We start from the raw sequence: 57,671 nt of genomic DNA on the forward strand, positions 1-57,671 counted from the left end.
GCCCGACCCCGCGACATCCACATCGTCCCCGAACTCCCCAAAACCCGCAGCGGCAAAATCATGCGCCGACTCCTGCGCGACATCGCCGAAGGACGCCAACTCGGCGACACCTCCACCCTCGTCGACCCCACCGTCTTCGAATCCATCGCCCGCGGGTGATCCGTCACGCGGACCCGGCTGCGATGAGGGGGCCGGGTCCGCGCGATCGGTACCCCCACTTCCGACGAACGGACTACTATTGGCTGTAGTAGACGAGTGGGGAGTTCTCGTATGGAAACCATCACTGTCGAACGCGTGATCGACGCACCGATCGACCGGGTCTTCGAATGGCTGTCCGTCGCAAGCAATTACACCCGAACACCGATCGTGCTGCGGGAGCGGCTGGTTCGACCCGGCACGGACGCGCCCTACGGGGAGGGCGCGGTCCGCGTACTGATCTGGGTCATCGGGCGGTTCCGCGAACGCATCACCGCGTATCGACCGCCACACGAATTCGAGTACCTGGTCGAGCACAGTTTTCCGCCCTCGCGCCACGAGGGCGGGAAACTCACCTTCACCGAGGTCGACGGTGGCACGTCGGTCGTATGGACCACCGTGGCCGAGGTGCGACTGCCCTTCGGCTCGGGCGTCGTCACCCGGACAGTGGTGAAGCCGGTGATCTCGTACATCTTCCACAGGGTGCTCGCCGCCGCGGACCGAGACCTGCGCACCTGACACCTGTCGGGAGACTCGCCGACGCCGTCGAAATGTAACGACAACATTGCTGTCGACGGCTCGAGACCGGCGATACTGCCTTGGGCGGTCCGGCACGGACTACCGTTGCGCTATGACGCGACGCCTCGGCGCGGTAGCCATGATCTCCCTGTTCGCCCTGGTAGTGGGCTGTGCGGCGCCCGAAGACAACGACGCCGCCACCACTTCCACCACCGTGGCCACCGGGCAGGTGCCGCCGAATCGGGTGGTCGGACTGGCGCTGCCGGACAACGCCGTGGAGGTTGCCGTAGGTCGACTGGACGGCCTGGTCGAATCGCTGATGACCGAATCCGGCATCCCGGGGATGGCGGTGGCCGTCGTCCACGGCGGGAAGACCGTGTACAGCAAGGGGTTCGGTGTGCGCGCGGCGGGCGGGACCGAACGCGTCGACGCCGACACCGTGTTCCAGCTGGCCTCGGTGTCGAAATCCGTGGCGGCGACGGTGGTCGCGCACCAGGTGGGGACCGGATCGGTGGAGTGGGAGACCCCCATCGTGTCGAAATTGCCGTGGTTCGCACTCGGCGATCCGTACGTGACGGCGAATGTCACCGTCGGCGACATGTTCTCCCACCGCAGCGGGCTGCCCGATCACGCGGGCGACCGCCTGGAGGATATGGGGTTCGACCGTCGGCAGGTGCTGGAGAAATTGCGGCTCGAACCGCTGGCCCCCTTCCGGATCACCTACCAGTACACCAATTTCGGTGTGACCGCCGCGGCGGAGGCTGTCGCGACGGCGGCGGGCACCGACTGGGCGCGACTGTCGAACGACACCGTCTACGCGCCGCTCGGCATGACATCGACCAGCTCGCGTTTCGCCGATTTCGTCGCCCGACCGAACCGGGCCGTCGGTCACATGTCGGTCGACGGGCGCTGGGTCGCCCAGGCCGTCCGCGATCCCGATCCACAGTCGCCCGCGGGCGGTGTCAGTTCCTCGGTCAACGATATGACCCGGTGGCTGACGATGCTGCTCGGGCGGGGAAAGTTCGAGAACACGACCGTCGCGCCCGAGCAGGCGCTGCTGCCCGCGATCACCCCGCAGATCATCTCCGCCCCCGCCACCGCTCCCGACGCGCGGGCGGGGTTCTACGGATTCGGCTACAACGTCTCGACCACCTCGGCCGGACGCGTCACCTACAGCCATTCCGGGGCCTTCGCCCTCGGGGCGGCCACGAATTTCCTGGTGATACCGTCCGCCGACGTGGCGATCGTGGCGCTGACCAATGCCGCGCCGATCGGCGTGCCCGAGACGTTGACGGCCGAATTCGCCGACATCCTGCAATACGGCGAGGTCCGCGAGGACTGGCGCGCCCTGTACCGGGACGCCTTCGCGGGAATGGATCAGCCCGAAGGCGATCTGGTCGGCGCACCGGCACCGGCGAATCCCGCGCCGCCGCGGCCATTGGCCTCCTACGTCGGAAAGTACGCCAACGACTACTGGGGACCGGCCACCGTCACCGACAACGCGGGCACGCTGACATTGACGATCGGCCCCGCGAACCGGACCTACCCGTTGAAGCACCGCGACGGCGACACCTTCACCTTCGAATTGCTGGGCGAGAACGCCCCGCCGGGCACCATCTCCCGGGCTGCCTTCGCCGGCGACACCATGACCGCGGAGTATTTCGACGAGGAAGGACTCGGCGTCTTCCGGCGCTGAGGCGCCCCGGCTCGGACAACACCGCATCGCTTCCGGTTCCACGGTTTACCGGTAGCGGATTGCTATGGTCACAGGTATCAGTGACCGGCGGCAGCTGAGGTGGAGGACGCGAGTGGCTCCGAAACGTTGTTCGGCCAGGAGTTTTCGGGTGGTGCTGGGAACGGCGCTCGCGGTGGTCGTCACCGCCGGACTGGCGATGAGCGCGACACGCGCGCCCGCACCGGCGCTGACCTCCTCGGTCGAGGAGTGGACCGCACTGCACGACGGACCGCAGCCCTTCCCCGATATCCGTATCGAATCCGACGTGCCGATCACCATGAACGACGGCGTCGTGCTCAAGGCCAACGTGTACCGGCCCGTCGACGCGGCGGGCCGCACTCCCGAGACGCCGATGCCCGCGCTGGTCACCATGACGCCCTACACCAAACTCATGGCCAACCTCATCGACTCGGCGCTGGCGGTGCCCGGATTGCAACCGCTCACCGTCGACCTGGCGAACCGATTCAATCTGTCCGGCACCCCCATCAGCGGTTTCGGTGATCTGCTGCACGCCTTGGACGGCGGCACGGTGCAGACGGTGCTCGGCGTCGATCGGAAACTGGTGCGCAGCGGCTACACGCTCGTCGTCGTCGACGTGCGCGGCACCGGATTCTCGCAGGGCGCGTGGGACACCCTGGGCGCCCGCGAACAACTCGACACCCGCGAGGTGATCGAGTGGGCGGCGCGCCAGAGCTGGTCGGACGGAAATGTCGGCATGACCGGCGGCTCCTACGCGGGCATCAACCAACTCCGGGCCGCCGAGGACGCGCCGCCGCCGCTGAAGGCCATCTTCCCCGTCGTTCCCGGTAGCGACCTCATGCGCGACGTGGTCGCTCCCGGCGGCGGTGTCGGAGCCACCTTCCTGCCGATGTGGCTCAATTCGATCAACCGCGCCAAGATGGTGCCCGACGTGTCGTCGATGCTGCGCGGCACCTTCGACTGGGCATGGCTCGACGAGCGCGTCTCCGACCCGTTGACCAATTACGATCTGCTCGTCCAGGCACTGACCACACCGGCCATGGACGAGATGCAGCCCGAACTGGAATCGGCGCTGGACGAATCGAGCGCGTTCCGGCAGGGCATTCTCGGGCGTCCGGAGCGAATCACGGTGCCCACCTTCGTCTACGGAGGTTGGCACGATATCTTCGCCAACAGCGCGACCACGATCTACAACGCGATTCCACTGCCCGCCGCACCGCCCGCCGGTGGTGCGATGAAGAAACTCGTCGTCGGGAACACCTACCACGCCAATCCCGGCGCGGGCACCGGCGTCGCGGGCGCACCGCCCCGGCTGGACGTGCTGCAACGCGCCTGGCTGGACCACTGGCTCAAGGGAATCGACAACGGTATCGACGACTTCGGTCCGGTGGTGGTCTGGGAGCAGGGCGGAAGCTGGGTCACACTGCCCGAATTCCCGCAGCCCGGCGTCACCCACCGCCGCGTCTACCTGTCGCCCGACGCCAGCGCGACCACGACCGCCAGCCTGCACGACGGATCGCTCACCGCGACCGCTCCCGCCGCCGCGCGCACTCTCACCGTCGCACCCGGACTGTCCAACGCGTGTTCGCGCGACGCGGCCCAGGGATCGGCGGGTATCGCATCCGCACTCGACGTGTGCGCCAAGGATTCCCGCGTCGCGGAGACCGACGCGCTCACCTTCACCAGCGCTCCGGTGGCCGCCGACACGGTGATCTCGGGCCCGATCAACGCCCACCTCACGACCGTCTACGACACCACCGACGGCTACTGGAGCGTCACCGTCAACGACGTCGCGCCCGACGGCACCTCCACCGTGCTGAGCACCGGCCAGCTGACCGCGTCGATGCGCGCGATCGACGAGACGAGGAGCACCCGTTCGGCCAACGGCGATCTCACCACGCCGTTCAACCCGATCACCGCGGCGAGCCACCTGCCCGTTGTCCCCGGCGAACCGGTCGCACTCGATATCGCCGTCATCCCCACCCAGGCGGTACTGCGCCCCGGCCACCGTCTGCGCGTCGACGTCTTCGCCGCCAACGCGCCCAAGGCCGTGCCATTCCGGCCACTGCTCAACGCCTCCGAACTGAAACCCCAGCATCTGCTGCTGGACCCGAACGCGCCGAGTTTCCTCAATATCCCGACCGATCGACCGCTGTAGTCGCCGTGGCTGTCGGTCACCCGGTCGGCGGAAAGCGCGCCTTCCTCACCACCGTCGCGGTGGTGATCATCGCGTGCGCCGTGCACTACGGCAGCGGCGACGACCATTCCGGGATCGCGATCGCCTGCGCGGGGGTGGCGGTGCTGGCGATCTTCGAACTGGTGGTCAGGATGGGCCGACGCGGCTGAGCGTGCCGCCCTGGTCGCGGACGGCGCGAACAGCGGTACGGCGTCGATCGAGTCGGCTCGAGCGCCCTCCGGTGGCGCATATCGGTCAGAACGGGGTCGTGTCCAACCATCGGTCGAAAACAGCTGTATCGCCGTAGATTTCGAGGCCCGGATCGTCGGTGGGGATTCGCCGCAGGATAACGAGCAGCAGCGCCACTGCGGTGCCGCGCAGGGCGACAGCGCCTTTGGCGTGGCCGTGATCCCATTCGATGCCGGTTCCCGCACCGCGGACGGTCCACTCGCCCACGGCGTCGAGACCGGGATCGGTGGCGTGCAGATGCAGCGTCGCACCGTCGGGTAGGACAGGAACGGGACTGCCGACCAGGGCGGTTTCGAGCAGGCCGAGCCATTCGGAGATGGCGTCGGCGGCGAGTTCGGGACTCAACGTGACCTCGCGGCCCAGGGCGAGCAGGGCGTCCGCGCGGTGCACGGTGGCCTCGTGCAGTCGACGCCGGATCCACCACTCGGCCGGTCGCGGCGGGCCGAACGGCGTCCAGATCTCGACATCGCCGCCGGTCCGGTCGACCGCGTCCAGTACCAGCCGGGCGCTGTCGCTCAGCCACTTCGCGGCGGCGTCGGGTTCCTTGGGCATCGCGCCGTCGGGGACCGCGCGGAAATCGATGCGTTCGGTGGCGCGATCGGTGATCATCGCGGCGGCCCAGCGATGGCCGCGACCGACGTGGGTCATCAGATTGGCGAGCGACCAGCCGGGGCAGGCCGGAATCGGCGTGGCGGGATCGGCGGTCCGCATCAGTTCGGCGAGCGAGTCGGTCTCGGCGGGCAACGCCGCCCGATAGGCAGCCATGAGGGATGTCGTCACCGAAACGACACTATCCCTGCCGATTCCGGCGGGCACCCCGGCATCGGGTCGCCGTGCGCGCCCGCGCGGTGCCCGTCACGCGAATGACCGGGCCGACACGGCGACACGCCGAACGGAGATGGTCGAAATTCGATCTGAACCTGCGGACGCGCTGTCCCGTTGTCAGTCTGAACAGCGATACCGGCCAGCGTCGAGTCCGGGGATCGCTCGGCCGTGTACGGAATCGGCCGACAATCGAGGAGATCCAATGAAACGTCTCGGGCCATGGCTCACCCTCGGGGTGGTCGCCGTCCTCGGCCTCATCCTGCTCAGCGTCAACATGTCCAAGGACACCGCACCGACGGCCGCGCAGCCGACCGCGACACCCGCGGCGGCGACCACGACCGTCGCCCCGGCGTCGAGCACTGCCGCCGCACCGCCGACGACAGCCGCTCCCGCGCCGGGCGCGTTCCCGGCACAGGCGGATTACGTCGGCAAGATCGCACCGGCCACCGGTGGCACGCTCACCCTGGAGATCACCGTCGAGGGCGATCGGGCGGTCGCCTACCTGTGCGACGGCGCGTCGGTCGAATCCTGGCTGCGTGGCAGCGCGGTGAACGGTCGCCTCCAGCTGACCGGGAAGAACGACGCGACACTCGACGGCGCCGCCACCGGCTCCGGGGTCGGGGGCAGCGTCAGCGTCGCGGGCAAGCGGTGGGATTACACCGCCGCACCCGTGACCCCGCCCGCCGGGCTCTACGTCTACTCCGACAACGGAGTACGGCAGAGCTGGATCGTGGACTCCTCCGGTGCGGTGACCGGCGTGCAGCGCGCCGCCGACGGCGCCACCTCCCCCGCACCCGCCCTCGCGTCGGACGCGACGGCGCTGGTCGGCGGCAAGAAGATCACGGCGAACAAAGTGAGCGGTGGCGACGATGTCGGCTGAGAACACCCTGCCCGGTCCCGGAACTCGTTCCGCCACACCGGCGCTCGCCATCGTGGTGGCGGTATTGATCGGCGCGGCCGTCGCGGTCGCGCTCGGCGTGTACGGCAAGGTGCACGATCCGCGGTTCTTCTCGATCAATGTCGCGGGTTTCTCCAGCCCGACCGCGGTGAAATCCTGGCTCGCCACCCTGGCGGCGGCGCTGGCCGTCTTCCAATTCGGTTCGGCCCTGGCCATGTACGGCAAGATCCCCGGGATCGGCTCACCCCGGTGGCTCGGGCCCGCGCACGTCTGGTCGGGACGGCTCGCCGTCGTGGCGACCGTGCCGGTCGCGGTGCACTGCCTGTACGCGTTGGGTTTTCAGGATTACGAGCCCCGCGTGCTGTGGCATTCGCTGCTCGGCTGCTTCTTCTACGGCGCGTTCGTCACCAAGATGCTGTTGCTCACCCGCAAGGGCCTGCCCGGTTGGGCGCTCCCCCTGGCGGGCGGCCTGGTCCTGACCGGCCTCATCGGCATCTGGCTCACCTCCGCGCTGTGGTTCTTCCAGAACAACGGCATCATCTTCTGATCGGAACTCCCCCATGAACAACAGCACGACCGACAACCTCGATCGCCGCACCGTGGTCGCCGGTGCGGGCATCCTCGCCGCCGCCACCGCCCTGACCGCCTGCTCCACCTACGGGGAAACCGCCACCCCACCCCCCGCCACCGCCGCACCTCCCGCCCAGCCCGGCGGCCCCGCCAATGCCCTCGCCAAAACCGCCGACATCCCCGTCGGCGGCGGCGTGATCGTCGGCGGCACCGTGGTCACCCAACCCACCGCGGGCACCTTCGTCGGCCTCGACAGCACCTGCACCCACGCCGGCTGCAAAGTCACCAAGATCACCGCCGGCGCCCTCGAGTGCGTATGCCACGGCAGCAAATTCGGCCTCGACGGCTCTGTCGTCACCGGCCCCGCGAAACGCCCCCTCGCCACGAAACCCGTCCGCGTCGAGGGTGACTCGATAGTCAGCGGCTGACCCCGGCGGCCCCGGCACACGCCCTCGGCACACCTCCACCCCCACCCGACAACAATTCGCCCCCACCCGGGAGCGAGCCCGACGAGCGACGGTTCGCGGCCGTCTCGCGTCCGAGCGGTCGAAGCGCATGCGACGCGGTCGCGAGTCTCGACCGCTCGGACGCGAGACATCAAGGCCGCGAACCACGCCGCGCCAGCGGCCGATATCACGACCTCACCCGAACATATCCGCCATTCGCCGGTCCATCTCCTCCGGCGACACATCCTCCACGTGCGTGGCCACCGTCCACCGGTGCCCCCACGGATCCTCGAACGTCCCGCTGCGATCACCGTAGAACTGGTCGGTCATGGGAGTGAGTTCCCTCCCGCCTCCGGCCAGCGCGGCGGCGAACGCCGCGTCGGCGTCGGCCACGTAGACGTGCAGGTTCACCGGTGTGCCGCCGACCGTCTTCGGGTCGAGGAATTCCATGTCGGGTGCGGGGTCGCCGAGCATGATGACCGACTCGCCCAGCGTCAATTCGCAATGCGCGATCTTGCCGTCGGGACGCGGCATCCGCATTCGTTCGACGGCTCCGAATACGGTTTTGTAGTAATCGATGGCGTCGGCGGCTCCGTCGACCGCCAGCCCGGGGGAGACCACCGGATATCCATCGGGAACTGGTTTGACAGTCGGCATGGCAGACCTCCGATCGTGGCGAATATCGGCTCTGTTGCGAGCCTATTCCCCGTCTGTCTCGGATCGAGGCCTGTTCGACCGAAAGTTCCGCGAATTCTCGATATCGATCGGCGCTAGGGGCCGGGGACCTGTTTCAGGCTGCGGACCTGTGCGGCGGTGAGGTCGGTGAGCACGCCGGGGTCGACCGATTCCGGTGCGGTCACCGACACCTGGGTGAGGGTATTGCCGACTTGGACCAGTGTCACCAGCGAGACGAGGGTGAATCCCTCGCTGGTCAGCCGGAGCTGGAACGAGGTCGACGCGTCGCCCGCCGCGGGTTGTTCGAGTCCGCCGAGGCGATAGTCGATCGCCGCCTGGTCGGCGTCGGTTCCGGAATAGCTGGTGCATTTACGCAGTGTCTGCTGCACCTCGTCGAACGCACCGGAGAGTTTGTCGTTCGGGAATGTCGCGGCGTCGATATCGATACTCGAGAAGTTCGGTCCGTTGAATCCGACCGCGTATCTGGTGAGCGCGTCCGGGCGCTGGCGGGCGAGCGGTTGCAATACTTCGGCGCATTCGGCGGGCCGGGTCTCCGCGCCACCGGAGCCGGAGAGTCCGAGAGCGGATTCGGGCACCTGTTCCATTCCCGACGGCAGATCCTCCGGGCCGAGCAACAGCCGGCCGAGGACGACAACCTCGGTGATGGGCGGTCCCGTCGCGGGGGCCGCGGCGACGATCGGGCCGAGCGCGGGCAGCGCCGGGCCGTCGTCGTCGGTCGAATCCGATCCGCATCCGGCCAGCAGTGCCGTGCTCACGGCGGCGAGCAGCACCGCCCCGCCCCTGGTCACTCGGTCCACGTGACCTGCGTGGTGATCGTCTGCTGTAGATTGCTCGCGCTCCGCGGGTCGCGATAGGCCTGGTGGCCGCCGACGGTGATCGATCCCGACACCGGAAGCGGCAGTCCGAGGTCGACCGTGATGGTGCCGGCGCCCTCCATCGTGTAGTCCTCGATGTCGAGAATGCCCGCGTCGTTGGGCAGTGCCCACACCTCGGCCTTGGGCATCTGCACCACGTGCAGATCGATGGTGAGTCGATCGCCGTCGATGCCGGTCAGGGTCGCGGTCGTCACCTGGTCGAGTGTGACGCCGCCGTCCACCTCCTGGTGCACGGTCCAGATCGCGCCTTCGCCGATCGGCTCGTCGGGGAACATGATCGAGCGATAGACCGCTTGGTAGAAGGCCTGTTCCAGGGCCGCGCGCGCCGAGTTGGAGGTGTCGGGCGACGGCGCGAGCCGCAGCGCGGTGATGGCGCCGTCGTCGCTGAAGTCGAATCCGGCGTGGGTTCCGCCGATGGCGGTGAGCGCCTTGCTGAGCGAGGGGTCGGGGCTGGTGACCGCGCCGATCGTCAGGTCGACGCCATCGATGCCCGCCTGCGCCGTCATCGGAATGGTCAGCGCGGGCGTCGAGAAGTCGCGCACCGGTTGATCGTTGATCTGCTGTTGGATCCGATGGTCGGTACACAGGGTGACCTGCTGGGTGGTGCCCGCGCCGTAGCGCGGCCGCAGCACCGCCCGCGGTTCGGCGCCGGGCGAGACCACGCTCGCGGCCGACGCCGAGATCGGCACGGTCACTTCCTTGCCGATGCCGAGTGGTTCGGTGCCGTCGGTGGCGACCGCCGCGTCGGAATCGTCGCCGCAGCCGACGCCGAAGGCCGAGAGCCCGACCGCGAGCATCACGAGCATCACGCCCGAGCGCGCGATGCGGGGTACGTGGGGGGAAGACAACACCGTCACATGGCACAGCGTACGACCGCTTCCTGAGTGTCAGCTGGGACATCCTGATACCCGCTCGCCACACCGGCGCGAACACGCCGCACCGGAGGCGCGGAGCGGGCGGGTACGCGCTCGAGAGATGATGAACGTCGTGAGTGACGACCGGCCGACCGAGGACAACACCGCTGACCGCGCGGTGCCGCTACCCGACGACGCGCAATCGCCGACCGGGGAACCGGCCGCGGCCGCCGCGTCGACCGATGACGGGGCACCACTCGCGACCGAAGGACGGCCGCGGCGGCTCAGGGCCCTGTTGCTCGTCGCCGTCGTGCTGTACGGACTCGATCTGCTGACCAAGACCCTCGTGGTCGCCAATCTCACCCCGGGCGAGCCGGTCTCGATCATCGGCGATTTCGCCCGTTTCACCCTGGTGCGCAACCCGGGCGCGGCGTTCTCCATGGCGACGGGCATGACCTGGCTGCTGACCCTGGTCGCCACCGCCGTGGTGATCGGCGTGATCAGGATCGGCCGTACGCTGCGCTCCCCGTGGTGGGCGATCGGGCTCGGCATGGTTCTCGGCGGCGCTCTCGGCAACCTGACCGACCGACTGTTCCGCGCACCGGGCCCGTTGCAGGGACACGTGGTCGATTTCGTCGCGGTCGGCTGGTGGCCGGTATTCAACGTGGCGGATTCGGCGATCGTGTGCGGCGCGATCCTGCTGGTGGTGCTGACGGTGTTCGGTTTCGAACCGGACGGCACGAGGACCGGACGCGATTCCGTGGACGGCGGCACCGACGAGGCGAAGCCGGACGACCGGACGACCGCGAACGATTCGAACGACTCCGGCGACACCGCGTCCGACCGGCCCCCGACCGAGGGTTCGGCCGGGGCGAGCGGTGCGAAGAGCGCCGGACAGGAGAACGCCGCGTGAGGGAAACCAGAACGATGCCGGTGCCGGACGGACTCGACGGGATGCGGGTGGACGCGGGGCTTTCGCGGCTGCTCGGCCTCTCGCGTACCGCGGTGGTGGCGCTGACCTCCGACGGGGCGGTCCACCTGGACGGCGTGCCCGCGGGCAAGTCCGACCGTCTGGTCGCGGGCGCGTGGCTCGAAGTCGAATTCCCCGAACCCAAACGCGAATTGACCATCGAGGCCGAACCGGTCGAGGGGATGCGGATCCTCTACGCCGACGACGATATCGTCGCGGTGGACAAACCGGTCGGCGTCGCCGCCCATACCGGCGTCGGCTGGACCGGACCGACCGTGGTGGGCGGACTCGCCGCGGCGGGCTACCGGATCTCCACCTCGGGCGCGCACGAGCGCCAGGGCATCGTGCACCGGCTCGATGTCGGCACCTCCGGGGTGATGGTGGTCGCGCAGTCCGAGCACGCCTACACCGTGCTCAAGCGCGCGTTCAAACAGCGGACCGTCGACAAGCGCTATCACGCGCTGGTGCAGGGTCATCCCGATCCGAGCAGCGGCACCATCGACGCGCCGATCGGACGGGCGCGCGGCAACGCCTGGAAATTCGCCGTCACCGCCGACGGACGACCGAGCATCACCCACTACGACACTATCGAGGCGTTCCAGGCCGCGAGTCTGCTCGACATCCATCTGGAAACCGGCCGCACCCATCAGATCCGGGTGCATTTCTCGGCGGTCCGCCACCCCTGCTGCGGTGATCTCACCTACGGCGCCGATCCGCGTCTGGCCGAACGGCTCGGCCTGCAACGGCAGTGGCTGCACGCCCACACCCTCGGTTTCCACCATCCCGCCGACGGCCGGTATCTGGAGATCGCCAGTGAGTATCCCGACGATCTGAAACACGCGCTGAGCGTCCTGCGCGATGTCTGATCCGTCCGCTTCCGAACGCGACGGCGATCGTGCGGCGGCCCTCGCCGCACGATCGGATCTCGCCGAATCGGACGCGGGCAGGCCGTTCGTCGTGCGTGCCGCGCTGCTCGCGCTCGGGGTCATCGCCCTGGTGGCGGGTATGGTGGCGCTCGGTGAGCTGAATCCGCCTCGGCCGATCGCCGTCTCGACCGACCGGCTCGGCCCCGAACGTGCAGAGCCGGTGGCGGACTATCTGACGCGGGCGCGCGATTCGCTCGCGGGCGCCGACGACGGCGAACGGTGGGCGCTGGTGTCGTTCACCGAGGAGATCCGACCCGAACGGATTCCGGCGTACGGCCGCGGCCTGCGGATCGCGCAGGTGCTGCACCGGGTGCCGACTCCCGACGCGCGGTCCCCGCTGGTGACGGTCGCTGTGCCCGCCGGGGACGCGGTGGCCGTCGCGTCCGCGCGGTCGGCGGCATCGCAGTTGCTCGCCACGCTCGACCCGAGCCATCCCGGTGCGGTGGACGACGGCTCGCGCGAAGTGGTCACCGAATCGGCACGGGCACTCGAGGCCGGATGTGCCTGCACGGTCGGACTCGTCGTCCGCGGCCGACTGTCACAGCTGCGGGATTCGGCCGCCGTTGCAGGTGTGCGCGCGGTCGAGGCGCTGCCCGCCGACGCGGTCGCCGGGCGGTTCGCGGTGACGCCGCTGTTGCCCGCTCGACGCGACGCGGACGGGTCGTCGCCGGACGCTCAGTCGGGCAGCGTCACCACGCCGTCGAGATAGCGGCGGCACCGGCCGAGCAGCAGCACGCGGTCCCCGACCAGTTCACAGCGCAGAGTGCCGCCGCGCCGGGACAGTTGCCGTGCCACGAGTGCTTTGCGACCGATCATGCGCGCCCACAGCGGAACCAGTTGGGCGTGCGCGGATCCGGTGACCGAATCCTCCGGGACGCCGAGCCCGGGCGCGAAGACACGCGAGACGATATCGACGTCGTCGCCGCGCGCGGTCAACACCGCGGCGCCCGGCAGCGGCGGGAACGCGGCGAGTATCGGACGGGCGCGGCGCACTTCGGCCTCGGTGGCGACCACGATCACCTCGTCCGGACCGGAGAACGCGCGCACCGGCCGCACACCGAGTGCGGCGACCAGCGCGTGCGGCGGCTCGATCTCCACGGATTCGACCGAGGGCAGATCGAGTACGTACTCGTCGTCGTCGGTGCGGTCGACGTGCACCCAGCCGCCCCTGGTGTAGAAACTGACCATATCGGCGCCCGGGTGGGCGTCCTCCAGGATCTGCGCCGCGGCGGCCAGGGTCGCGTGACCGCACATGTCGATCTCGGCCGCCGGACTGAACCACCGCAGATGGAAAACCGGTCTGCCCTCGGGCGGCTCGCCCGCTTCCGGGGGCAGCCGCGAGGTGTAGAAGGCTGTTTCGGCGAGGCTGTTGCCCTCCGCCAGATTTCGCAGCAACTCGTCCGGCAGCCAGCTACGCAGCGGCATGACCGCGGCCGGGGTGCCCGAGAACGGTGCGTCGGCGAACGCGTCGATCCGGTGCAGCAGAACCTCCATATCGGAGAAGGTACTCCAACACCGAATGACCGCTTCGCACAAGGCTTCTCGTGGCGCGGTGGGTCGGGTGTCCAGTTGCCCGCCGCGTGGACTCAGGCGCTGCCGCCGGGCGAGACCGGAATGAGCGTCGGCTGCTCCCCGCTGATCGCCGTGCTGATCCACCAGGCGATCTCGACCAGGACGATGCCGACGGCGCCGCAGATGAACGCCGCGGTGGTGAGCCCGACATTCGACGGATCGAGTTTGAAGAACTCCCGGGTGAACGGCACTGTGAACAACACCAGATAGGCCAGGATCGAGGTCGCGATGAGGACGACCTTCCACCACACGTAGGGCCGCGCCACGATGGCGAGCACCCAGACCGCGATCATGATCAATGTGATGAGCGCGGTCGTACCCGCCTGCACCTTCTGCTCCTCGGTCGCGTCCGCTCCCTCGTAGGCGATCAGGTAGGCCACGAAGGTGGCGACGCCGATCACGATGCCTGACGGAATCGCCAATCGCATGACGCGCCCGACGAATCCGCTGCGCGCCCGTTCGTTGTTCGGGGCCAGCGACAGGATGAAGGCCGGGATGCCGATGGTGAACCAGGCCGCGATCGTGACGTGCCTGGGCAGGAACGGGTAACCGATCGGGTCGTAGCCGAAGATCTGCGATCCGACACCGGCCAGTCCGACCAGGAAGGCGAGCAGCACCGAGTAGACGGTCTTGGTGAGGAACAGGTTCGAGACCCGCTCGATATTGCCGATCACCCGGCGGCCCTCACCGACCACGTAGGGCAGCGTCGCGAATTTGTTGTCGAGCAGCACGATCTGGGCCACGGCGCGGGTCGCCGGACTGCCCGAACCCATCGCCACGCCGATATCGGCGTCCTTGAGCGCCAGTACGTCGTTCACGCCGTCGCCGGTCATGGCGACGGTGTGGCCGCGCGATTGCAGCGCGGCCACCATGGCGCGCTTCTGATCGGGACGGACCCGGCCGAAGGTGGTCTCGTGTTCCAGCACATCGGCGAGTCGCGCACGGTCCTCGGGCAATTCGCGGGCGTCGACCGCGTGGTCGCCGCCGGGCAACTCCAGCGACGTCGCCACCGCGCCGACCGACACCGCGTTGTCGCCGGAGATCACCTTGATCGAAACATTCTGCTCGGCAAAGTATTCGAGGGTTTCCCTGGCGTCGGGGCGCACCTTCTGTTCGAGCACGATCAGCGCGGCGGGCCGCACCGTGCCCGGCGCGTCGGCCGCGTCGACGGGACGGTCACCGCGGGCGAGCAACAGGATGCGCAGGCCCGACGATCCCAGTTCCTCGGCGACGCGGGCATCCTCGGAGGACGGGTCGAGCAGTACGTCCGGCGCTCCGAGCAGCCAGTCGCCGTGTTCGCCGTAGGAGATGCCACTCCATTTCTTGGCCGAGGAGAACGGCGCGACGGCAGTGCTCGGCCAGCCCGGTCCCGCGCCGAGGCCTTCGCCGATGGCCTGCACGCTGGCGTTCGGGCGCGGATCGTCGGCGGCCAGCGCGCTCGCGGCCCGACGCACCTCGTCGTCGTCGAAACCGTCGAGTGTCACGATCCGCGAGAGCCGCATGCCGTTCTCGGTCAGCGTGCCGGTCTTGTCCGCGCAGACCACGTCGACGCGCGCCAAACCTTCGATCGCGGGCAGTTCCTGGACCAGGCACTGCCTGCGTCCGAGCCGGACCACACCGACCGCGAAGGCCACCGAGGTCATCAGCACGAGCCCTTCGGGCACCATCGGCACCAATGCCGCGACCATGCCCGTCACGGCGGGCCGCCAGCTCTCACCGCTCGAGACCAGCTGGTTGTAGATGCTCAGCAGACCGGCGGGAATCAGCAGGTAGGTGATGACCTTGAGGATGGTGTCGATGCCGCTGCGCAGCTCCGATTTCACCAGGGTGAACTTGCTCGCCTCGTCGGCGAGTTTGGCGGCGTAGGCCTCGCGCCCGACTTTGGTCGCCCGGTAGGCGCCGCTACCCGAGACCACGTAGCTGCCCGACATCACCTGGCTGCCGACCGCCTTGTCGACCGGGTCGGCCTCGCCGGTGAGCAGCGATTCGTCCACTTCGAGCAGCGCGGATTCCTCGGTCACGCCGTCGACGACGATCTGATCGCCAGGGCCGAGTTCGATCAGGTCGTCGAGCACCACCTCGCGCGGCGCGATCTGGGCGGCGATCCCGTCCCTGCGCACCGTCGGCTTGGCCTGGCTCACGATCGCGAGCTGATCCAATGTCCGCTTCGCCCGGACCTCCTGGATGATGCCCACCGCGCTGTTGGCGACGATCAGCAGGCCGAACATGCCGTCGATCACCGATCCGGTGGACAGGACCAGGATGAACAGCACACCGAGAATGGCGTTGATCCGGGTGAAGACATTGGCCCGGACGATCTCGCGCACCGAGCGACTGGCCCGGTCCGGCACATCGTTGGTCGCTCCGTCGCTACGACGTCGCTCGACCTCCGCAGCCGTGAGTCCGATGGCTTTCGGCGCCTGCACCGTTGTCGACATGCAGGCAAGCCTAGCCACGGCCTCGGCCCCACAGGGGACCGAGGCCGCCGGATTTCCGCCGTCAGGGCAGGGTCACCAACTCGACCCGCGCTCTGACATCGGAACCGCTGGTGCACTCGATCTGCACGGTGCTCCCCGGCGGGAAATGCAGGTCCTGCGGCAGCGGCGCCCCGTGAGGCGCGGCGAAGTAGGTGGGTGGATTGAGCGAGGCCCCACCGCACCACCATCCGGTCGGCGGACCACCCGGTCCCGGCTCTATGCGCACGATCCCGCCCGGTAACAGGGTGTAGGTCGGTGCGGGCGGCGGGTAGTTACCCGCGCTGCCCGTGCCCGCCGTGCCGCTTCCCGCGCCGAGCAGGCCGAGCGCGATCGAAATAAACAAACCGATCGGTTCTGAATGGGTCACGGGGGCGAAGTACCGTGAGACGAGTGCGGCGAGTCGAGGCGGTTCCCGGTGTTGCGTTCGGCGCGAGCGCCTATCTGATCTGGGGGCTGTTTCCCGCGTTCTTCGGGCTGCTCGCCTTCGCGAGCGCCGCCGAGGTGGTGGCACAGCGGATCGTGTGGACGCTGGTGCTGGTGTCGATCGTGCTCGTCGTCTCCGGACGGCTGCGCGAGTTGCGCGGCATCGACGGCAGGACATGGCGAATGGCGGCGCTGGCCTCGGCGGCGCTGTCGATCAATTGGGGCACCTACGTCTTCGGCGTGACCTCGGGACACGTGGTGGAATGCGCGCTCGGCTACTTCATCAACCCGCTGGTCACGGTCGCGTTCGGGGTGGTCATCTTCCGCGAGCGGCTCGCGAAGGCGCAGTGGGCGGCCCTCGGGCTCGGCGCGGTCGCCGTGGCGGTACTGACCGTCGACTACGGCAGGCCACCCGTCATCGCGCTGGTGCTCGCCTGTTCCTTCGCGGTCTACGGACTGGTCAAGAAGGTCATCAGGCTCGACGCGCTGCGCGGGATCGCCGCCGAAGGCATCGTCGCCGCGCCCTTCGCGCTCGGCTTCATCCTGGTACTCGTGCTGACCGGCCGCAGCGAATTCGGTTCCGGTCCCGCCCACACGGCGCTGATGGTCTCGACCGGTCCGGTGACGCTGGTTCCGCTGCTGCTGTTCGCGATCGCCGCGCAACGGGTTCCGCTGTCGACCATGGGGCTGCTGCAATACCTGACACCCGCGCTACAGATGGCATGGGGCGTCGCGGTCGTCCACGAACCGATGCCCGCCTCGCGCTGGGCCGGTTTCGCCCTGATCTGGGCCGCACTGGCGATCTTCACCACCGACGCCCTCACCCGCGCCCGCCGCGCCCGGCGCCCCGCCTCGAAACCGCTCCCCGAAGCCCCGATCCGATAGACCCGGTCCGCGAGACCCGCCCCGCCCATCGCCGAACCGGGTTCGCGCGGAGCATCTTTCGTCGTCCTGAGACAGAAAAACCGGCCCACCTCTGTCACATCGGGACAGCGGAACGACAGCCCGATCTCGGGTACATTGTCCGATCGACGCGGTATCGAGGGGTTGGATCAGGTTGGACGACAGGCAGTGGGACCGGGTAGCCGGAGCCTTGCTCGGAACCGCGGCGGGCGATGCCCTCGGCGCCGGATACGAATTCACCTATCCGGACGCCGAAGCCGAGATCGGCATGATCGGCGGCGGCATGTGCCGCTGGGCGCCCGGCGAATGGACCGACGACACATCGATGGCTATCGCGGTCGCCCAAGCCGCCGACCCCGGCCCCGGCATCGACCTCGACGCGGTGGCCGCCGGCTTCGTCCGCTGGTTCGACTTCGACCCACCCGACATCGGCGTCCAGACCGCCAAAGTACTCGCCACCCGCCCGAAATCCGCGCGCGAGATGCAGATACAGGCCATGACGATCGAAGGCCGCACCGGCGGCAACGGATCACTCATGCGCACCGCTCCCGTCGCGCTCGCCTACCTCGACGACGCCGAGGAATGCGACCGCATGGCCGGAATCGTCAGCGCGCTCACCCACCACGACCAGCAGGCGATCGAAGCCTGCAAGATCTGGACCTACGCCATCAGGCACGCCGTACTCGCCGGAAATCTCGACGGCGTGCGCGACTACGTCGCACGATCCGCGAGCGCCGACTACTGGAACCGTCTGCTCGACGCCGCCGAAACCGGAGCACCCAGCGACTTCGCGCACAACGGCTGGGTCGTCCATGCCCTCCAGACCGCATGGTGGGCCATCACCACCGCCGACGCCTCCGGCCCCGCCCACCTGCCGCTGGCCCTGGAACTGTGCGTCCGCGCGGGCGGCGACACCGACACCACCGCCGCCATCGCGGGCGCGCTGCTCGGCGCCCGATGGGGCGCGTCCGCCGTGCCGCCGCGCTGGCGTTCCCTGCTGCACGGTTACCCCGGCCTGACCGGCGAAGACCTCGTCGCCCTCGCCATCCGCGTAGCTGGATAGTTGGCGGCCCGGGGGCCGCGGGTTCGCGGCCCCCTTTGTCTCGCGTCCGAGCGGTCGAGACTCGCGCCTTCGGCGCATGCGCTTCGACCGCTCGGACGCGAGACGGGCCGCGAACGGTCGCTCGTAAGACTCGCTCCGTGTGGGGTGTGTGGGGGAGGGTGGGTGCCGGATACAGGTCGACTCGGGCATCGGTCGGTCACCACACGGTGCTGAGTTCTCCTGGAGTCCACAGGCCGGAGTGGTCCCGTTGGGTGATCACCGGGGCGGCGGGGACCGCGCCGGAGTCGATCCTGGTCAGCTGCTGCAATTCGCCCCAGTCCCTGCGCCAGTCGTGGTTCAGGTAGGTGGCCAGGGTGCGGGCGCGCAGCAGCATATCCGACCAGCCGAGAGGACCGCCCTTGTCGTGGCTCTGCCACAGCGTGGTGATCTCGGCGCCGGGGCGGTCGGGCAGGATGCGGTAGGCGGGGATCTCGGCGATGCCGTGGCGGTGGTCGTAGGGGCGCTGGCCGGGGAATTGCAAGCCGACCATCCAGTCGGTGAGGACCGGGGTGCTGGAGCCGACCAGGTCGCGCAGTGTGGTCGTGCGCGGCACGCGAGGCGGGGTCAAGGCCAGCCACTGGGCCGGGTTCCGGTCGCGGTCGACGGCGACGACGCGGATGACGTCGGCCGAGGGCGGGATATCGGTGAAGGGCACCCGCAGGTTGCGCCACGAAGGGGCGGGGCCGATATCGATCGGGGCCACCCGGCCCTCGGCGCGCGCGGTCGAATCGGAATCGGTCGTGCCGTATTCGATCTCGAGTGTCTGGCCGGGGGTGACGACGCCGTCTGCGTCCACCGAGCGGATCCGGCCCGCCGCGCTCAGCGCGACGATGCCCGCGCGCTGGTCCGGCGCGGGCAGCCGATACCAACCGGTGGTGAGTTCGGCGGGGCCCGCGTCACCGGATCGGTAACTGCCGAGCACCGGGGTGGTGGCGGGATCGAGGCCGAAGGGCAGGGCGGCGCTCGCGGTACCGGATCCCGTTCCGGCGCGGGAACTGTCGGTGTTCAACGCGTCGGCGATACTGCCGACCGAGCCGGTCGCCTCGTCGTCGGGGCGCAGGTCGTTCGCCACACCCGACGGGGTGAATCCGGTTCCGGTCCCGGCCAGCGTGGTGAACGCGTCGCCGGTGAGCGGACGCAGCATTCCCGCGTTCGGGTCCGTTTCGACCAGTACGTGTCCGGCCAGGCCCGACGGGTCGCCGGTGACGGCGTCGATATTGGAGCGCGCGAGCGAGAACGCGGGGCCCTGGGCGACGGCGGCCTTCGCGAAGGACCCCAGATCCCACACCACGAGCAGCGCGAGCGCGATGGTCAGCGGCGGCAAAAGCGAGACCCGCCAGGCGATACGCGAAACCCGGTGCGGGGTACCGGGTTCCGGCGCTCGAACCTGCCACCAGGCCGCCACCGCCAGCAGCGCGAGCGCCAGCCACAGGAACAGCTGATTCACCGCGAAACCGGCCACCACCGGCGGTTTGTCCCACCACGGCATGCCGTAGGAGGACACGTACCACCATTCGTTGGGACCGGAGAACACCAGCGCGAGCAGGAAGGCGACCACGGCGGCGAACAGGGCCCGATTACGCGGTGTGCGCAGTACCCGGGGGCCCACCGCCATCGCGGTCAGCACCGCGACGGCGCCCGCGACACCGGCGAAGACACCGAAGTGGTGGGTCCACTTGGTCGGCGTGATCATGATGAGCACCAGCGCGCCCGCGGTGGTGCCGAGTATCCGCCGCGACGGCCCGGCCGCGGTACGCGGAATCCGGCCGCCCTTGCGCAGCACCATCACCACGCAGACCACGAGACCGGCGAGCAGCGCGAAGACACCGATCCGCCGTCCGACCGAACCGTCGGTCTCGCCCTGGAACAGGTACTGGTAGCGCAGATACTCCTGGTACCAGGGCACATCGGGACCGATGACGTGGTGCACGCGCTGCATCTCGAGCGCGGCGGCGATCGGCTGGTCGGCGAACGCGATCGCCAGCACCAGCAGTCCGGCCGCGACCAGCGGCGCGACCAGCACGGCGAAACCGAGCAGCCACCGCCCCGGACGCAGACCCGGGCCGACGCGCTCGATGACGATGCGCGCCACCGGCCGCAATCCCGCGAGCAGCGCCGCGATACAGATGACACCGGAAGGTCCCGCCGTCACGGTGAAGGCCGCGACCAGCACCGCGAACGCGGCGGGCAACATCCGCCGCGTCGCGATCGCGCGCTCGACCGCGCACCACGTCAGCAGCAGGCCCAGCGCTACGGGCGGTTCCGGACGCAGACCGTTGTCGTAGGCCATCCACACGGTGAGGAAGCCGAACGCGCCGGTCCACCGGGCGACCGCGCTGTGACGCACCGCGACTCCGAGCCGGGGCACGACGACGCGGCTGAGCAGCAGCCAGATGAACACACCGCACAGCAGGGCGGGCAGGCGCACCCACGGACTCGCCGTCGATATCTGCGCCATGACCCTGATGAGGTCGTAGTACGGCGTGCCGACCGGATTCTCGGGGACGCCGAAGTAGGCGAAATAGTTGGCCATATAGCCCGAAGCGCCCGAAGCGCGGGCCATGCCGAGTTGATAACCGTCGTCGGAGGTGGTGGAACCGATGAAATGCCAGATCACCAGTGTCGACACGACGACGCCGTCGAGGATCGTGAACTGCCGCGGCAGCGAGAAGGGCCGTCGTCGCGTCGGCCGCATGCCGTCACGCCGGTCCAGTCGCGCCAGCGCGATCAGCGCTACCGCGGTCGCCAGGACGGCCAGCCAGATCGCCGCGCGTTTGAGCGGCGTCGGGGACGAGGAGAACCTGGTATCGAGTTCGGCCGTGACCCGAGTGCCGTTCGCGACGTCCAGATCGCTGTAGATGCCGACCATCTGCGGGCGGAAATCCCCGGTCAGGGTGACCGGCGCGATGCCGGACGCGCTGAGGGTCGCGGTCGCCGTCGCGTTGTCGGCGTCCACCGTGAGGACGCAGCCGGGTTCGAGTCGATCGAGCGCGACGGTGAACAGCGCCTGATTGCGCAACACCACGTCGAGCCGGGCCGGGGTGTCCTCGGAGCGAGCCTGCACCTGGGCGATGAATCCGTACCTGGCCAGGTCGGGGGCTCCGGTCGGGCCGGTCGCCGCGAGCACACCGCCGTCGGCGGCGAGCCGATCGATCGCCGCGCAGGGCACCGTCGCGTGGAAGGTGGACGGCGCGTAGGCGATCAGGGGCGCCTCGATACTGCGCGTCGAATCCGCCTGCGGCCAGGACAGCGTCGCCGCGTCCACCCGGATCGGGAGCAGCGGCACCGCGATCGCGCAGAGCGCGCCGATCAATGCCGCGATGAGGGCGACAGGAGCGGCCCAGCCTCCGCGCGCGACGCGCGGTCCCGTCCCGTTGTCGATTTCCCGGACGGACGGCTGCCCCGCCCACACCATCGTGTCAGCCACGGAGGGTGATGGTAACCATCATTCCTGAGAGCGAAAACCGTTGCCGGTACCGCACAGTCGCTCTCGTCCCCGGCTCCGACCTCCTGGCCTGCGCGTTCACCGGAAATAACCGACCGGAAACATGTGGAGGGCGCCCGGCCCGACGGACCGGAACGCCCTCCACATCGATCTCAGCTGCAGGCGGTCGACTGCTGACCGAGGGCTGCCAGCATCTGGCAGGCCCACGCCTTCTGGACCTTCCACACACCGTCCTCGGCGACGAACGGCACGTCGGCGATGTTCTCCTGGCCGTTCAGGACGACCTTGGCCTTGGCGTTGATGGTGTCACCGAACGCGGTGACCTCGGTGACCTCGACCGAGGCATTGGTGGCCTTGTACGCCTCGGCCAGGCGGTTCGGCAGCTCCGGATCGGCCTCGGCGCCCTGCACCATGTTCAGCTTCTCGGAGTTGGGCACCGAGGGATCCAGCGCCTTCTGCAACTGCGCGTTCAACTCCGCCACGCTCGGGACCGGCGGCACGTTCGCCGCGACGGTGGCCTTCGCACTGGTCGACGTCTTGGTCGGCTTGGCGGTGTCGTTCTTGTCGTCGCTGCCGCATGCGGTCATGCTCAGAGCGGCGACAACGGCGAGGCCGGCGATCGCGATGCGTCCAGTCTTACGAAGCTTCAACTGCTCGTCCTTTGCGTTCGAGTAGGTGGTCACGGGAGGTATCCCGACATCGCCGCGCGGCTTCACCTTCACCGGCGGCGCTGCACGGCTCACACAGGCTACCGGTCAGTGGAGACTGCCGAGCGGATCCGCCCGGGACAGACCGATGTCGTCGGCGCTGAAGGTACGCGCTGGACCCGGCCCTGTCGAGCTTGTCTCGAACCGTACGGTAACCACGCCGAGTCCCGCGCCCTGCACCCACCCGTGTCCGAATTCCGGATGTGACACGTCCATTCCGGGAAACCAGTGCGCGCGACCCGCACCACCCGCGCCCACCGACTCGGCGACAGGCTCTGAGCCCCAACCGGTTTCGGAGACGTCCTCGATCGGCATCTGGTCGAGTTCGGGGAAGAGCGATTCCTGGCGCACCGTCGAGAGTCCACCGAATCCGACGCCTACCAACCGGATCGGACCGAGTTCGGCCGGATCGATCGCCGAACGCTGCGCCGCGGTGCCGAGGGTGATCGGATCGGTGGTCGCGTACGGGAGTGTGAACGATCGGGTCACGATGCTCATATCCGATTTCCTGAGTTTGAGCACCACGGTGCGCGCGGCGCGTCCGTCCTTCTCCAGTCGACGGTGCGCGGCGGCCGTCATCGCCTCGATCGCGGATCGGAGTCCGGCCATGGTGACGATATCGGTGGCGAATGTGGTCTCGGCGCTGATCTGTTTGGCCTCCGCGCGTTCGGCGACCGGGCGATCGTCGATTCCGCGCGCCAGCCGGTGCATCGATGACCCCACGCTGCCGCCGAGAATCGACACCGCCTCCTGCTCGGGCAGGGCCGCGAACGCGCCGACGGTCTCGATGCCGAGCGATCGCAGTTTCGCCTCGGCCACCGGACCGATCCCCCACAGCTTGCGCACCGGCAGTCCTTCCAACAGTTCTCGCTGTTCGACGGGCGAAATCACGCGGATACCATCGGGTTTGGCCAAGCCGGAGGCGATCTTGGCGAGTTGTTTCCCGGTACCCGCCCCGACCGAGGCCACGAGTCCGGTCCGTTCGAGGACCAGCGACCGCAGTTCGGCGCAGAATTCGTGCACGGCGGCGGTACTCGCCCCGGCGAGTTCGACGGGTTCGCCGAACGCCTCGTCGAACGACAACGTCTCCAGCACCGGAATCCGGCCGCGCAACGCGTCGAAGACCCGGCCGCTGACGACTCCGTAGACGACACCGCGCGCGGGCACCACCACGGCCGCGCCCCCGACGAGCCGCCTGGCCTGATGCATCGGCATCGCCGAGCGCGCGCCGAAAACCCTCGCCTCGTAACTGGCGCCCGCCACCACACCGCGACCGCCCGCGCCGCCGACGAGCACCGGTCGTCCGCGCAGGGTCGGCCGGGTCAGCTGTTCGACCGAGGCGAAGAAGGCATCCATATCGATGTGGAGCACCCAGCGGCGCGCGACCCGATCGGCGTGATCGGGCGGGTAGGGCTGTCGCACGGTCGCGTTCACTGCGGCGTCGCTGAATATTTCCCGGACCGAAATTCCCCGGATCCGGCGGACCCCGCGAGGTCGGGCCGGGGCGCCCGCCGTCGAGGGCGGGCGCGCACGTCACCGCTACTCACGGCCGTTGTCCGGTGCGTCCACTCACGCACCGGAATCTACGCCGCGCCACCGACACGTCCACGCCCTCGGTGAGCCGTCGCGTGCCGAAGGAATCCGGTTCGCCCATGGCGGGTCGGGGCAGCGTATCGCGGGCCACGCGGCCGGACGCGCCGCGCTCGTCACCGGCCGGTAGCTGTCGATCCGCTGTGAGTATGCGGGCGACCGCACCGGCGACCCCGCGCCCACCGAACGGGCCGTGACCTGGACCGATACCTCCGTCGCCCAAGATCGACACGGGCGCGCCAACGCCCGCCGAACGGGCCAGGGAGCACCGGAGGTATGTGATGATCGGTTCATGAAGATCCGCAAAGCCGTCATCCCGGCTGCCGGAATCGGCTCACGCCTACTCCCGCTGACCAAGGCCATCCCCAAAGAGATGCTGCCGGTCGGCGACAAACCCGTCATCGAGCACACCGTCCGCGAGTTGGTGGCTTCCGGCATCACCGATATCACGATCGTGGTCAGCGGCGGCAAGTCGTTGATCCAGGATCATTTCCGTCCGAACCCCGCGCTCGTCGCCCAGCTGCGCGCCGACGGGAAGACCGCGTACGCCGATGCGGTCGCCGAGGTCGGCGATCTGTCCCGGCTCGGCCACATCACCTATCTCGACCAGCACGGCCCCTACGGCAACGGCACACCCGTGCTGAACGCCGCCCGCAACGCCGGTGACGAACCCATGCTGGTGCTCTGGCCCGACGACGTGTTCGTCGCCGACGTGCCACGCGCCCAGCAGCTGATCGACGCCTACGAGTCCACCGGCGCGCCGGTGCTCGCGCTGATGCCGATGGCCCCGTCCGATTCGCAACGTTACGGCGTGCCCGTTGTCGCCGACGATCGCGGCGACGGTCTGCTGCGCATCACCGGTCTGATGGAGAAGCCCAAGCCCGAAGACGCGCCGTCGGCCTTCGCCGCGATCGGCGGCTATGTCGTGACCCCCGGCATCGTCGACGAACTGCGACGGCAGACCGAGCGCTGGTATCAGCACCGCGAGGGCGAGGTCTATCTGACCGATGCCATCAACGCGCACGCCTCGCGCAATCCGGTCTTCGGTCAGGTCATCAGCGGTCGCTGGTACGACACCGGCAATCCCGCCGACTACCTGGTCGCCCAATTCGCTTCCGCGCTCGCGCATCCGGAGTACGGGCCGCTGTTGCACCAACTGGTCGCGGAGACCGTCTAGCGTCCGTGTGCGGCCCGGTCGGTCAGAAGCGGCGGATCGCGTAGATGTCGAACCTGTCCAGCGGGGTCAGGCCGACCGGGACGCCCCAGTCGAAGGCATTGAGCACCTGGCCGAATCCGGCGTAGATGCCGACGTGCGAACCGTCGCTGTTGAGGACGACGACGTCGCCGGGTGACAGCGCGTAGCGCGGGACCGGCGCACCGACCGTGGCCTGCTGCCAGGTGGTACGCGGAAGGCTCACGCCGACCTGCCGGAACGCCCACTGCACCAGCCCCGAGCAATCCCACGAATTCGGGCCGACACCGCCCCATTCGTAGGGCTTGCCGGTCTGGGTGGTCGCCGCGGCCAGCGCGCCGAGTCCGGCGATGCTCGGCACCGGAAGTGCCGCCGATCCGCTGGAACTGCCGGAGCCGGAACCGGATGCCGATCCGGAGCTGCCCGATACGCTCTCGGTATCCGATAATGCGGGCCCGGCCAGCAGCAGAGTGGCCGTGGCGGAGATGAAGAAGCCGAAGATCATCCGGCGCAACGGTTTCCTGTTCACGTGCTCGCCCCTCACTGTCGGCCTAGCTGTCGGCCGCCGAACGGCGGCCTGGCTAACTCTTAGCATCTGTCCCGAGGCGGGAAAGTTGCCGTAGACCACAGCGCGTCATCGGACTGTCGGAGCCCGGAAAACGCGGTTCACGTAGGACAAACCACTGATCATGCACCCGAATCGTCGAGAGTGCCTCTCGACCACACCGGTCACATCCGTAAATTCTGCCGGGCTCGACAAGATCGCCACAATGCTTCCAGCAAATATTTAGCATGTGACCTTTATCACAAGAATCTGCTTGTAAATCGCAAGCAGTCCGGGTCAGTCGAACCGGCACGCCACCCGCTTTCGGGCGACCGCGAACCCCACGCGGAGGGCGACGAGCGAAGACCCGGCGGAGGCGGCGACAGTCGAGCCGCGTGGTCGACGGCACCCGCGACGAACGAACAGGCCCGTCGGGGCGAGCGTGCGCCCGCCCCGACGGGCTCCGATCACGCCTTGACGATCGAAACCTTGACACCGCCGACGATTTCGGCGGCATCGGCGCCGGGATCACCGAATGTCAGGTCGGTGGCGAGGATTTCGCCCGCCACCAGATCGCGATGCGTGCGCGCCCAGTCCAGCCGATCGCCGGGCACCCCGAGCACCACCGTGATGCGGTCGGAGACGTCGAGACCGAGCGATTTCCTGGTCTCCTGGAGATCGCGAATCAGATCGCGCGCCCACCCCTCGGCTTCCAGTTCCTCGGTGATCACCGAATCCAGCACGACCAGACCGGCATTGCCCGGCAGTGCGGCGGTGGACTCGGGTTCGGCGGCGACCAGCCGCTGGGTGTACTCCTCCGGCAGCAGCGTGATACCGGCCGCGCTGACGACACCCTCGGCGTCCTCGGACCATTCGCCCGCCTTGACCGCCTTGATCACCGTCTGCACCTGCTTGCCCAGTCGCGGCCCCGCCGCCCTGGCGTTGACGACCAGCTCGAAGCGGCCGTGCACGGCGACGTCGGTCGTCAGGTCGACCTTCTTGACGTTCACCTCGTCGGCGATGATGTCGACGTAGGGACGCAGACGCTCAGCATCGGCCGCGGCGATGGTGACCTCGGCGAGCGGCAGCCGCACCCGCAGATTCTGCGCCTTGCGCAGGCCGAGCACCGTCGAGCAGACCGTGCGGACCTCGTCCATCGCGGCCACCAATTCCGGATCACGCGGCAGCGCGGCGGCCGATTCGGCCGACGAGGCCGATTCGGGCCAGTCGGTCAGATGCACCGAGCGTCCACCGGTCAGTCCACGCCAGATCACCTCGGAGATCAGCGGCAGCAGCGGCGCGGCGAGCCTGGTGGCGACCTCGAGCACCGTGTGCAGGGTGTCGACGGCGTCACGGTCCTCCGACCAGAACCGCGAACGCGACCGGCGCACATACCAATTGGTGAGCGCGTCGGCGAAGGAACGCAATTCCTCGCAGGCGCCCGCGATGTCGTAGCTCTCCAGCGCCTCGGTCATGACGTCGCGGGTCGCCGCCAGCTTCGCCAGGATGTAGCGGTCGAGCACATTGGGGGAATCGGTGCGCCACGTGCCGGGGGCCGAGGCGTAGAGCTGCAGGAAGGTCCACGCGTTCCACAGCGGGCGCAGCGCGTGGCTCACCCCCTCGCGGATACCGCGTTCGGTGACGATGAGATTGCCGCCGCGCAGGATCGGCGAACTCATCAGGAACCAGCGCATGGCGTCGGACCCGTCCCGGTCGAACACCTCGTTAACATCGGGGTAGTTGCCCTTGGACTTCGACATCTTCAGCCCGTCGTCGCCGAGCACGATGCCGTGCGCGGCGACGGTCTTGAAGGCCGGACTGTCGAACAGCGCGGTCGCCAGCACGTGCAGGGTGTAGAACCAGCCCCGGGTCTGCCCGTTGTACTCGACGATGAAATCGCCGGGGAAGTGCGAGTCGAACCACTGCTTGTTCTCGAACGGGTAGTGCACCTGCGCGTAGGGCATGGACCCGGACTCGAACCAGCAGTCGAGCACTTCCGGCACCCGGCGCATGGTCGACTGCCCGGTCGGATCGTCCGGATTCGGGCGGGTCAGCTCATCGATCATCGGGCGGTGCAGATCGGTCGGCCGCACGCCGAAATCGCGTTCCAGCTCATCGAGCGAGCCGTACACGTCGATCCTCGGATGAGCCGGGTCATCGGAGACCCAGACCGGGATCGGACTGCCCCAGTAGCGGTTGCGGCTGATGTTCCAGTCGCGCGCGCCTTCGAGCCATTTGCCGAACTGCCCGTCGCGGATGTGCTCGGGGACCCATTCGATCTGCTTGTTCAGCTCCACCATCCGGTCGCGGAACTGGGTGACCGCGACGAACCAGGACGGAACGGCCATGTAGATCAGCGGCTGGCCCGAACGCCAGCTGTGCGGATAGGAGTGCTCGATCGTCTCGTGGCGCAACAGTTTTCCCGCCGCCTTGAGATCCTTGATGATCACCGGATTGGCGTCGAAGACCATCAGCCCCTCGTAGGGCGGGACCATCGAGGTGAACTTGCCGCCCTGATCGAGCGGCTGCACGATCGTGATGCCGTTGGCCGCGGCGACGTCCATATCCTCCTCACCGAACGCGGGTGCGAGGTGCACGATGCCGGTGCCGGAATCGGTGGTCACGTAGTCGGCGTTCAGCACCCGGTGCGCGTTCGGGTGGCCGAGGAAGAAGTCGAACGGCGGCGCGTACGCCAGCCCGGCCAGCGCGGCGCCGTCGTATTCGCCGAGCACCTCCGGCTGCTCGCCGAATTCGCGGGCGTAGTGCGAGACCCGTTCGGCCGCCAGCAGATACCGCTTGCCGTCCTCGGTCCGCACCTGCACGTAGCGCACGTCTGGATGTACCGCGATCGCGAGGTTGGAGGGCAGCGTCCACGGTGTCGTGGTCCAGATGAGCGCGTTCGCGCCGTCGAGTTCACGCAGCGGATGGTCCGGATCGACCGACAACACCATGTCGACGGTGACCGCCGGATCCTGGCGCATCTTGTAGGCGTCGTCGAGGCGGGTCTCCTGGTTCGACAACGGGGTCTGCTCGTACCAGCTGTAGGGCAGGACGCGGAACCCCTGGTAGATCAGGCCCTTGTCGTGCAGCGACTTGAAGGCCCACATCACCGACTCCATGAAGTCGAGATCGAGGGTCTTGTAGTCGTTGTCGAAGTCGACCCAGCGCGCCTGCCTGGTGACGTAGTCGCGCCATTCACCGGTATACCGGAGCACCGAGGATTTGCAGGCGGCATTGAATTCCGCCAACCCCATGTCATCGATCTGTGATTTGTCCGTGATACCCAGCTGCTTTTCAGCTTCGATTTCCGCGGGCAATCCGTGACAGTCCCAGCCGAAACGGCGGTCGACGCGCTTACCGCGCATCGTCTGGAAACGCGGAACAAGATCTTTGACGTATCCGGTGAGCAAGTGACCGTAATGCGGCAGACCGTTGGCAAACGGCGGTCCGTCGTAGAACACGAACTCCTCGCCCGGCCCGGTACCGGCGCGGTTGTCGATGCTGGCGCGGAAGGTGTCGTCGGCGGCCCATGCGTCCAGCACGCGTCGTTCCAGGTCGGGGAACGTGCCGTCGCTGCCCGCACCCAGGTCTACGCGGGGATATGCGCTCTTGCTGTCGTCCGCCATCGCGGATACGTCTCCTCGTGCCACCGCGCCACCCGGCGCGTTCGGTGTCGGCACGGGGACGATGACGGCGCCCGCTGCGCCGCAACCGCGGTACCACCCCGCTTGTCCGGCAACGATCGGGCCGGACCTCTCGTGACGAGCTGTGACGGGCTCACCCGTTCGGTTCTACTTGGCGCGAATGCGCCGTTCTTCCGAAGGCTCCCCGGTGATGGCCGGATCGACGCCGTGTAGTTCTTCGATTCTAACCAGCGCTGTCGAACGGATTCCCGGCGGAGGGCGGATCACCGCTTCGCGTGGCGCCTCGGCGGCGGCGGTGCGTCGCCGTCCGGCCTGCGCATCGATAATGCACTGACCAGCAACATCACAGCACCGATCACGCAGACGACGATGCAACCCCACGCCCACAGCACCGACCCGGTGGTCAGCGCGGTCACGAGCAGGGCGAATCCGATTGCGGCAAGGACGAGCGTCAAGACGAGCATGATGACCCCCTAGGCGTCCCAGGCGGTTCGACTGTGCTTCCAGCTACTCGAACAGCGGTTCAGGCGACATGCGATGCGGGGCCCGCATCGCCCGCAGCCAGGTTACTTGCCGCCCTTGGCGAACGAGGCGGGCGCGAGGTTGTTCGCGGTGTTGGCGTCGGCGAAGGCTTCGCCACCGTCCACCGGGACCGCCGAGCCGCGGTTCTCCAACTCCTCGAGCTGCGATTCCAGGTACGACTTCAGCCGCACGCGGTACTCCCGCTCGAAGGTCTTGAGCTGCTCGATCCGGCTTTCCAGCACGCTGCGCTGCTGGGTGATGGTCGCCATGATCTCGGTGTGCTTGCGCTCGGCGTCGGCCTGCAGGGCGTCGGCCTTCTCCTTGGCCTGCCGCAACTGGCTGTCCGAACGGCTCTGGGCGTCCGACAGCATCGCGTCCGACTTCTGTCGCGCGTCGGCGATCATCGCCTCGGAGCGGGTGCGGGCATCGCCCACCAGTCGCTCCGAGTTCGCCCGCGCGTTGGACAGCAAATTCTCAGACTCGGTCTTCGCGTCGCTGGTGAGCCTGTCCGCCATCTCCTGGGCGAGGCTGAGCACCTTGGCTGCCTGCAGATTCGCGTCCGCGCCCGGCGCGTCCTTGGGAATCGGCGCGGCGACCGGCATCGGCACCGGCGGGGCTTGCTGAACCGGGGGTTTGATCGGTTCGGGTGGGGGCGGCGGCGCCTGTTGTATCGGCGCCTTGACCTGCGCGGGCGCGGCGGGGCGGTTCGACTTGGCGTCGGCGAGCTCGGCATCGAGTTCGGCAACCCGCTGGCGCAGGTCCGCATTCTCTTCGATCAGACGCGAGAGCTCCTGCTCCACGAGATCCAGGAAGGCATCTACTTCGTCCTCGTTGTAGCCGCGCTTCCCGATCGGCGGTTTGCTGAACGCGACGTTGTGCACATCGGCTGGGGTCAGCGGCATGGAAGGATCCCTTCACGCGTCTTTTGGAGATCGAGCAGATCTAGCAAGGTATCTGAGCCCATTCTGTCACACCGGAGCTACCGGTTGGCCGAGCCTGCTCACGATCGACATCAGGATGAAGACGACGAATAGCAGGACCATTATCGACAGGTCCAGGCGAATTCCCCCCAGAGACACCGGCGGTATCAACCGTCTCAGCAGTTTCACCGGCGGGTCGGTGATCGTGAAGATCACCTCCAGGATGACGACCACGACGCCTGTGGGACGCCAGTCGCGGGCAAAACTGCGCACGAACTCGACGATCACCCGGCTGATCAGCAACAGCCAGAAGATGAACAGTACGAAGTACAGCACCGCGAACAAGGCCACCAGATCACTCTGCCCCAAAATCCGCGCCGCGCAAAATGACCACACCGCCCCGGACGCGAACGAACCGCGTCACCCCCCGGATCGAGCTGTTATTTCTGGTTGTAGAAGCCGGTTTCCGCGATGCGACGGCGTTCCTCCGCCGATACGTCCACGTCGGCCGGTGAGAGCAGGAACACCTTCGTCGCGACCTTGTCGAACGAGCCACGCAGCGCGAACGCGAGTCCTGCCGCGAAATCGACCAACCGCTTGGCGTCGGCGTTGCTCAGGTCGACCAGGTCCATGATCACCGGATTGCCCTCACGGAACCGCTCGCCGATGATGCGGGCCTCGCTGTAATCGCGCGGGCGCAGCGTGGTGATCTTGGACAAGGGGCCTCCGTCCTCGAAGATCCCGGGCCTGCGGGCCACGACGGGCTCGGGGCGCACGCGCTCCTCGAGCCTGCGCTCCTCGGCGTCGGGATCCACGGCGAGCGCACCCCTGGTGGCTCCCCGCATCATCGGCGCACCGCCGCCCGCCCGGAATCGGCTGCCCGACGAAGGGGCGGCATCGATACGGGTGGGGCGCCTCGGCGCCTCGTAGCGGTCGTCGCCGTACGGCTCGTCGGCGTAGTCGCGCGAACTCGGGTAGCCGCCCTTGTAGGGCGACTTGTACGCGGGCTCGGGGTAGCCGGACTCGTCGTCGAACCGGTCGGCGCCGAATCGTTCGGCGCCGTAACGATCTTCGGGGTAACGATCGCCGTAGCCACCGCGATCGGAGTACCCGCGGGGCCGGGGTCCACCACGGTCGCCCGCGCCACGGGGTGCGCGGTCGTCGACGTAATCGTCCTCGTAGTCCTCGAGCGGGACCATGCCGAAGTACGCCTTGAACTTGTGCAGCGTGCTCATGACCGCGCCTCGCTGTCGCTAGGCGGCGTCATGACCACGACGGTGGCTGCGACGATTGTTCGCTCGCTGCGCTCGCTCATACTGGTCGACCTTCCTTCGGCCCCGGTGGCGGCCGGGTGTTGAAGTCTTGCTCAGCCCCTCGTCCGTCCCAAGCATATGTGTCATATGTGACTGATGAGGTTTCTTTGCTACGCCGAGGTTATCGGTCGCGCGCCCATCAGAGCGGTACCGACACGCACACATGTCGAACCATGTTCGACGGCGGCCTCCAGATCGCCCGACATTCCTGCGGAAAGCTCGGTCGCTTCGGGGTGTCGGGCCATCAAGGACGTGTGCAAGGTCGCAAGTCGAGCAAATGCGCTATCGGCCGGAACATCCAGTGGCGCGATAGCCATCAGGCCACCGAGCCGCAGTCCCGGCAAACCCGCGATCCGATCCGCGAGAGCATCGAGTTCGCGTGCCACAACACCACCGCGGGCGGGATCGTCATCCAGGCTGATTTGCACGAGTACCCGCAGTGGATCGGAGCGCTCCCCCGCGTCGAGCGCGGCCCGCGCGGCGGTGTCCAGGGTCGTTGCCAACCGTTCGCTGTCGACCGAATGCACGGTGTGCGCCCACCGCGCGACGACGCGGGCCTTGTTGCGCTGGAGCCGGCCGATCATATGCCAGCGAATGTCCGAATCGTCCTGTGCTGCCAGGTATTCGCCGAGTGCCGCGACCTTGGCGCTGGCCTCCTGCTCCCTCGATTCGCCGAAGTCGCGGCGGCCGAGTCCGTACAGGATCTCCACGTCGGTGGCGGGGAAGAATTTCGTCACCGGCAGCAGTCGCACCGATCCGGGATCACGTCCCGCCGCCTCGCATGCCGCCTCGATCCTGTGCAGCAACCCGTCGAGCCTGGTCGACAAAACCGTCGTCCTCGATTCGACCGTCGACTCCGCGGTCCCGCTCACACCTACCAAACCTTCCCGTCACGACCCGCGCACCGGCCACGAAACCCGGCCGTGCGCAGGCACTTCCACTCACATACCCGCTTGCATCCAGATCACACCGGCAATCCGACCGGTCGGTGCGCCACGCCGGTGACTGAACAACGTCTTGTCCTCGATGGTGCACCTCGGGTCGACCGCCACCCCGCCCACACCGGCCTCGGTGAGCTGTCTGCGGATACCGGCGCGCAGATCCAGCGACGGCGTGCCGCGCACGGTGGTCGCCGCGCTGCCCGGCAGATGCTTCTCGACGTCCGTGCGCATGGCGGCAGGCACCTCGTACTGCCGCCCCGAGGCCGCCGGTCCGAGGAACGCGCCGATCCGATCGATCCGCGCGCCCAGCGTGACCATCACCTCGAGCACTCGCGGCACGATCCCGATCCGCGCGCCGATACGACCGGCGTGCACCGCCGCGATCACCCCGGCCTCGCCGTCGGACAGCAGCACCGGCACGCAATCGGCCGACAGTGTGACCAATGCCAGATTCGGCACGGTGGTGACCAGCGCGTCGGTCGCGGGCACCGGCTTGGATCGCGGGCCGTCGACGATCTCGATATTGCGGCCGTGGATCTGCTCCATCCACACCAAACGGTCCGGGGTCAACCCGATCCCCTCGGCGAGGCGTTCGCGATTGCGGCGCACCGCGACCGGGTCGTCGCCGACATGATCACCGAGATTGAACGAATCGTACGGTGGCTCCGAGAAACCGCCGGTCCTCGTCGTTGTCACCCGTCGGACGGTCAGGGTCGTCGCAGCAGTCATGCTGCCGAGGGTAGTAGCCCTCGGCGCGGTCCACCGAAATCCGCAGCGCCGTGGCGCGCGCAACGTAGAAAACAGACGGAGGCCGATCCCGCACGGATCAGCCTCGTGGCAGACAGCCGCACCCCCGCGTCGAGTGTGGCGGTGTGACAGACCTCCCGCCGACGATTTCAGCGGGAGCGGCGGCGCGAACTAGCGCTTCATGAACGACGGCACGTCGACGTCGTCATCGTCGTCGGGCTCCGGCGGGTTGGCACGCGCGCGAGAGGCCTCGGCGTTCTTCACCCGGATCTCCTCGGACTCCTGATAGCTCGGCACCGTCCGGCTCGGGGGGCGCGAAGAGGGCGACGAACTGTCGGTGCCCCGTGTCACGGGTTCGTAGGAACGCGGCGATCTCCCGATCTCCCCCGCCGTGCTCGACCCGATGGTGCTGGTCGACTTGTTCGGCGGTTCGTAGGTGGGACGCCGCGAGGGACCGCCGCCGTCGAATCCGGCCGCGATCACCGTGACACGCACCTCGTCACCGAGCGAATCGTCGATGACCGTACCGAAGATGATGTTGGCCTCTATATGCGCGGCTTCCTGGACCAGCGAGGCCGCCTCGTTGATCTCGAACAGCCCGAGATCCGAACCGCCCGCGATCGACAGCAGCACACCGTGCGCGCCGTCCATGGAGGCCTCGAGCAGTGGCGAGTTGATCGCGGATTCGGCCGCCTTGACCGAACGGCCCTCCCCGCGCGCCGAACCGATGCCCATCAGCGCGCTACCGGCACCGGACATCACGCTCTTGACGTCGGCGAAGTCGACGTTGATCAGACCGGGGGTGGTGATCAGGTCCGTGATGCCCTGAACACCGTTGAGCAGCACCTCGTCCGCGGAACGGAAGGCGTCCATCAGGCTCACCGCCGCGTCGCCGAGCTGCAACAGCCGGTCGTTCGGGATGACGATGAGGGTGTCGCAGGATTCGCGCAGCAGGTTGATACCGGTTTCGGCCTGTCCGCCGCGCCGCTTGCCCTCGAACGAGAAGGGACGCGTGACGACACCGATGGTGAGCGCGCCGAGTTTGCGGGCGATGCTGGCGACGACGGGCGCGCCGCCGGTGCCGGTGCCGCCGCCTTCGCCCGCGGTCACGAACACCATGTCGGCGCCCTTGAGCACCTCTTCGATCTCGTCCTTGTGGTCCTCGGCGGCGCGGCGGCCGACCTCGGGGTCGGCGCCGGCGCCGAGGCCGCGGGTGAGTTCGCGGCCGACGTCGAGTTTGACGTCGGCATCACTCATCAGCAGGGCCTGCGCGTCGGTGTTCACCGCGATGAACTCGACACCTTTGAGTCCCTGTTCGATCATCCGGTTGACGGCATTCACACCGCCGCCGCCGATACCGACGACCTTGATCACAGCAAGGTAGTTGTGCGGGGGCGTCATGGGCTCTCGCCTTCCTTCGATCTAAAGCCTGTCGTTTTCGGATTCGGGACATGCCGCCGAGGAAACCCGGGGGCGAGCTTCACGCGCCGCCGCCCGGGCCAACCCTAAAGTTCAACCATAGGGTTAGCGTTATGTCAAGTATCCGACTGGTGCGGAACGCTATTCGCAGCCGCCTCGATACGCGCGCAGGCGCGCCGAGACGAGTCACAGAATCTTGTGTGATCCCTCTCGTCTCGCCGCGCGATACGTCGTATCGTGAACGGTTGCCCCCGCCCCACTTCTCCGGTACCACCGAAAAAACCCTGGGCGCAATGGGTGTGGATCACTTTACCGTGACCAGATGAGGACTCGATACGTCGAACACCGTTCCCTCGCGCGTCAGCAGCGGTAACACCACCTGCGCCTTGCGTTCGGCATCGTCGGCTCCGCCCCACAGTACCGTGCGGCCGTCCTGGAGCTTCAGGGAGATATCCGAAATCGACCGTGCCACAACCTCGCCCACCTGGATGTTCAGTGCGGGCGGCAGCACCGCGACCACGGCGACCGCGGCCCTGGTCACCGGATCGGCGCTGCCCGGGTTTCCGGTGATCAGCTGCGGCACGCCGATCGGCGCGGCCTCGATCGCGAATTCGGTGCTCTGCGCGTCGACCAGGTGCGCGCCCTGCGGGCTCTCGAAATACAGCACCGGCGTGCGCTCGACGACCGACACGCGCACGGTGGACGGGAATTCCCGCTGCACCCGCACGCTGCTCACCTTGGGGATGTCGGCGACCCGCCGCGCCATCGCGTCGGTGTCGATCCGCAACATCGAACGCCCCGAGGGAATCCGCAACCGCTCCTGCACCTCGGCGTCACCGACCGCGGAGAGGCCATCGATGTCGACCGTGCGCACCGACAGCACGGGTGTGAACCAGGCGAGCACCGCGACGACGGTGAGCACACCGACCCCGAGCACACTCCACAGGCGCACCTGCCGCAGTCCGCCGACCCGTTCCGGACGCAGCCTGTCGGCGATCTCCTCCCACCACGCGCGCGGCTCGTCCGCGGATCGCATGGCTGGTCAGCGCCCGTACTGCGGCCGAGCCCGGAGGCCGTCGAGAATCTGGCTGCCCAGCATCGTCACATCGCCCGCGCCCATGGTGATCACGACGTCACCCGGCAGCGTCAACCCGGCCACCTGGCGACCGACCCGCGACATATCGGGCTGGTAGTGCACGGGCGCGGTCACCGACTGCGCGACCAGCGCGCCGTTCACACCGGGCAGCGGCTCCTCGCGCGCACCGAAGACATCGAGAACGACCACCTCGTCGGCCAGACTCAGCGCCGCGCCGAATTCGGCGGCGAAAGTCGCGGTGCGACTGTAGAGATGCGGTTGGAACACCACGATCACCCGGCCCTGGCGCGAACGAGCGCCGTCGCGGGCTTCCTGCTTGACCAGTTCGACGGCGGCGCCGAGCACGGCGCGCACCTCGGTCGGATGGTGGGCGTAGTCGTCGAAGACCCGGACGCCGTTCTCCCTGCCGACGAACTGGAACCGACGGTGCACACCGCCGAAACCCTCCAGTCCCTGGATGATCTCGTCGATATCCGCGCCGGAGGCACGCGCGGCGAGCAGCGCGCCCAACGCGTTGAGCGCCATATGCCTGCCGGGCACCGACAGTCGCAGCGAACGTGGCGAGGTCTCGTCACCCAGTTGGAACTGGGCGACGCCCCCGACATCGCGCGGCTCCCAGCTGTGCAGCCGGACACCGACCGGCACCGGCGCGTCGGCCAGTTCGCCGGAGCCGTAACCGAGTACCTCGACACCGCGTTCGGCCAGCCGCGGCGCGACCCGCTCGGCCAACGCCCGCGAGCCGGGATCGTCCAGGCACACCACCAGCAGACCGCCTTCGGTCAGCCGGTCGGCGAAATCGTCGAAGACCTGGACGTAGGCCTCGTCGGTGCCGAAGAAGTCCAGGTGATCGGATTCGATATTGGTCACCACGGCGACGTCGGGGTCGTATTGCAGCAGCGAGCCGTCGCTCTCGTCGGCCTCGGCCACGAAGATGTCGCCGGTGCCGTGGTGGGCGTTGGTGCCCGCCTCGTTGAGTTCACCGCCGACCGCGAAGGACGGATCGAATCCGCAGTGCTGCAAGGACACGATCAGCATCGAGGTGGTCGAGGTTTTGCCATGGGTGCCCGAGACCAGCAGCGTCCGGTGCCCGCGCATCAGCGACGCGAGTACCGCCGGGCGCAACAGCACCGGGATATCGCGCCGGTTCGCCTCCACCAGTTCCGGATTCGTCTTGGGGATGGCGGCATAGGTGGTCACCACCACCGTCGGACCACCGGGCAGCAGGTCGAGGGCGCTGGCATCGTGGCCGATCCGCACCTGTGCGCCACGAGCGCGCAACGCGAGCACGCCCCGGCTCTCCTTGGCGTCGGACCCCGATACCGCACCACCGCGCGACAGCAGGATCCGGGCGATTCCCGACATGCCCGCGCCGCCGATGCCGACCATGTGGACCCGCGCCAGATCGGCGGGTAGCGCCGAACGATCCTCGCTCACGACTGCTCCTCGCCGATGCTCGGCCGCCGCGCACGTGTCGACGCCGTCGCGGTTGTCGTCCCTGTGTCCGTAGCTGTGTTCATGGGTCGCCCGCTCCGCTCGTTCACGACTGCGCCACCTCCACCGCGATCCGCGCCACCGCGTCGGCGGCGTCGCGGTGGCCCGCGCCCGCGGCGGCCAGGCCCATCTCGCGCAACCGGGTCGGATCGATCAGCAGCGGAATCACCTCGTCGATGACGTACTTCGGAGTCAGTTCCGAATCGGGAACGATTCTGCCACCCCCCTTCGCGACCACCGGTCCGGCGTTGAGTTCCTGCTCACCGTTTCCGTGCGGCAGCGGCACGTAGAAGGCGGGCAGGCCCACCGCCGACACCTCCGCGACCGTCATCGCGCCGGAACGGCACACCACCGCGTCTGCCGCGGCATAGGCCAGATCCATCCGCGACAGGTACGGCACCGCGACATAGCGCGCGTCACCGCCGGATTCGGCGATATCGACGCTGTTCTTCGGCCCGTGCGCGTGCAGCACCGAGATCCCGGCAGCCGACAGCTGCGGCGCGGCCGCGGCGACCGCCTCGTTGAGCGAACGCGCGCCCTGGGAGCCGCCGAAGACCAGCAGTACCGGTCCATCGGACGGCAACCCGAAATGCGCGCGCGCCTCGGCGCGCAGACTCGCGCGATCCAGGGTGGTGATGGCGGCGCGCACCGGGATCCCGACGACCTCGGCTCGCGACAGACCAGACCCCGCGACCGCGGCCAGGACCCGGGACGCGCGCCGCGCGCCGACCTTGTTCGCGATACCCGCCTTGGCGTTCGCCTCGTGCACCAGCACCGGCACCGCGCGCCGCCGACCGAATATTCCGCCGCCCGCGGCCAGATAGGCGGGCAGCGCGACGTATCCGCCGAACCCGATGATCACATCGGCCTGCACGGTGTCGATCACCTCGCGGGTCCGTGCCACCGACGCCCGCACCCGGCCGGGCAGGCGAAGCAGATCGAGGCTGGGTTTACGCGGCAACGGCACCGGCGGAATCAGCTCGAGCGGGTAGCCGCGCTCGGGGACCAGTCGCGTCTCCAGACCGCGCTCGGTGCCCAACGCCGTCACCCGGATCGAATCGTCGAGTCGGCGTAAGGCGTCCGCGACGGCGAGTGCCGGCTCGATATGTCCCGCGGTACCACCACCCGCGACGATCACCGAAAGTCCGGACCGCACGTCACTCACCTGGATCTACCCCGTTCTCTTGCATGTGGCATCGGATAATTCGGTTCCCAGGCGCGGGTCGCGCGCGCAGAGCTGGTGCCGCGGCTCTCGGGCGAACGGCGACGTTGTTCCGGCGGCTGACGCCGACCGGACTGCGACTGCGCGCGCGGATCGGGCCTGCGTGGCCGCTGACCCGATCGGGCCGCCGCCGAGCGGGCGCGCGCCGATTCCGCCTTCGCGGGCGAGTACACCTCGGGTTTGGGCAATCTCAGCAATCGGCTGAACCGGCCGTCCTGGCCCGCGTGCAGGGCCGAGACCGCCTCGGGTTCGTGCCGGGCCGCGTTGGCGATGATGCCGAACATGAACAGGGTGATCGCGAGCGACGAGCCGCCCGCCGAGACCAGCGGCAACTGTAGGCCGGTCACCGGTAGCAGGCCGACGACGTAGCCGATATTGATCAGCGCCTGCGCGGTGATCCAGGTGGTCGCGGTCGCGGTGAGCAGGCGCAGGAAGGGATCGACCGACCGGCTCGCGATGCGCAGGCCGGTGTAGACGAACAGCGCGAACAGTCCGAGTACCAGCGCGCAGCCGAGGAAGCCGAGTTCCTCGCCGATGATGGCGAAGATGAAGTCGTTGTGCGAGTTGGGCAGATAGCTCCACTTGGCCCGGCTCTGGCCGAGCCCTCGGCCCCAGATACCGCCGTCGGCCAGCGAGTAGAGCGCTTGGCGGGCCTGGTATCCGATGCCCTGCGGATCGTCGCCCGGATTGAAGAACGCGCGCATGCGGTCGGAGCGATATCCCGCCGACAGGGCGAGCACCCCGGCGGCGATCATTCCCGAGATCGCGATGGTGATGAACAGCCGCACCGGCAATCCGCCGAACCACAGCAGCGCGGCGAGCACGATGCCGAGCGCGATGGTGGTCGACAGGTTGGGTTGCAGCACGACGAGCAGGCAGACCAGCAGACCGGCCGGTACCAGTGGAACCAGGATGTCCTTGAGGCTCGCGTGTTCCGAACGCCGCGAGGCCAGCAGATGCGCGCCCCACACCACCAGCGACACCTTGATGATCTCCGACGGCTGCACCGAGATCGGGCCGAAGGCGAACCAGCGCCGCGCGCCCTGCACCTCACTGCCGATACCGGGGATCAGCACCAGGACGAGGGCGAGCACCGACAGCGCGAACACCGGGAACGACCACTGGCGCAGCCGCTTCAACGAGATCCGCAGCGCCAGGTAGAACAGGACGCAGCCGATGGCCGCGAACATGGCCTGCTGGATGAACAGCGAATAGGCCGAGCCGCCGTCGGCATAGGCCTCGACGCTGGACGCCGACAGCACCATGACGAGTCCGAGCACGGTCAGCAGGGTCGCGATGGCGACGATCAGGTGGAACGACGCGAGCGGGCGGGCCAGCCAGGCGCCGAAACGGGTGCCCGGGCTCGCCTTGGCGGCTGCCGGGCGCGCGGCCTTGCGACCGTTCCAGTTCCGTCGCGTCGCCTCCGTCATGGCTGCCGTCCGATGTCACCGTCTTCCAGCGCGTGCACCGCGGCGGCGAAGCTGCGTCCGCGATGGGTGTAGTCGGCGAACATGTCCAGGGAGGCCGCGGCAGGCGCGAGCAGCACCGTGTCGCCGTTGCCCGCCAATCCCGCCGCCGTCCGGACCGCCTCGGCCATGACGGCATCGGCCTTCTCGGATCTCGACGGGTCGTCACGCATCGAGATATCGTCTCCCGCGCGCACCTCGACCACAGGGACTTCGGGTGCGTGTCGCGCCAACGCGGCCGCGATCACCGGCGCGTCGGCCCCGATGAGCACGGCAGCGACGAGCCGTTCGGCGACTTCCTCGACCAGATCCTCGACGGTCGCGCCCTTGAGCTGTCCGCCCGCGAGCCAGATTACGTGCGGATGCGCCAGGATCGATGACCGGGCCGCGTGCGGGTTGGTCGCCTTGGAATCATCGATGAAATCGACGCCGCCGAGTTCACGCACGAAGGCGGCGCGGTGCGGACCGACTTTGTGTTCGATGAGTCCCTCGCGCACGAACTGCGGAGCGACATCGATGGCCCTGGTCAGCGCGGACGCGGCCAGCGCGTCGGCGACACCGGCGGGACCGGGCGGGCTGATATCGGCGGTCTCGGCCAGGATCGCGGCCTTGGTGAAGGCACGATCGAGCAGTTTGCCGTCCACCACGCCGAGTTCACCGTCGGCGGGCACCCCGATCCGGAAACCGATGACACGCTTGGCCTTCGCCCGCCGCGCCAGCGAGGCCGCCACCGGATCGTCGAGACCGACGACTCCGACCCGGCCGTACAGCGCGCGCGCCTTGGCCGCGGCGTAGGCGTCCAGGCCGCCGTGCCAGTCCAGGTGATCCTCGGCGACATTCAGCACGACACCCGCTTCCGGACGCACCGACGGCGCCCAGTGCAACTGGAACGAGGAGAGTTCCACCGCGAGTACCTGCGGGCCGGGATTGCGTCGCAGCGCGTCGAGGATCGGCAGGCCGATATTGCCGCAGGCCACGCTCGGGATCCCCGCGGCGCGCAGGATCGCGTGGGTCATCTGGGTGGTGGTGGTCTTGCCGTTTGTTCCGGTGATCACCAGCCATTTGCGCACCGGACCGTAGATCCTGGCCTGATCGACCCACCAGGCGAATTCGACGTCGCCCCACACCGGGATGCCCTCGGTCACCGCCGCGGCGAGCACCGGGGAGTCCGGGCGCCAGCCGGGGCTGGTGATGACGAGCGCGAACCGGCTCAGGCCGGTCGGATCACTCGGCTCGGTGGATTCCAGTTGGACGCACGACGCGACCTCCAGCCCCAGTTCGGCGGCCTCGGCCAGCGCCGTCGCGCCGGCGTCGGTGACCACCGGGTTGGCGCCGATATCGCGCAGCGGCTCGATGAGCGAGCGTCCCGAGACGCCCCAGCCCGCGACGAGCACGTCACGACCGCGCAGGAATTCGAGCATGGGTCCGGGGGACCGCAGGGCTCGCGGAGAATGTTCGACCATCTGTTTCACCCGACCGCGGAGAGATATTCGCTGTAGAACAAGCCGAGACCGACCGCGGAGGCCATGGCGGCCAACAGCCAGAATCTGATGATCACAGTCGTCTCGGCCCATTTACTGAGCTCGAAGTGATGATGGAAAGGCGCCATCTTGAACAATCGATTGCGCGTGGTGCGATACACGGCAACCTGCAGGATCACCGAGAGTGCCTCGGCGACGAAGAGCGCGGCCAGCACCACCATCAGCAGTTCGGTGCGGGTGGTGATGGCCATACCGGCGAGCAGTCCGCCCAGCGCGAGCGAACCGGTGTCGCCCATGAAGATCTTGGCCGGGGCGGCGTTCCACCAGAGGAATCCGATACAGGCCGCCGCACCGGCCGCGGCGACGAGCGCCAGGTCGAGCGGATCGCGGACGTTGTAGCAACCGGCCTCGGGTTTCGTCGCGCAGGCGTGGTAGTACTGCCAGAAGGTGATGATGACGTAGCCGCCCATGACCAGGCTCATCGAACCCGCGGCGAGACCGTCGAGACCATCGGTGAGATTGACCGCGTTCGACGTCGCCACCACGATCAGGCTCACGAACAGCAGGAAGAAAACAATCCCCATCGACACCGTGGTGATGTCGCGGACATAGGAGATATGCCTGCTGGCGGGAGTCAGGCCGTAATTGTTGCGGTATTGCAGCGCGAGCACGCCGAAGACGACGGCGGCGGTCAGCTGACCGACGTACTTGCCCGCGGCCGTCAACCCGAGGTTGCGGCCCTTGCGGATCTTGATGAAATCGTCGATGAATCCGACCGCGCCCAGCGCGGTGGTGAGTCCGAGGACGAGCAGTCCCGACGCGGTCGGCCCTTCGGCGTTGTATCCGATGCCGATCAGGTGGGAACCGAGATAACCGGCCCACATGCCGATCAGGATGGCGACGCCACCCATGGTCGGGGTGCCGCGTTTGGCCTGGTGACTGGCCGGGCCGTCGACCCGGATCTCCTGGCCGAATCCCTGCTTGGCGAAGAATTTGATCAGCAACGGGGTCAACAGGATCGATACCGCCAGGGCGATGGCGGCCGAGAAGAGAATCTGTCTCACAACCGCGCCTCGCTGACCTTCGACCCGGTCGCGCGCATCGCCGCGGGGGTCGTCGTCCCGATTCGCTCGCTCACTGCGTCGCCTCCGTGCTGCCCCTGCGATCGTCCGCCCGTGCCGCGCTCGTCAAATGCTCGGCGACCTCCCACAGGCCGACCGACTTGGACGCCTTGACCAGCACCACATCACCCGTCTCTACTTCGTCGTCGAGTAACGCGATGGCCGCGCCGATATCTGGGACGAGAATCGATTCCTCGCCCCATGAGCCTTCCATCACCGCTCCCTGGTGCATCGCCCGGGACGGCCTTCCGGTCCCGACGACGATCAGACGGTGGACATCCAGGCGTACCGCGAGCCTGCCGATCCGATCGTGTTCGATCACCGATTCCTCGCCGAGTTCCCCCATCTCACCGAGCACCGCCCAGCTGCGCCGCGGCGTCGCGCCCGCCCTGGACATGGTGACGAGCGCCTTGAGCGCGGCCCGCACCGAATCGGGGTTGGCGTTGTAGGAGTCGTTGACGACGGTGATGCCGTCGTCGGTGGTGCGCACGTCCATGCGGCGCGCCGAAGCGGCGGTCGCGCCGGACAGCGCCGCGGCGACGGTCTCCAGATCCGCCCCGCACGCCAAGGCCACCGCGACGGCGGACAGCGCGTTGCCGACCTGGTGCTCGCCGTGCACGGCCAGCCGGATATCGGTGCTGCCCAGCGGCGTGTGCAGGGTGAAACCCGCGCGCGCCTGTTCGTCGAGGTGGATGTCGGTGGCCCTGATATCGGCGCTCGCGGCCTGTCCGACCGTCGTCACCGGGGCCGAGGTGCGCGAGGCCATCGCGGCGACCTGGGAATCGTCGGCGTTGAGCACGGCCACGCCGTCGGACGGGAGGGCCTCGACCAGTTCGCCCTTGGTCTTCGCGATCGCCTCGCGGCTGCCGAATTCCCCGAGGTGCGCGGTGCCCACATTGAGCACGACGCCGATCTTCGGCGGCGCGACCTCGGCCAGTGCCGCGATATGGCCCGGTCCGCGGGCCGACATCTCCAGCACGAGGAAGCGGGTGTCGGCGTCGGCGCGCAGCGCGGTCCACGGGTGGCCGAGTTCGTTGTTGAACGAGCCGGGCGGCGCGATGACCGGGCCGAGCGGGGCGAGTACGGCCGCGAGCAGATCCTTGGTCGAGGTCTTGCCCGAGGAGCCGGTGACGCCGACGACGGTGAGCCCGCCCGCGGCGGTGAGCCGGTCGACGCTGACGCGGGCCAACGCGGCGAGCGCGGCCAGCACCGCCGCACCGGAACCGTCCGAATCACCGGCCAGCGCAACCGATCTCGACGGGACGGTGGCAGGCGTCGGGCTGACGACGATGGCGGGCACACCCACCGGGCGTGCCGCGAGCACGGCGACCGCGCCCGCCGCTGTCGCGGCGGCCGCGTAATCGTGTCCGTCGGATCGTTCGCCCGGCAGCGCGAGGAACAGATCCCCTGAACCGATGCGCCGCGAATCGAATTCGACCGAACCGGTCACCCGCACCTGTGGGTCCGGTACGTCGTGCAGCGTCCCGCCGACGACGTCCGCGATCTCCCGCAGTGTCATCTCGATCATGAAATCGTCAAGTCCTCCGCGTCCGTTCTCTGCGGACTTCGCTGTGTCGACCGAACACGTCGCTGTGTCGACTGAATATTGTGCGCCGACCCGATGTCGTTGCGGCAGTAGGGTATCCCGTTCATCGCAGCACCCCCGACACTCCCGCGTTCGGGCCGTCGGCCCGCGTGGCGTCACCGGTGCCCGCCTCCGAGGGGCCGCGCTCGCCCGTCAGCGCCTCCAGCGCCTCGGCCAGCACGTCCCTGTCGTCGAACGGGTGCTTGACGCCGTTGATCTCCTGGCCCGACTCGTGCCCTTTACCCGCCACCAGCACCGCGTCGCCGGAGCGCGCCCAGGCCACGGCGGCGGCGATGGCCTCGGCGCGGTCGCCGATCTCGCGTACTTCGCCGCGCTCCTCGGCGGGTACCTCGAGCGCGCCGCCGCGCAGCGCCGCCCTGATGGCAGCCGGATCCTCGCTGCGCGGATTGTCGTCGGTGATGATCAGCAGATCCGCGCCGCGCGCGCCCGCCGCGCCCATGAGCGCGCGTTTGCCCGCGTCGCGGTCACCGCCCGCGCCGACGACCACCGCGAGCCTGCCGGGCGATTCGGGGGAATCGGTGAGCAGATGCGCGCGCAAGGTGGCGACGACCGATTCGACGGCGGCGGGTTTGTGCGCGTAGTCGACGACGGCGAGGAAATCCTGTCCACGTTCGATGCGCTGCATCCGGCCCGGCACGTCGACCGTGGCGAGCGCGGGCGCGGCGATATCGGCCTCGACCCCGGCGGCGGCGCAGACCGCGACCGCGAGCAGTCCGTTGGCGACGTTGTAGCGGCCCGGCAGTCGCAGGCTCATATCGATGGAGTGCCCGGGACCGGCGGCGGTGAACCGCTGTTCGCCGCCGTCCGCCGTCACCTCGCCCGCGACGGTCCAGGTGGCGGTGGTCGCCGTGGTCGAGACCGTGACCGGGTCGGCCAGGTCGGCGGCCAGTCGCGCACCCCATTCGTCGTCGACGCAGACCACCGGAATCCGTGCGGCCACCGACGACCGCGGATCGAACAGGCGACGTTTGGCGGCGAAGTAGTCCTCGAAATCGCGGTGGAAATCCAGGTGGTCCTGCGACAGGTTGGTGAATCCGCCCACCGCGAACCGGACACCGTCCACGCGGCCCAGTGCCAACGCGTGGCTGGAGACCTCCATGACCACCGCGTCGACGCCCTGCTCGACCATCAGCGCGAACATCGCGTGCAGCTGCGGCGCCTCGGGCGTGGTGAGCGCGCTCGGTACCCGGCGTCCGCCGATCCTGGTCTCGATGGTGCCGATCAGCGCGGTGGAGAGTCCGGCGGCGGCCAGTCCGGCCTCGACCAGGTAGGACGTGGTGGTCTTGCCGGAGGTACCGGTGATGCCGATGATGCGCAGCCGCTGCGACGGATTGCCGTACACGGTGGCGGACAATTCGCCGAGTACCGCGCGCGGTGTCTCGCGCACCAGCACCGGAACGCCGAGATCACCCGCGAGTTCGGCCCCGGGCGCATCGGTGAGGACCGCGACGGCGCCGCGTTCGACCGCGTCACGGGCGAAACGCGCGCCGTGCGCCTGCGCGCCCGGCAGCGCGGCGAACAGGTCGCCGGGCAGAACCGCGTTCGAACGCTGCTCGATACCGGTCACCACCGTGTCCGCGGGGATCGGCCCCGACCCACGGGCGCCTGTCGACTCCAGCACGGTGGACAGCCGCGTCGACGGCGGTCCGGCGGGCCGGAGCGCGTGCGAGCTGGACTGCGCGGGCACCTTGCTCCTCTCAGAACGGGACATGGATATAAGGAACGCATCGTGGGACGACGAGTCAGGTTACCGACGTACGGTCACCGGGGAACAACGCGCCTCGGTGTTGCGGCGCGGTTGTTCCCCGGTTCGTGTGCGTGGACTACTCGAATCACACACCGGCCTGCAGAACGAACTGCCGGACCGGCTCCGGCGATGGCGGAATACGGTCACGCTGCAATGCCCAGGAAGCGATGCTGTGGAACAGCGGCGCGGCGGACTGACCGCCGCTGCCGTCGGAGCTGCGCACCGGGTTGTCCAGCATCAGCCCCACCACGTAGCGCGGGTTGTCGGCGGGGGCGATACCGGCGAAGGTGATCCAGTAACTGGAGCTGGAATAGCATTTGCACTTGGGATCGATCTTCTGCGCGGTGCCGGTCTTCCCCGCGATCTGATAGCCCTCGATGGCGGCGGGCCAGCCGGTGCCGTTCTGCGCGGCGTCGGTCTTGTCGCGCTGCACCACGGCCTGGAACATGGTGCGCAGGGTGGCCGCGGTCTGCGGGCTCACCACCCGGACCCCCTCCGGTTGCGGCTCCTCGGTGCGCGCGCCGTCCGGGGCGACGGTGGCCCTGACGATCCGCGGCGGGATGCGCAGACCGTCGTTGGCGATGGCCTGGTACATACCGGTCATCTGCAACGTCGACATCGAAAGGCCCTGTCCGATAGGCAGGTTGGCGAAGGTGCCGCCGGACCACTGGTCGCGTGCGGGCACCTGGCCCGCGGTCTCACCCGGCAGTCCGACACCGGTGCGCTGGCCGAGCCCGAAACGGTTCACCATATCGGCGTAGCGGTCCTCACCGACCCGCTGCGCGAGCATCAGCGTGCCGACGTTGGAGGATTTTCCGAAGACGCCGGTGGTCGTGTACGGCGCGGTGCCGTGTTCCCACGCGTCGCCGACGGTCACGCCCGCCATCCGGATCTCGCCGGGCACCTGCAGGATCTCGTCGGGGTTCGTGAGGCCGTATTCGATGGCCGCGGCCGCGGTGACGATCTTGTTCACGGAACCGGGTTCGAAGGGATCACTGACCGACGGATTGTTGGTCTTCTGGGTGCCCCAGTTCTGTGGGCCGAGAGCCGGATTGAAGGTGCTGTCGTTGGCCATGGCGAGCACCTGGCCGGTCTTCGCGTCGAGCACCACCGCGGAAGCGCCCTGCGCGCCCGACATCTCGCGGGCCTGCTGCACCTGCTGCTGCACGTAGTACTGCAGATCCGAATCCAGCGTCAGCTCGACGCCGTTGCCGTTCACCGCGGGCTGTTTGTCGCGCCAGCTGCCCGGGATGACCGCGCCGTCGGAGCCGCGATCGTAGGTGACCGAACCGTCGGTGCCCGCCAGCACGGCGTCCAGCGACGATTCGAGGCCGATCAGGCCGTGGCCGTCCCAGCCGGTGGCGCCGACGATATTGGCGCCGAGCGAACCGCCCGGGTACTCCCGCAGCGACTGTGCCTCGGTGCCGACCTCGCGGAACTGCGCCCTGATATCGCCCGCGACGCGGGCGTCCACATTCCGGGCCAGGTAGACGAATTCCTCGTCGCCGCGCAGTTTGTCGAGCACTTCGTTCACCGACGGCGCGCGCGGGCCGAGTTTGGCGTGGATCACCTCGGCGATCGCCTTCAACCGCTCACCCGGATCGGGCGCCTTGTCACTCTTGGCACGGGCTTCCTCGAGTTCGGCGCGAACCCGGACCGGCTGGAAGGTGAGCGCTTTCGCGACGGTGGTGAAGGCCACCGCCTTGCCGTTGCGGTCGGTGATCGGACCGCGGATGGCGATCTCCGGATCCCGGGTGGTGCGCTGGCTGGCGGCCTGCTCGGAGAGCGCGGGCGCGGAAATGCTCTGGATCCACAACAATTGCAGGGCCACCACCGCGAGCGCGACCAACATCACGATCCGACCGACCCCGAGACGCAACCGCAGTGGCCGATCCGAGGCGGCCGCGGTACGCGGACGACGTCCCCCGGACGGTGTCGGCCCGCGTCGCCTGCGCGGCGCGGGCCGAGTCTGCGTCATCGAGCGCCCCCGTCCGGCGACGGCTCGTCCGGGAAGGCCTCCGTCTGGGAGGTTTCGGCCGGAACCTGCTCCGCCGGGGGTGTTTCGGCCGGCGAGGAATCCGGCTGCCTCTGCGGTTCCGCGAGCTGCGGTGTCTCCGGCGCGCCGGGAACCGGCACGACCGGTGACGGATCGTGGCCCGCCGCGAGCGGGACCGGCGACCCGGGCGGCACGACCGCCGGCTCCTGACCGACCGCGGGTGCGGCCGGTGCCGGGGTGGGCGCGGGTGTGTTGGCGCCGTAGGCGGCATTGGTCTGCGGGGCGGCGGGCTGCTGGCGCACGGTGCTGACCGGCACCACCCGTTCGCCCTGGGCCGGCCCCGTCGAACCGTTCAACGGCGGCGCGGGCGCGCCCTGCGCCGGGGTGGGATCACCGATCACCGTGACGGCTCCGTCCGCGCCGATGACCAGCCGGGCCGGATCCTTGGCCGGGATCATGCCGAGTTCGCGTGCGCGCGCGGCGAGTTCGGGCGCCGAATCGGCGGCCTCGACATCGCGTTGCAGTGCGGCACGTTCTTCGGCCAGGGTGCGGTTGAGTTGACGGGCGTCGCCGAGCTGGTAGCTGTCCTCGGCGGCACGGGTGGTCAGCAGCAGGGTGAGCGCGAGTCCGCAGCCGAGCATCGCGATGATCGCGGCGACGAACGGGATACGCGCGGCCATCACCGATCCGCGCCTGCGCGGCAGCGAGGGAGTATCGGACTGCTGTTCGGCCCGCGTCCTGCGCTTGGCGTAGGCACGCTGTGCCGCACCGGATTTCACTCGTTCGGCGGCTTGAACCCGCCGGGCGACCCGACCCGGCGCGGGCACGGCGCGTGTCCGAATGCTCATGCTGTCCCCTCCACTAGTCCGCGGGACCCGCGGGTCGAGCATCCCGAGTCCGTCACGCCGCCGCCTGGATTCGTTCGGCGGCGCGCATACGGACCGGGGCCGACCTCGGGTTCTCCTCGATTTCCTGCTCGGTGGCCTTCTCCGCGCCACGGGTAAGCATCCGGAATTCCGGTCCCATGCCGGGCAGTTCGACCGGCAGATCCACCGGCGTCCTCGACATGATCCGCGGCGCCAGTTCGTGTTTGACGACGCGGTCCTCCAGCGACTGGTAGGACATGATCACGATGCGACCGCCGACCCGCAGCGAAGCCAATGCCGGGGGCAGTGCGGCGCGCAACGAATCGAGCTCGCCGTTGACCTCGACCCGCAACGCCTGGAAGGTGCGTTTGGCCGGATGACCACCGGTGCGTCGCGCCGCCGCCGGTATGGCGGCGTAGAGCAGTTCGACGAGTTCGGCGCTCGTGGTGAAGGGGCGTTGCTGACGACGCCGGAGCACCTCGCTGGCGATCTTGCCCGCGAAGCGTTCCTCGCCATAGGTTTTGAGCACCCGCGCGAGGTCGCCGTGGCTGTAGGTATTGAGCACGTCGGCCGCGGTGATACCCGTGGTGGGATCCATCCGCATATCCAGCGGCGCGTCGACGGAATAGGCGAACCCGCGGTCCGCCTCGTCCAATTGCATCGAGGAGACTCCGAGATCCATCAGGATCCCGCTCACCGAGCCGACCGGATCGAGTCCGGCCTGTTTCACCGCGTCGGCGATCCCGTCGTAACGGGTGTGCACCAGGGTGATTCGATCTTCGAAGGGCCGCAATCGGTCTTCTGCCAGACCGAGCGCCGTGGTGTCGCGGTCGAGACCGACCAGGCGCAGTTGCGGATAGGTACGCAGGAAATATTCGGCATGCCCGCCCAATCCGAGGGTGGCATCGATGTAGACGGCACCTGGTTCGGCCAACGCGGGCCCGAGTAGCTCGTCGGCTCTGTGCAGGAGCACCGGCACATGGCGGGGACCGGGCTGTGCACGATTCACCTCGACCTCCCGGATCCTGCCTCGCGTCGTCGCTTGCACGGGTCGCCTTGTTCCACAGTGTTTTCGCCGGCTGCGCTGAGAAAACGAATGCCGCGGGGTCTCTGACCGAATTCGACACCTGGCGTCGGGGAAGTACGTCAGGGTTCGCCTCCGGGCAGAGGCCGCGTGGCACTCGTTCCGTTCGGGCTAGAAGATTCCGCCCAGCGACTCGTCTCTCGCTTCCGCGTAATCCTCCTCGTGCTCGGCGAGGTAGGACTCCCACGCCTGCTTATCCCATATCTCCAGGAAGTCGACCGAGCCGATCACCACGCAATCCCGATCGAGATTCGCGTAGCGGCGATGTTCGGCGGACAACACGATCCGGCCCTGGCCGTCGAGACGTTGTTCGTCTGTACCGGCGGCGAGTGCCCGGACGAACGCGCGCGCCCGCGGATTGCTTCGAGACGCCGCCGCGGCTCGACGAGCGAGCGCGGCGAACTCTTCTTTCGGGTAGACGGCAAGGCTGTGGTCCTGCCCCTTGGTGACCATCAACCCTCCCGCCAGATCGTCTCGAAACTTCGCGGGCAACGTGAGCCGCCCTTTGTCGTCCAGCCGGGGTGTGTAGGTACCGAGGAACATCCCGATACCTCCTGCGGATCACCCCGCGGTAGCGGGGAGCACGATCACCTCGGATGTACGACTCTCCAGTAGTGCGCGCTCCACATTACCCCACTTTCCCCCACTTTCAATCGAAACAACCGGTGATCTCGCTCCCCACGTCACCGATTTCGCAGGTCATCCCAGCTATCACGCAGTGGAGAACTTTTTCCGTGTTCCACCGACACGCCTGGCACAGATGGACAATCACCCGAAAACACTCAGCAAACCTTCCGGAGGCCCCGATCGGACCCCGTGATCGATGGCTTCGATCCGCGATGGCCTTGCTATGCACGGCTTTTGTCGCGCGCCGGGTTTGCGGAAGGCGTGCCGGACGGCGCGGACACGGACGCGGGCGGTCCGCCGAACGCGCGATCACGGCATGCGCGAGCGCCGAGGTGGGGCGAGGTGGGGCCGATGGTGGCGCGAAGTGGGGGAAGAACCGGCGGGCGCCGGTGAGCCCGGCGCGGTCGCCGTCACCGGGACGACCTTCGGCGCGCAGGAGAACGCGACGCCGCACCTGATCGGTGCGGCGTCGCGTTCGGTATGCGGTTGTCGGCCGAAGGGGTCGTGACGAGTCGGACTATTCCTGCTCGAATCGTCTCCGGAAGCGATCTTCCATACGTTCGGAGAAACCTCCGGACTTACGCTGACGGCCGGGCCCGCCGGAGCGACCACCACCGGGTCCGCCGGACGGCGCGTCGGTGGAGCGATTGCCCTTGCCCGCGGCCTTCGAGCCGCCGACCAACAGCAGTACGCCTGCACCGAACATGACGATGAACCCGACCAAGCTGATGATCGGGAAGCCACCGGGCTTCACCGGAGCGGCGATCCCTGCGACGAGTAGAAACAGACCGAGGACGAACAAGGCCGCGGCCTGGAGTCTGCGACGACTCGAGGTCGAACGAAGTCGTCCGCCGCGGACGGACGAGGCGAACTTCGGATCCTCAGCATAGAGCGCGCTCTCGATTTGTTCGAGCATGCGCTGCTCGTGCTCGGAGAGTGGCACGGTACCTCCCCCGGCACTAGGACGTGGCTGCCGCCTCCGGGTAGGCGACAAATAGCCGACCTTGGCGGCTATCTGACACCAATGATACGAGTTCGATGAAGGCCGTACCACCTACTCGCCGATAAGTTACGCGGTCATGCCGTTCGAGAGACCTCTCGGAGGTCGTAAACGGGACGCCGTGGCGAGCAGATCCTCCACATCGTGCAGGAATGCGCCCACCCGCGAACAGAACTCGTCGGCCGTGTGATCATCGACATCCCGGTCGAATCCCGCCTCCAGCGCGGCGCGCAGTTCCGAGCGCGCGCCGAAGTAGTCGGCCCACATGACGAACTCGGGCATCGCGCGTTGCAACAGCACCCACGCGTTGCGCGAGCGGGCCCTCGGCGCGGCGTCGGCCCCGGTGAACGCGAGCACCGCGCCCGCGCCACGCAGCGCGGCCAGGTAGGCCGAGCGGAAACGTTCGCGCGGGTCGGTCTCCCCCGCCGCCTCCATCAGCAGCCCATCGGCTTTCTTCAGTAGTTTCCCCGCCCTGCCGGGTTCTCCCGCATGTTCGATCCGACCAGACATCAGTCGTCCCTTCGCTGTCGTACACCCCGGCCGGACGGTGTTCCATGCCACCGCGCGGACCGAACAGGTATTCGAACGTTTGAATTGAGATTGAATATAGGGACACCCACCGACAACTTTCCGCGTCCGCGCGGCCGACGAGAGCCATGACAGCCGTCAAGCCCAAGCACACCCCCGCCCCCGCACCGGTCGTCGTCGACTTCTCGGTGGCCGATCTGCGCTATCGATTGCACGACGTGCTCTCGGTCTACGTCGCGGCGATGGACTATCCGCGCGGCACCGAGAACCATCGCGCGCCCATGTGGACCGAACACACCACCCGTGTCGGTTGGCAGGCGGTCGCGGCGCTGCTGCCCGACGATTCCGGCCACGTCGACCTACGTACCTCGCCGATCGTCGCCATCGCCTACGGATATCGCGGCGCGCCGCACCAGTGGTGGCATCAACAGGTGCACACCGGCCTACGGCGTTCGGGCAGGCCGGAGCAGGCGACGCGTGAACTGCTCGCCGACTACTTCGAGTTGACCGAACTCCACGTGCATCCCTCCGCGCAGGGCGCGGGCCTCGGCGCGATCCTGTTGCACCGCCTGCTCGAGAATCGACCGGAGGCGGCGGTACTCCTGTCGACGCCGGAGGTCAGCGGCGAGGACAACCGCGCCTGGCGTCTGTACCGGCGTGTCGGTTTCGACGACGTGATCAGGAATTTCGTCTTCGCCGGGGACACCCGGCCCTTCGCGATCCTGGGACGACGGCTGCCGCTGTGAGGTTCACGTGACGGTGCTCGTGCTCGGTGCGGGCCATAACGCCCTGGTGGCCGCCTGCTATCTGGCGCGGGCCGGCGAACGGGTCGAAGTGCTCGAACGCGACGAGGTACTCGGCGGCGCCGTCTCCACGGTGGAGCGATTTCCCGGGCATCTGGTCGACCGCGGCTCCTCCGCGCACATCATGATCCGGCACACCGGCATCGTCGAGGAACTCGAACTCGAACGCTTCGGCCTGCGCTATATCGACTGCGATCCGTGGGGATTCACCCCCGCGGACCCGTCGACGGGTGCGCCGCCGATCGTGTTCCACCGCGACCTGGACCGGACCTGTTCGGTGATCGCGGCGTCGTGCGGGGAACGAGATGCCGTCGCGTACCGACGTTTCGTGCGGGTCTGGGGCGAACGCAGCGCCCGGGTGATGCGGGCTTTCGGGGGAACACCGACGCCGGGGCGACTGCTGCGCTCGTTCTGGGGGCTGGACGCGAAAGGCGGCGGCAGCGCGCTGTCGCGCGAATTCCTGCAATCCGGGGACGCGCTGCTCGACACCTGTTTTCACGATGAACGGCTCAAGGCGTCGCTGGCGTGGTTCGGGGCCCAGTCCGGGCCGCCGATGTCGGAGCCGGGCACCGCGCCGATGGTCGGCTTCGCCGCGCTCATGCACACCCTTCCGCCCGGCCGCGCGGTGGGCGGAAGTGGGGCGTTGGCCTCGGCGCTCGTCGCGCGTTTGCGCGCCGACGGCGGGGCGGTGTCGGCCGGGGACGCGGTCACCGCCGTCACCCGCGCGGGCGACGGTTGGCGGGTGCGGACCGAATCCGGGCGAAATCTGGCGGCGAAGACGGTCATCGCGGGCACGCATGTGCTGACCACCGTCGATCTGTTGCGGGCGGGCGGTTTCGACGAACACGCGCTGGCCGGGTGGGAGCGGCGCATCAGAGTCGGTCCCGGCATCGGGATGGTGGTGCGCCTGGCGACCTCCGATCTGCCCAGGTACCCGGAAGCGACCGTCACCGAATCCGCGCGCGGCCTGCAATTCCTGGTCTCCGACCGCAGGCAGGCGCGACTCGCGCACGGCGCCGCGCTCGCCGGTGATCTGCCGCCACGCCCGGTGGTCCTCGCCATGAGTTTCAGCGCCGTCGATCCGAGCATCGCCCCGCCCGGACAGCATCAGCTCTCGCTGTGGGCCCAGTGGCATCCGTACCGACTCGCCGACGGCACCGACTGGTCCGCCCACGCCGAGGGCGAGGCCGACCGGATCGTCGCCGAAGTCGACGCGTACGCGCCCGGCTTCGCCGAGACGATCCTGCGCCGCCATATCCAGACCCCGGTCGATCTGGAGCGGGAAATGGGTTTGCGCGGCGGCAATGTCATGCACGTCGAGATGTCGCTGGACCAGATGATGATGTGGCGGCCTGTTCCGGAACTGTCCGGTCAGCGGGTGCCGGGCGCCCCCGGCCTCTATCTCACGGGCGCGTCGACCCACCCCGGCGGAGGGGTGTCCGGGGCGAGCGGTCGCAGCGCGGCCCGGCTGGTCCTGCGCGATACCCGCCGCCGGTTCTCGCGGTCCCCGAGACGATGAGCGAGACAGCGCGCACCGTGTGCTCCGACCCGGTATCCGCGGAGTTCGTGGGCGGGGGTGAGGCTACCGACAGCAAGCCCGAGACCCGCGAGGCCGCGGACAGCAACGTGACCGGCGAGGCCACAACCGACGACCCCGAAGCTTCCCTATCCGCCGGGATTCCCAGGGCGAGTGCGCACACCCGGTCCACCGCGACCGGCGATGAACCCGAGACCCGCGAGCCGACGAGTGGCGAACCGGAGACCGATGGGATCGGTGGGACGGCCACGGCGACAGCGTGTGCCCCCACCACCGGAGCCGACGGCGGACCCCGGATCCACGAGACGAGTAGCGAACCGGACAGCCATGGGTTCGCCACGGCTGTCGCGGACGCCGGGACTATCGGAGCCGACGGCATCGATATCGGTCGCGTGACGCCCGCAGCCACACCGGTGGGTGCCCGACAGCGTCGAGTGGGATCGGTACGCGAACAGGTCCCGGTGCTGACCCGACATCGAGGGCCCGCGGCGCTCGCCGCGCTGCTGGTGGCGGCGCAGATCGGGTATCCGCTGACCGAGGGGGCGGCGCGGGACCGGGTGACGGTCGCGGTGGTGCTGTTGGCGGCGGCCACGGCGCTGTCCCACGCGGCGGTGACGCGCGGAAGGCGTTTCGCGGCGGGGGCGCTGGTGATCGTTTCCGGCGTCGGACTGCTCGCCGAGGCGGTGGGGACCGCCACCGGGGTTCCGTTCGGGTGTTACGAGTACGCCGTCGGCCGCATCGGTCCCGAACTCTGGTCGGTGCCGCTGATAGTTCCGCTCGCGTGGGTCGGTGGGTTGTATCCGGTGTGGGTCGTGGCCGGGATGCTGAGTCGACGGGCGGTGTCGTGGATCGGGCTGACGGCGATCGGGGCGGTGGGGTGGGATCTGTTCCTCGACCCGCAGATGGTCGCCGACGGTCAGTGGTCGTGGTGCGTGTCGGCATCCGGGTTGCCGGGGCTCGCGCATATCCCGATGACGAATTACCTCGGGTGGTTCGCGGTGGGACTGGTCATGGCGGCTCTGCTGTGGTGGTGGGATCGAGTCTCCGCGAGTACGGCGCCCGCCGCGATGACGGCCACCGCGCGTACGTGGAACGACACGACCGCGTTGCCCGTGGCCGTCTTCCTGTGGACGTGGCTCGGATCGATACTCGCCCACGCCGCATTTCTCGGCCTGCCCGCGTCCGCCGGTTACGGCGCTGTCGGGATGGGGCTGCTGGGGATTCCGCTCCTCGTCCGACTGAGGCGAACTCGCGCCCTGTCTCCCGGACGTTGACGAGTCGACGCACCACCGGTGGGCCGAAGGCCGCACGGACCGAGCCCCCGCGCTCGGCGCGCCACGCCCGGGGGAATGCCGCGTCACGAGGTCGGTGAGCGGCCCGACACGCCCCGGCGCGAGGCTCCTCGCGCGGCCTTGCGCCCGTCGCGTGGCAATTGTCACGCCATGCCTGGCACGATGTGACCCGTGCACCCGAGTCCCATGCCAACGATGCCCGCTCCCCCGGCCCCCACGCGACGACGGCGGACCGGGACGCGGTTAGCGGCCGCCGCCCTGCTCGCGGCATTCGTGGTGCCGATGTTGGTCGGCTGCCTGCGCGTCCAGGTGTCGATGGGCGTGTCGTCCAACGACAAGGTGTCCGGGCGGATCGTGGCGGCGGTGGTGCCGACGAGCGCCGAGGACAAGGGACCGGAACTGAAGGCACCCGATTCCCTCGCGGCCAAGGTGCGCGTCGAGCCGTACAACCAGGACGGCTACGTCGGCAGCAAGGTGTTCTTCGAGGAGTTGACCTTCGGCGAGGTCTCGCAGCTGGGCGGACTCTCCGAGCAGACCCAGGGCATGTTCCAGCTGCAATTCCAGCGCACCGGCGATCTGGTCAGTCTGACCGGGCGGGTCGATCTGAAATCGGTTCCGCCGCACGGGTCGGACGTGCAGTTCACCGTCGCCTTCCCGGCCAGGGTCGCCAAAACCAACGGCAACCGCGAAGGCGATTCCACCGTGTCGTGGAAACTTCCGCCCGGCGATGTCTCCACCCTGCGCGCCGAGGTGAGTTACGCCGACCCCAACACCAGGTCCTTCGCGGGCTGGGCGGGCATCGTCGGGGGCATCACCCTCGCCGTCGCCGCCATCGTCGCCGCGATGGCCTTCATGGACCGCAACCCCAGCGCGCCGAACGCCGAAGGCAGCTTCTCCCTGAGCCGCTGGGTGCGGCTGGTCATCGACGGCCGCTGATCGACCGGCGAGGCGTCCGATCCGTGCGCGATACCGAGGTACGGGAATGACCGACGACGCGACCGCCGTGCTCGTCGGGGCGGGCGCGGCCGTCGCGGTACTCGGCTGCGCGACAGCGCTGTTCAATCGGCTGACGGTGCGGCGGCTGCCGGATTCCGCGGCGGTGATCGAGCCGATCACCATCTGCGTGCCCGCGCGCGACGAGGCGCACCGGCTGCCGGACCTCATCGCAGATCTGCGCGCGCAGTCGGGTGCGCCGCGGCTACAGGTCCTCGTACTCGACGACGCGTCCAGCGATGGCACCGCCGAGGCGGCGGAGAAGGCCATCGACGGCGACCCGCGTTTCCTGGTGATCCGCTCGCGGGACGAACCCGAGCGGGGGTGGACCGGGAAGGCAG

Annotated in this window: 52 protein-coding genes (1 of these 52 running past the window's edge); 19 read left to right on the forward strand and 33 right to left on the reverse strand. The window is 68.7% G+C overall.

Annotated features, from left to right (window positions below):
* Window positions 1-270: 270 nt before the first annotated feature.
* The 4 genes from DAT37_RS19365 (at window position 271) to DAT37_RS19380 (ending at window position 4,774) form a co-directional block, all read left to right on the forward strand.
* The gene (locus tag DAT37_RS19365; RefSeq protein ID WP_109526217.1) at window positions 271-714 is read left to right on the forward strand and encodes an SRPBCC family protein; all 444 of its coding nucleotides are present in this window, start codon (window positions 271-273) and stop codon (window positions 712-714) included.
* Window positions 715-826: 112 nt separating this feature from the next.
* The gene (locus DAT37_RS19370) at window positions 827-2,410 is read left to right on the forward strand and encodes a serine hydrolase (protein ID WP_109526218.1); all 1,584 of its coding nucleotides are present in this window, start codon (window positions 827-829) and stop codon (window positions 2,408-2,410) included.
* A gap of 196 nt (window positions 2,411-2,606) precedes the next feature.
* Window positions 2,607-4,586 (forward strand): CocE/NonD family hydrolase, encoded by a 1,980-nt coding sequence (locus DAT37_RS19375; RefSeq protein WP_109526386.1) that lies wholly within the window; start codon window positions 2,607-2,609, stop codon window positions 4,584-4,586.
* Window positions 4,587-4,591: 5 nt separating this feature from the next.
* A complete protein-coding gene (locus tag DAT37_RS19380; RefSeq protein WP_109526219.1) occupies window positions 4,592-4,774 on the forward strand; it encodes a hypothetical protein in 183 nt (60 codons plus the stop codon).
* 85 nt (window positions 4,775-4,859) lie between these two features.
* Here DAT37_RS19380 and DAT37_RS19385 read toward each other — a convergent pair whose 3' ends face one another.
* The gene (locus DAT37_RS19385) at window positions 4,860-5,633 is read right to left on the reverse strand and encodes a maleylpyruvate isomerase family mycothiol-dependent enzyme (RefSeq protein WP_332873341.1); all 774 of its coding nucleotides are present in this window, start codon (window positions 5,631-5,633) and stop codon (window positions 4,860-4,862) included.
* Between the two features lie 247 nt (window positions 5,634-5,880).
* Here DAT37_RS19385 and DAT37_RS19395 point away from each other — a divergent pair, with 247 nt between their 5' ends.
* From DAT37_RS19395 to DAT37_RS19405, 3 genes are read left to right on the forward strand one after another with little or no spacing between them, the layout of a single operon-like run.
* The gene (locus DAT37_RS19395) at window positions 5,881-6,558 is read left to right on the forward strand and encodes a hypothetical protein (RefSeq protein ID WP_109526222.1); all 678 of its coding nucleotides are present in this window, start codon (window positions 5,881-5,883) and stop codon (window positions 6,556-6,558) included.
* Window positions 6,548-7,123 (forward strand): DUF6529 family protein, encoded by a 576-nt coding sequence (locus DAT37_RS19400; protein ID WP_109526387.1) that lies wholly within the window; start codon window positions 6,548-6,550, stop codon window positions 7,121-7,123. Before DAT37_RS19395 ends, DAT37_RS19400 begins: the two co-directional genes overlap by 11 nt.
* A gap of 13 nt (window positions 7,124-7,136) precedes the next feature.
* On the forward strand, window positions 7,137-7,574 hold the full coding sequence (locus tag DAT37_RS19405) for a QcrA and Rieske domain-containing protein (RefSeq protein WP_109526223.1): 438 nt from the start codon (window positions 7,137-7,139) through the stop codon (window positions 7,572-7,574).
* A 213-nt stretch (window positions 7,575-7,787) separates the two neighbouring features.
* Here the strand turns inward: DAT37_RS19405 and DAT37_RS19410 are convergent, their stop codons facing one another.
* The 3 genes from DAT37_RS19410 to DAT37_RS19420 form a co-directional block, all read right to left on the reverse strand.
* Window positions 7,788-8,249 (reverse strand): VOC family protein, encoded by a 462-nt coding sequence (locus DAT37_RS19410; protein WP_109526224.1) that lies wholly within the window; start codon window positions 8,247-8,249, stop codon window positions 7,788-7,790.
* A gap of 113 nt (window positions 8,250-8,362) precedes the next feature.
* Window positions 8,363-9,076 (reverse strand): sensor domain-containing protein, encoded by a 714-nt coding sequence (locus DAT37_RS19415; RefSeq protein WP_109526225.1) that lies wholly within the window; start codon window positions 9,074-9,076, stop codon window positions 8,363-8,365.
* The gene (locus DAT37_RS19420; protein WP_109526226.1) at window positions 9,073-9,969 is read right to left on the reverse strand and encodes a hypothetical protein; all 897 of its coding nucleotides are present in this window, start codon (window positions 9,967-9,969) and stop codon (window positions 9,073-9,075) included. Before DAT37_RS19420 ends, DAT37_RS19415 begins: the two co-directional genes overlap by 4 nt.
* A gap of 169 nt (window positions 9,970-10,138) precedes the next feature.
* Between DAT37_RS19420 and lspA the strand changes: the two genes are divergently transcribed.
* From lspA to DAT37_RS19435, 3 genes are read left to right on the forward strand one after another with little or no spacing between them, the layout of a single operon-like run.
* Window positions 10,139-10,930 (forward strand): signal peptidase II, encoded by a 792-nt coding sequence (gene lspA / locus DAT37_RS19425; protein WP_109526227.1) that lies wholly within the window; start codon window positions 10,139-10,141, stop codon window positions 10,928-10,930.
* Window positions 10,927-11,853, forward strand: a complete 927-nt coding sequence (locus DAT37_RS19430; RefSeq protein ID WP_109526228.1) for an RluA family pseudouridine synthase — start codon at window positions 10,927-10,929, stop codon at window positions 11,851-11,853. Before lspA ends, DAT37_RS19430 begins: the two co-directional genes overlap by 4 nt.
* A complete protein-coding gene (locus DAT37_RS19435; RefSeq protein ID WP_232839863.1) occupies window positions 11,846-12,622 on the forward strand; it encodes a hypothetical protein in 777 nt (258 codons plus the stop codon). Before DAT37_RS19430 ends, DAT37_RS19435 begins: the two co-directional genes overlap by 8 nt.
* On the opposite strand, the gene DAT37_RS19440 is transcribed toward DAT37_RS19435, so the two are convergent.
* From DAT37_RS19440 to DAT37_RS19450, 3 genes are all read right to left on the reverse strand, one after another.
* Window positions 12,589-13,407, reverse strand: a complete 819-nt coding sequence (locus DAT37_RS19440) for a PhzF family phenazine biosynthesis protein (RefSeq protein WP_109526229.1) — start codon at window positions 13,405-13,407, stop codon at window positions 12,589-12,591. The two genes, DAT37_RS19435 and DAT37_RS19440, sit on opposite strands and share 34 nt — an antisense overlap.
* A 92-nt stretch (window positions 13,408-13,499) precedes the next feature.
* Complete coding sequence (locus DAT37_RS19445; protein WP_109526230.1) at window positions 13,500-15,923, reverse strand: HAD-IC family P-type ATPase; 2,424 nt, start codon at window positions 15,921-15,923, stop codon at window positions 13,500-13,502.
* Window positions 15,924-15,984: 61 nt separating this feature from the next.
* On the reverse strand, window positions 15,985-16,329 hold the full coding sequence (locus DAT37_RS19450; RefSeq protein ID WP_109526231.1) for a hypothetical protein: 345 nt from the start codon (window positions 16,327-16,329) through the stop codon (window positions 15,985-15,987).
* Window positions 16,330-16,352: 23 nt separating this feature from the next.
* Here DAT37_RS19450 and rarD point away from each other — a divergent pair, with 23 nt between their 5' ends.
* Entirely contained in the window at window positions 16,353-17,270 is a 918-nt protein-coding gene (rarD, locus tag DAT37_RS19455; RefSeq protein ID WP_109526232.1) for an EamA family transporter RarD, read from the forward strand.
* 166 nt (window positions 17,271-17,436) lie between these two features.
* Window positions 17,437-18,351, forward strand: a complete 915-nt coding sequence (locus DAT37_RS19460; RefSeq protein WP_109526233.1) for an ADP-ribosylglycohydrolase family protein — start codon at window positions 17,437-17,439, stop codon at window positions 18,349-18,351.
* Between the two features lie 196 nt (window positions 18,352-18,547).
* Here the strand turns inward: DAT37_RS19460 and DAT37_RS19465 are convergent, their stop codons facing one another.
* From DAT37_RS19465 to DAT37_RS19475, 3 genes are all read right to left on the reverse strand, one after another.
* Window positions 18,548-21,817 (reverse strand): arabinosyltransferase domain-containing protein, encoded by a 3,270-nt coding sequence (locus DAT37_RS19465; protein ID WP_232839864.1) that lies wholly within the window; start codon window positions 21,815-21,817, stop codon window positions 18,548-18,550.
* Between the two features lie 170 nt (window positions 21,818-21,987).
* Window positions 21,988-22,518 carry a hypothetical protein gene (locus tag DAT37_RS19470; RefSeq protein ID WP_408637422.1) on the reverse strand — a complete coding sequence of 177 codons (531 nt, stop codon included), beginning with the start codon at window positions 22,516-22,518 and terminating at the stop codon, window positions 21,988-21,990.
* Window positions 22,519-22,590: 72 nt separating this feature from the next.
* Window positions 22,591-23,898, reverse strand: a complete 1,308-nt coding sequence (locus DAT37_RS19475; protein WP_232839879.1) for a DNA polymerase IV — start codon at window positions 23,896-23,898, stop codon at window positions 22,591-22,593.
* Between the two features lie 526 nt (window positions 23,899-24,424).
* Between DAT37_RS19475 and DAT37_RS19485 the strand changes: the two genes are divergently transcribed.
* Complete coding sequence (locus tag DAT37_RS19485) at window positions 24,425-25,309, forward strand: UTP--glucose-1-phosphate uridylyltransferase (RefSeq protein ID WP_109526235.1); 885 nt, start codon at window positions 24,425-24,427, stop codon at window positions 25,307-25,309.
* Between the two features lie 22 nt (window positions 25,310-25,331).
* Here DAT37_RS19485 and DAT37_RS19490 read toward each other — a convergent pair whose 3' ends face one another.
* The 21 genes from DAT37_RS19490 to mraZ form a co-directional block, all read right to left on the reverse strand.
* Complete coding sequence (locus DAT37_RS19490; protein WP_109526392.1) at window positions 25,332-25,829, reverse strand: NlpC/P60 family protein; 498 nt, start codon at window positions 25,827-25,829, stop codon at window positions 25,332-25,334.
* Window positions 25,830-26,335: 506 nt separating this feature from the next.
* Window positions 26,336-29,494 (reverse strand): isoleucine--tRNA ligase, encoded by a 3,159-nt coding sequence (ileS, locus tag DAT37_RS19495; protein ID WP_198654355.1) that lies wholly within the window; start codon window positions 29,492-29,494, stop codon window positions 26,336-26,338.
* A 281-nt stretch (window positions 29,495-29,775) separates the two neighbouring features.
* Complete coding sequence (locus tag DAT37_RS19500; protein WP_109526237.1) at window positions 29,776-29,976, reverse strand: hypothetical protein; 201 nt, start codon at window positions 29,974-29,976, stop codon at window positions 29,776-29,778.
* Between the two features lie 102 nt (window positions 29,977-30,078).
* Window positions 30,079-30,936, reverse strand: coding sequence for a DivIVA-like cell division protein Wag31 (wag31, locus tag DAT37_RS19505; RefSeq protein ID WP_109526238.1), 858 nt, complete (start codon window positions 30,934-30,936; stop codon window positions 30,079-30,081).
* A 66-nt stretch (window positions 30,937-31,002) separates the two neighbouring features.
* The gene (locus DAT37_RS19510; RefSeq protein ID WP_109526393.1) at window positions 31,003-31,305 is read right to left on the reverse strand and encodes a YggT family protein; all 303 of its coding nucleotides are present in this window, start codon (window positions 31,303-31,305) and stop codon (window positions 31,003-31,005) included.
* An 89-nt stretch (window positions 31,306-31,394) separates the two neighbouring features.
* Window positions 31,395-32,189 (reverse strand): cell division protein SepF, encoded by a 795-nt coding sequence (locus DAT37_RS19515; RefSeq protein WP_109526239.1) that lies wholly within the window; start codon window positions 32,187-32,189, stop codon window positions 31,395-31,397.
* Window positions 32,190-32,377: 188 nt separating this feature from the next.
* On the reverse strand, window positions 32,378-33,148 hold the full coding sequence (locus DAT37_RS19520) for a YggS family pyridoxal phosphate-dependent enzyme (RefSeq protein ID WP_408637423.1): 771 nt from the start codon (window positions 33,146-33,148) through the stop codon (window positions 32,378-32,380).
* A gap of 60 nt (window positions 33,149-33,208) precedes the next feature.
* A complete protein-coding gene (gene pgeF / locus DAT37_RS19525; protein ID WP_109526240.1) occupies window positions 33,209-33,937 on the reverse strand; it encodes a peptidoglycan editing factor PgeF in 729 nt (242 codons plus the stop codon).
* 189 nt (window positions 33,938-34,126) lie between these two features.
* Window positions 34,127-35,356, reverse strand: a complete 1,230-nt coding sequence (gene ftsZ / locus DAT37_RS19530; RefSeq protein ID WP_109526241.1) for a cell division protein FtsZ — start codon at window positions 35,354-35,356, stop codon at window positions 34,127-34,129.
* 322 nt (window positions 35,357-35,678) lie between these two features.
* The gene (locus DAT37_RS19535) at window positions 35,679-36,410 is read right to left on the reverse strand and encodes a cell division protein FtsQ/DivIB (RefSeq protein WP_109526242.1); all 732 of its coding nucleotides are present in this window, start codon (window positions 36,408-36,410) and stop codon (window positions 35,679-35,681) included.
* 6 nt (window positions 36,411-36,416) lie between these two features.
* The gene (murC, locus tag DAT37_RS19540; protein WP_232839880.1) at window positions 36,417-37,856 is read right to left on the reverse strand and encodes a UDP-N-acetylmuramate--L-alanine ligase; all 1,440 of its coding nucleotides are present in this window, start codon (window positions 37,854-37,856) and stop codon (window positions 36,417-36,419) included.
* A 151-nt stretch (window positions 37,857-38,007) separates the two neighbouring features.
* Window positions 38,008-39,126, reverse strand: coding sequence for an undecaprenyldiphospho-muramoylpentapeptide beta-N-acetylglucosaminyltransferase (gene murG / locus DAT37_RS19545; protein ID WP_109526244.1), 1,119 nt, complete (start codon window positions 39,124-39,126; stop codon window positions 38,008-38,010).
* Window positions 39,123-40,613 (reverse strand): putative lipid II flippase FtsW, encoded by a 1,491-nt coding sequence (gene ftsW, locus DAT37_RS19550; RefSeq protein ID WP_109526245.1) that lies wholly within the window; start codon window positions 40,611-40,613, stop codon window positions 39,123-39,125. Before ftsW ends, murG begins: the two co-directional genes overlap by 4 nt.
* Window positions 40,610-42,070 carry a UDP-N-acetylmuramoyl-L-alanine--D-glutamate ligase gene (gene murD, locus DAT37_RS19555; protein ID WP_109526246.1) on the reverse strand — a complete coding sequence of 487 codons (1,461 nt, stop codon included), beginning with the start codon at window positions 42,068-42,070 and terminating at the stop codon, window positions 40,610-40,612. The genes ftsW and murD overlap by 4 nt, the downstream gene beginning before the upstream one ends.
* A gap of 47 nt (window positions 42,071-42,117) precedes the next feature.
* The gene (gene mraY, locus DAT37_RS19560; protein WP_109526247.1) at window positions 42,118-43,194 is read right to left on the reverse strand and encodes a phospho-N-acetylmuramoyl-pentapeptide-transferase; all 1,077 of its coding nucleotides are present in this window, start codon (window positions 43,192-43,194) and stop codon (window positions 42,118-42,120) included.
* Window positions 43,195-43,264: 70 nt separating this feature from the next.
* Complete coding sequence (locus DAT37_RS19565; protein WP_109526248.1) at window positions 43,265-44,779, reverse strand: UDP-N-acetylmuramoyl-tripeptide--D-alanyl-D-alanine ligase; 1,515 nt, start codon at window positions 44,777-44,779, stop codon at window positions 43,265-43,267.
* Between the two features lie 121 nt (window positions 44,780-44,900).
* Entirely contained in the window at window positions 44,901-46,568 is a 1,668-nt protein-coding gene (locus DAT37_RS19570) for a UDP-N-acetylmuramoyl-L-alanyl-D-glutamate--2,6-diaminopimelate ligase (RefSeq protein WP_109526249.1), read from the reverse strand.
* 121 nt (window positions 46,569-46,689) lie between these two features.
* The gene (locus DAT37_RS19575) at window positions 46,690-48,582 is read right to left on the reverse strand and encodes a peptidoglycan D,D-transpeptidase FtsI family protein (protein ID WP_109526250.1); all 1,893 of its coding nucleotides are present in this window, start codon (window positions 48,580-48,582) and stop codon (window positions 46,690-46,692) included.
* The gene (locus DAT37_RS45540) at window positions 48,579-49,448 is read right to left on the reverse strand and encodes a hypothetical protein (protein ID WP_232839865.1); all 870 of its coding nucleotides are present in this window, start codon (window positions 49,446-49,448) and stop codon (window positions 48,579-48,581) included. Before DAT37_RS45540 ends, DAT37_RS19575 begins: the two co-directional genes overlap by 4 nt.
* Window positions 49,449-49,500: 52 nt before the next feature.
* Window positions 49,501-50,490 (reverse strand): 16S rRNA (cytosine(1402)-N(4))-methyltransferase RsmH, encoded by a 990-nt coding sequence (gene rsmH / locus DAT37_RS19585; protein ID WP_408637425.1) that lies wholly within the window; start codon window positions 50,488-50,490, stop codon window positions 49,501-49,503.
* Between the two features lie 171 nt (window positions 50,491-50,661).
* Window positions 50,662-51,093, reverse strand: coding sequence for a division/cell wall cluster transcriptional repressor MraZ (gene mraZ, locus DAT37_RS19590; protein ID WP_109526252.1), 432 nt, complete (start codon window positions 51,091-51,093; stop codon window positions 50,662-50,664).
* Between the two features lie 448 nt (window positions 51,094-51,541).
* On the opposite strand from mraZ, the gene DAT37_RS44170 reads away from it, so the two are divergent.
* Entirely contained in the window at window positions 51,542-51,685 is a 144-nt protein-coding gene (locus tag DAT37_RS44170) for a hypothetical protein (protein WP_157978558.1), read from the forward strand.
* Between the two features lie 9 nt (window positions 51,686-51,694).
* Here DAT37_RS44170 and DAT37_RS19595 read toward each other — a convergent pair whose 3' ends face one another.
* Together DAT37_RS19595 and DAT37_RS19600 are read right to left on the reverse strand one after the other, a co-directional pair.
* Window positions 51,695-52,120, reverse strand: coding sequence for a DUF3040 domain-containing protein (locus tag DAT37_RS19595; protein ID WP_109526253.1), 426 nt, complete (start codon window positions 52,118-52,120; stop codon window positions 51,695-51,697).
* Between the two features lie 126 nt (window positions 52,121-52,246).
* Window positions 52,247-52,687 carry an SAV_6107 family HEPN domain-containing protein gene (locus DAT37_RS19600; protein WP_109526254.1) on the reverse strand — a complete coding sequence of 147 codons (441 nt, stop codon included), beginning with the start codon at window positions 52,685-52,687 and terminating at the stop codon, window positions 52,247-52,249.
* Window positions 52,688-52,833: 146 nt separating this feature from the next.
* Between DAT37_RS19600 and DAT37_RS19605 the strand changes: the two genes are divergently transcribed.
* The 5 genes from DAT37_RS19605 to DAT37_RS19625 form a co-directional block, all read left to right on the forward strand.
* The gene (locus tag DAT37_RS19605; protein ID WP_109526255.1) at window positions 52,834-53,451 is read left to right on the forward strand and encodes a GNAT family N-acetyltransferase; all 618 of its coding nucleotides are present in this window, start codon (window positions 52,834-52,836) and stop codon (window positions 53,449-53,451) included.
* 7 nt (window positions 53,452-53,458) lie between these two features.
* Complete coding sequence (locus tag DAT37_RS19610) at window positions 53,459-55,027, forward strand: phytoene desaturase family protein (RefSeq protein WP_109526256.1); 1,569 nt, start codon at window positions 53,459-53,461, stop codon at window positions 55,025-55,027.
* A complete protein-coding gene (locus DAT37_RS46435) occupies window positions 55,024-56,319 on the forward strand; it encodes a carotenoid biosynthesis protein (RefSeq protein WP_109526257.1) in 1,296 nt (431 codons plus the stop codon). Before DAT37_RS19610 ends, DAT37_RS46435 begins: the two co-directional genes overlap by 4 nt.
* Before the next feature lie 213 nt (window positions 56,320-56,532).
* Window positions 56,533-57,273, forward strand: a complete 741-nt coding sequence (locus tag DAT37_RS19620) for an LppM family (lipo)protein (RefSeq protein WP_109526258.1) — start codon at window positions 56,533-56,535, stop codon at window positions 57,271-57,273.
* Window positions 57,274-57,319: 46 nt separating this feature from the next.
* Window positions 57,320-57,671, forward strand: partial view of a glycosyltransferase gene (locus DAT37_RS19625; protein WP_109526259.1) — the beginning only. It continues 797 nt past the right edge of the window; 352 of the gene's 1,149 nt are visible here — the first part of the coding sequence; it begins with the start codon at window positions 57,320-57,322; its stop codon lies off the right edge, out of view.

This window comes from Nocardia aurea (assembly GCF_003123685.1).
GTDB classification, from domain to species: domain Bacteria; phylum Actinomycetota; class Actinomycetes; order Mycobacteriales; family Mycobacteriaceae; genus Nocardia; species Nocardia aurea.

Coding starts and splice junctions, on each gene's coding strand:
- DAT37_RS19365 (WP_109526217.1), top strand. CDS start 271: ATGGAAACCATCACTGTCGAACGCGTGATCGACGCACCGATCGACCGG.
- DAT37_RS19370 (WP_109526218.1), top strand. CDS start 827: ATGACGCGACGCCTCGGCGCGGTAGCCATGATCTCCCTGTTCGCCCTG.
- DAT37_RS19375 (WP_109526386.1), top strand. CDS start 2,607: ATGAGCGCGACACGCGCGCCCGCACCGGCGCTGACCTCCTCGGTCGAG.
- DAT37_RS19395 (WP_109526222.1), top strand. CDS start 5,881: ATGAAACGTCTCGGGCCATGGCTCACCCTCGGGGTGGTCGCCGTCCTC.
- DAT37_RS19400 (WP_109526387.1), top strand. CDS start 6,548: ATGTCGGCTGAGAACACCCTGCCCGGTCCCGGAACTCGTTCCGCCACA.
- DAT37_RS19405 (WP_109526223.1), top strand. CDS start 7,137: ATGAACAACAGCACGACCGACAACCTCGATCGCCGCACCGTGGTCGCC.
- DAT37_RS19410 (WP_109526224.1), bottom strand. CDS start 8,249: ATGCCGACTGTCAAACCAGTTCCCGATGGATATCCGGTGGTCTCCCCC.
- DAT37_RS19420 (WP_109526226.1), bottom strand. CDS start 9,969: ATGCTCGTGATGCTCGCGGTCGGGCTCTCGGCCTTCGGCGTCGGCTGC.
- lspA (WP_109526227.1), top strand. CDS start 10,139: ATGATGAACGTCGTGAGTGACGACCGGCCGACCGAGGACAACACCGCT.
- DAT37_RS19435 (WP_232839863.1), top strand. CDS start 11,846: ATGTCTGATCCGTCCGCTTCCGAACGCGACGGCGATCGTGCGGCGGCC.
- DAT37_RS19440 (WP_109526229.1), bottom strand. CDS start 13,407: ATGGAGGTTCTGCTGCACCGGATCGACGCGTTCGCCGACGCACCGTTC.
- DAT37_RS19445 (WP_109526230.1), bottom strand. CDS start 15,923: ATGTCGACAACGGTGCAGGCGCCGAAAGCCATCGGACTCACGGCTGCG.
- DAT37_RS19475 (WP_232839879.1), bottom strand. CDS start 23,898: ATGGATGCCTTCTTCGCCTCGGTCGAACAGCTGACCCGGCCGACCCTG.
- DAT37_RS19485 (WP_109526235.1), top strand. CDS start 24,425: ATGAAGATCCGCAAAGCCGTCATCCCGGCTGCCGGAATCGGCTCACGC.
- DAT37_RS19490 (WP_109526392.1), bottom strand. CDS start 25,829: ATGATCTTCGGCTTCTTCATCTCCGCCACGGCCACTCTGCTGCTGGCC.
- ileS (WP_198654355.1), bottom strand. CDS start 29,494: ATGGCGGACGACAGCAAGAGCGCATATCCCCGCGTAGACCTGGGTGCG.
- DAT37_RS19500 (WP_109526237.1), bottom strand. CDS start 29,976: ATGCTCGTCTTGACGCTCGTCCTTGCCGCAATCGGATTCGCCCTGCTC.
- wag31 (WP_109526238.1), bottom strand. CDS start 30,936: ATGCCGCTGACCCCAGCCGATGTGCACAACGTCGCGTTCAGCAAACCG.
- DAT37_RS19515 (WP_109526239.1), bottom strand. CDS start 32,189: ATGAGCACGCTGCACAAGTTCAAGGCGTACTTCGGCATGGTCCCGCTC.
- pgeF (WP_109526240.1), bottom strand. CDS start 33,937: ATGACTGCTGCGACGACCCTGACCGTCCGACGGGTGACAACGACGAGG.
- ftsZ (WP_109526241.1), bottom strand. CDS start 35,356: ATGACGCCCCCGCACAACTACCTTGCTGTGATCAAGGTCGTCGGTATC.
- DAT37_RS19535 (WP_109526242.1), bottom strand. CDS start 36,410: ATGCGATCCGCGGACGAGCCGCGCGCGTGGTGGGAGGAGATCGCCGAC.
- murC (WP_232839880.1), bottom strand. CDS start 37,856: ATGGTCGGCATCGGCGGCGCGGGCATGTCGGGAATCGCCCGGATCCTG.
- ftsW (WP_109526245.1), bottom strand. CDS start 40,613: ATGACGGAGGCGACGCGACGGAACTGGAACGGTCGCAAGGCCGCGCGC.
- murD (WP_109526246.1), bottom strand. CDS start 42,070: ATGCTCGAATTCCTGCGCGGTCGTGACGTGCTCGTCGCGGGCTGGGGC.
- DAT37_RS19565 (WP_109526248.1), bottom strand. CDS start 44,779: ATGATCGAGATGACACTGCGGGAGATCGCGGACGTCGTCGGCGGGACG.
- DAT37_RS19570 (WP_109526249.1), bottom strand. CDS start 46,568: ATGTCCCGTTCTGAGAGGAGCAAGGTGCCCGCGCAGTCCAGCTCGCAC.
- DAT37_RS19575 (WP_109526250.1), bottom strand. CDS start 48,582: ATGACGCAGACTCGGCCCGCGCCGCGCAGGCGACGCGGGCCGACACCG.
- DAT37_RS45540 (WP_232839865.1), bottom strand. CDS start 49,448: ATGAGCATTCGGACACGCGCCGTGCCCGCGCCGGGTCGGGTCGCCCGG.
- mraZ (WP_109526252.1), bottom strand. CDS start 51,093: ATGTTCCTCGGTACCTACACACCCCGGCTGGACGACAAAGGGCGGCTC.
- DAT37_RS19600 (WP_109526254.1), bottom strand. CDS start 52,687: ATGTCTGGTCGGATCGAACATGCGGGAGAACCCGGCAGGGCGGGGAAA.
- DAT37_RS19605 (WP_109526255.1), top strand. CDS start 52,834: ATGACAGCCGTCAAGCCCAAGCACACCCCCGCCCCCGCACCGGTCGTC.
- DAT37_RS46435 (WP_109526257.1), top strand. CDS start 55,024: ATGAGCGAGACAGCGCGCACCGTGTGCTCCGACCCGGTATCCGCGGAG.
- DAT37_RS19620 (WP_109526258.1), top strand. CDS start 56,533: ATGCCCGCTCCCCCGGCCCCCACGCGACGACGGCGGACCGGGACGCGG.